At 69.0% G+C, this 57,671-nt stretch carries 35 protein-coding genes and 1 pseudogene (2 of these 36 running past the window's edge); 19 read left to right on the forward strand and 17 right to left on the reverse strand.

Features of this window, described 5'->3' with window-relative positions; translation table 11 throughout:
- The 4 genes from A5789_RS27545 to A5789_RS27560 form a co-directional block, all read right to left on the reverse strand.
- Positions 1 to 9 carry the 5' portion of an Lsr2 family protein gene (locus A5789_RS27545; protein WP_063014056.1) on the reverse strand. Its footprint begins 330 nt before the window's first position, so the window shows 9 of its 339 coding nt (coding positions 1–9); the start codon lies at positions 7 to 9; its stop codon lies beyond the left edge, outside the window.
- A gap of 97 nt (positions 10 to 106) precedes the next feature.
- Positions 107 to 1,276 carry a zinc-dependent alcohol dehydrogenase gene (locus A5789_RS27550; RefSeq protein ID WP_064905105.1) on the reverse strand — a complete coding sequence of 390 codons (1,170 nt, stop codon included), beginning with the start codon at positions 1,274 to 1,276 and terminating at the stop codon, positions 107 to 109.
- A gap of 9 nt (positions 1,277 to 1,285) precedes the next feature.
- Complete coding sequence (locus tag A5789_RS27555; RefSeq protein ID WP_064905107.1) at positions 1,286 to 1,792, reverse strand: SRPBCC family protein; 507 nt, start codon at positions 1,790 to 1,792, stop codon at positions 1,286 to 1,288.
- 438 nt (positions 1,793 to 2,230) lie between these two features.
- Positions 2,231 to 3,019: a hypothetical protein gene (locus A5789_RS27560; RefSeq protein WP_064905109.1), complete on the reverse strand. Its 789-nt coding sequence runs from the start codon at positions 3,017 to 3,019 to the stop codon at positions 2,231 to 2,233.
- A gap of 154 nt (positions 3,020 to 3,173) precedes the next feature.
- Here A5789_RS27560 and A5789_RS27565 point away from each other — a divergent pair, with 154 nt between their 5' ends.
- Complete coding sequence (locus A5789_RS27565) at positions 3,174 to 3,596, forward strand: Zn-ribbon domain-containing OB-fold protein (RefSeq protein ID WP_063014048.1); 423 nt, start codon at positions 3,174 to 3,176, stop codon at positions 3,594 to 3,596.
- Positions 3,589 to 4,788, forward strand: coding sequence for a lipid-transfer protein (locus A5789_RS27570; protein ID WP_063014046.1), 1,200 nt, complete (start codon positions 3,589 to 3,591; stop codon positions 4,786 to 4,788). The genes A5789_RS27565 and A5789_RS27570 overlap by 8 nt, the downstream gene beginning before the upstream one ends.
- 94 nt (positions 4,789 to 4,882) lie before the next feature.
- On the opposite strand, the gene A5789_RS27575 is transcribed toward A5789_RS27570, so the two are convergent.
- Positions 4,883 to 5,233 (reverse strand): hypothetical protein, encoded by a 351-nt coding sequence (locus A5789_RS27575; RefSeq protein ID WP_227463012.1) that lies wholly within the window; start codon positions 5,231 to 5,233, stop codon positions 4,883 to 4,885.
- A gap of 148 nt (positions 5,234 to 5,381) precedes the next feature.
- On the opposite strand from A5789_RS27575, the gene A5789_RS36980 reads away from it, so the two are divergent.
- Positions 5,382 to 5,543, forward strand: coding sequence for a hypothetical protein (locus A5789_RS36980; RefSeq protein ID WP_156747632.1), 162 nt, complete (start codon positions 5,382 to 5,384; stop codon positions 5,541 to 5,543).
- Positions 5,544 to 5,587: 44 nt separating this feature from the next.
- Here A5789_RS36980 and A5789_RS27580 read toward each other — a convergent pair whose 3' ends face one another.
- Both A5789_RS27580 and A5789_RS27585 read right to left on the reverse strand, forming a co-directional pair.
- The gene (locus A5789_RS27580) at positions 5,588 to 6,259 is read right to left on the reverse strand and encodes a phosphodiesterase (protein ID WP_155525817.1); all 672 of its coding nucleotides are present in this window, start codon (positions 6,257 to 6,259) and stop codon (positions 5,588 to 5,590) included.
- A gap of 91 nt (positions 6,260 to 6,350) precedes the next feature.
- Positions 6,351 to 6,665, reverse strand: a complete 315-nt coding sequence (locus A5789_RS27585) for a cold shock domain-containing protein (RefSeq protein ID WP_227463011.1) — start codon at positions 6,663 to 6,665, stop codon at positions 6,351 to 6,353.
- Positions 6,666 to 6,930: 265 nt separating this feature from the next.
- Between A5789_RS27585 and A5789_RS27590 the strand changes: the two genes are divergently transcribed.
- A complete protein-coding gene (locus A5789_RS27590; protein WP_030518502.1) occupies positions 6,931 to 7,743 on the forward strand; it encodes an alpha/beta hydrolase in 813 nt (270 codons plus the stop codon).
- Positions 7,744 to 7,760: 17 nt separating this feature from the next.
- Here the strand turns inward: A5789_RS27590 and A5789_RS27595 are convergent, their stop codons facing one another.
- Complete coding sequence (locus A5789_RS27595) at positions 7,761 to 8,738, reverse strand: adenylate/guanylate cyclase domain-containing protein (RefSeq protein WP_063014042.1); 978 nt, start codon at positions 8,736 to 8,738, stop codon at positions 7,761 to 7,763.
- A 134-nt stretch (positions 8,739 to 8,872) separates the two neighbouring features.
- On the opposite strand from A5789_RS27595, the gene A5789_RS27600 reads away from it, so the two are divergent.
- Positions 8,873 to 9,724 (forward strand): SigB/SigF/SigG family RNA polymerase sigma factor, encoded by an 852-nt coding sequence (locus A5789_RS27600; RefSeq protein WP_063014175.1) that lies wholly within the window; start codon positions 8,873 to 8,875, stop codon positions 9,722 to 9,724.
- A gap of 131 nt (positions 9,725 to 9,855) precedes the next feature.
- Entirely contained in the window at positions 9,856 to 10,338 is a 483-nt protein-coding gene (locus A5789_RS27605) for a hypothetical protein (protein WP_064923302.1), read from the forward strand.
- Here A5789_RS27605 and A5789_RS27610 read toward each other — a convergent pair.
- A complete protein-coding gene (locus A5789_RS27610) occupies positions 10,314 to 11,111 on the reverse strand; it encodes a hypothetical protein (protein WP_063014173.1) in 798 nt (265 codons plus the stop codon). The genes A5789_RS27605 and A5789_RS27610 overlap by 25 nt on opposite strands.
- 89 nt (positions 11,112 to 11,200) lie before the next feature.
- On the opposite strand from A5789_RS27610, the gene A5789_RS27615 reads away from it, so the two are divergent.
- From A5789_RS27615 to A5789_RS27630, 4 genes and pseudogenes are all read left to right on the forward strand, one after another.
- Positions 11,201 to 11,803: a DUF4232 domain-containing protein gene (locus A5789_RS27615; RefSeq protein WP_063014038.1), complete on the forward strand. Its 603-nt coding sequence runs from the start codon at positions 11,201 to 11,203 to the stop codon at positions 11,801 to 11,803.
- 157 nt (positions 11,804 to 11,960) lie between these two features.
- Positions 11,961 to 12,692 (forward strand): annotated as a pseudogene (locus A5789_RS38105) (hypothetical protein); the annotation flags it as partial.
- A 240-nt stretch (positions 12,693 to 12,932) separates the two neighbouring features.
- On the forward strand, positions 12,933 to 13,268 hold the full coding sequence (locus A5789_RS27625; protein ID WP_063014036.1) for a PQQ-binding-like beta-propeller repeat protein: 336 nt from the start codon (positions 12,933 to 12,935) through the stop codon (positions 13,266 to 13,268).
- A gap of 7 nt (positions 13,269 to 13,275) precedes the next feature.
- The gene (locus A5789_RS27630) at positions 13,276 to 14,331 is read left to right on the forward strand and encodes a DUF4185 domain-containing protein (protein ID WP_064905114.1); all 1,056 of its coding nucleotides are present in this window, start codon (positions 13,276 to 13,278) and stop codon (positions 14,329 to 14,331) included.
- An 8-nt stretch (positions 14,332 to 14,339) separates the two neighbouring features.
- On the opposite strand, the gene A5789_RS27635 is transcribed toward A5789_RS27630, so the two are convergent.
- The gene (locus tag A5789_RS27635; RefSeq protein WP_030518493.1) at positions 14,340 to 14,891 is read right to left on the reverse strand and encodes a TetR/AcrR family transcriptional regulator; all 552 of its coding nucleotides are present in this window, start codon (positions 14,889 to 14,891) and stop codon (positions 14,340 to 14,342) included.
- A gap of 160 nt (positions 14,892 to 15,051) precedes the next feature.
- Here A5789_RS27635 and A5789_RS27640 point away from each other — a divergent pair, with 160 nt between their 5' ends.
- The 5 genes from A5789_RS27640 (at position 15,052) to A5789_RS27660 (ending at position 26,534) form a co-directional block, all read left to right on the forward strand.
- Positions 15,052 to 15,978 (forward strand): ParB N-terminal domain-containing protein, encoded by a 927-nt coding sequence (locus A5789_RS27640; RefSeq protein WP_064905150.1) that lies wholly within the window; start codon positions 15,052 to 15,054, stop codon positions 15,976 to 15,978.
- A 43-nt stretch (positions 15,979 to 16,021) separates the two neighbouring features.
- Entirely contained in the window at positions 16,022 to 18,265 is a 2,244-nt protein-coding gene (locus A5789_RS27645; RefSeq protein WP_064905116.1) for an MMPL family transporter, read from the forward strand.
- 187 nt (positions 18,266 to 18,452) lie between these two features.
- A complete protein-coding gene (locus A5789_RS27650) occupies positions 18,453 to 24,767 on the forward strand; it encodes a type I polyketide synthase (RefSeq protein ID WP_064905118.1) in 6,315 nt (2,104 codons plus the stop codon).
- The gene (locus A5789_RS27655; protein WP_064905121.1) at positions 24,764 to 25,723 is read left to right on the forward strand and encodes an AvrD family protein; all 960 of its coding nucleotides are present in this window, start codon (positions 24,764 to 24,766) and stop codon (positions 25,721 to 25,723) included. Before A5789_RS27650 ends, A5789_RS27655 begins: the two co-directional genes overlap by 4 nt.
- Before the next feature lie 31 nt (positions 25,724 to 25,754).
- Positions 25,755 to 26,534: an ATP-binding protein gene (locus A5789_RS27660; RefSeq protein WP_064905122.1), complete on the forward strand. Its 780-nt coding sequence runs from the start codon at positions 25,755 to 25,757 to the stop codon at positions 26,532 to 26,534.
- A gap of 63 nt (positions 26,535 to 26,597) precedes the next feature.
- Here the strand turns inward: A5789_RS27660 and A5789_RS27665 are convergent, their stop codons facing one another.
- From A5789_RS27665 to mftA, 7 genes are all read right to left on the reverse strand, one after another.
- On the reverse strand, positions 26,598 to 27,557 hold the full coding sequence (locus A5789_RS27665; protein ID WP_064905153.1) for a DUF5996 family protein: 960 nt from the start codon (positions 27,555 to 27,557) through the stop codon (positions 26,598 to 26,600).
- A 35-nt stretch (positions 27,558 to 27,592) separates the two neighbouring features.
- Positions 27,593 to 28,465, reverse strand: a complete 873-nt coding sequence (locus A5789_RS27670) for an NmrA/HSCARG family protein (RefSeq protein WP_064905124.1) — start codon at positions 28,463 to 28,465, stop codon at positions 27,593 to 27,595.
- A 150-nt stretch (positions 28,466 to 28,615) separates the two neighbouring features.
- Positions 28,616 to 29,404 carry a mycofactocin-coupled SDR family oxidoreductase gene (locus tag A5789_RS27675; RefSeq protein ID WP_064905125.1) on the reverse strand — a complete coding sequence of 263 codons (789 nt, stop codon included), beginning with the start codon at positions 29,402 to 29,404 and terminating at the stop codon, positions 28,616 to 28,618.
- Positions 29,404 to 30,576: a pre-mycofactocin synthase MftD gene (mftD, locus tag A5789_RS27680; RefSeq protein ID WP_064905127.1), complete on the reverse strand. Its 1,173-nt coding sequence runs from the start codon at positions 30,574 to 30,576 to the stop codon at positions 29,404 to 29,406. The genes A5789_RS27675 and mftD overlap by 1 nt, the downstream gene beginning before the upstream one ends.
- Positions 30,577 to 30,711: 135 nt before the next feature.
- Positions 30,712 to 31,893 (reverse strand): mycofactocin radical SAM maturase, encoded by a 1,182-nt coding sequence (mftC, locus tag A5789_RS27685; protein ID WP_064905129.1) that lies wholly within the window; start codon positions 31,891 to 31,893, stop codon positions 30,712 to 30,714.
- Positions 31,890 to 32,195, reverse strand: coding sequence for a mycofactocin biosynthesis chaperone MftB (mftB, locus tag A5789_RS27690; RefSeq protein ID WP_227462963.1), 306 nt, complete (start codon positions 32,193 to 32,195; stop codon positions 31,890 to 31,892). Before mftB ends, mftC begins: the two co-directional genes overlap by 4 nt.
- Positions 32,185 to 32,295 (reverse strand): mycofactocin precursor MftA, encoded by a 111-nt coding sequence (mftA, locus tag A5789_RS36040; RefSeq protein ID WP_081879272.1) that lies wholly within the window; start codon positions 32,293 to 32,295, stop codon positions 32,185 to 32,187. The genes mftB and mftA overlap by 11 nt, the downstream gene beginning before the upstream one ends.
- A gap of 77 nt (positions 32,296 to 32,372) precedes the next feature.
- On the opposite strand from mftA, the gene mftR reads away from it, so the two are divergent.
- The 4 genes from mftR to A5789_RS27710 form a co-directional block, all read left to right on the forward strand.
- Entirely contained in the window at positions 32,373 to 32,999 is a 627-nt protein-coding gene (gene mftR / locus A5789_RS27695; RefSeq protein ID WP_227462962.1) for a mycofactocin system transcriptional regulator, read from the forward strand.
- A gap of 225 nt (positions 33,000 to 33,224) precedes the next feature.
- Entirely contained in the window at positions 33,225 to 33,404 is a 180-nt protein-coding gene (locus A5789_RS27700; RefSeq protein ID WP_146098736.1) for a hypothetical protein, read from the forward strand.
- An 800-nt stretch (positions 33,405 to 34,204) separates the two neighbouring features.
- Entirely contained in the window at positions 34,205 to 49,945 is a 15,741-nt protein-coding gene (locus tag A5789_RS27705; RefSeq protein ID WP_195063804.1) for a non-ribosomal peptide synthetase, read from the forward strand.
- Positions 49,897 to 57,671 carry the 5' portion of an amino acid adenylation domain-containing protein gene (locus A5789_RS27710; protein WP_064905136.1) on the forward strand. The gene runs 907 nt beyond the window's last position, so the window shows 7,775 of its 8,682 coding nt (coding positions 1–7,775); it begins with the start codon at positions 49,897 to 49,899; its stop codon lies beyond the right edge, outside the window. Before A5789_RS27705 ends, A5789_RS27710 begins: the two co-directional genes overlap by 49 nt.

Below are 57,671 nucleotides of genomic sequence, written 5' to 3' on the forward strand. Positions count from 1 at the left end.
CTTGGCCATGAAAACCCACCCTCCACTCAGCTCGTATGTGACGCGGCGAAAATGCTAATCGAGTTCGCGAGAGCGTCGTTGAGCAGGGTGAGGACCGCGGCTCGGGTCACGGGCGGAAGATCGCGCGCACGCAGCCTTCCCGTTTGTTCTTGAACATGTCGTATCCGCGTACGGAGTCCTCGAGGGGCAGGTCGTGGGTGATCAGGTAGGACGGGTCGAGGTCGCCCTGCTGGATGTAGTCGAAGATGCGCCGCACGTAGCGCTGGCCGTGCTGTTGCGCGCTGCGGATCGTGAGGCTTTTGTTCGTGACGATGCCCATCGGGAATTTGTCGGTCAGGCCGTAGACGCCGAGCACCGACACCACACCGCCCTTGCGGCACGCCAGCAGCGCCTCGCGCAGAGGTGTCGCGCGGTCGGTTTCGAGACGCAGAAGTTGTTTGGCGCGGTCGTAGGCGTTCTGCAGTCCGGTGCCGTGCCCTTCCATGCCGACCGCGTCGACGCACGCGTCCGGGCCGCGGCCGCCGGTCATCTCGGCGATGGTGTTCTGCACGCTGTCCACCGCGGTGTAGTCGATGGTTTCGGCGTCGAAATGCTTGCGCGCCAGTGCCAATCGTTCCCGATAGCGGTCGATGACGATCACGCGATCCGCGCCGAGCAGCCGCGCCGAGTGCCCGGCCATCAGGCCGACCCCGCCGCTGCCCCAGATCGCGACCGTATCGCCGGGAGAGATGTCACAGAATTCGGCGCCCATCAGACCGGTCGGCACGGCGTCGGAAACGAACAGGGCCTGTTCGTCGGTGATCTCCCCGGGGACGGGGAAGCAGTTGACGTCGGCGAAGGGCACCCGCACGTATTGGGCGTGCGAACCCTGATATCCGCCGAAGGGATGGGTGTAGCCGTAGATGCCGGCGGTCGGATAGCCGAGCGCGGGGCGCTGCAGATGTGCGTTCGGGTTGGTGGTGTCGCATGCCGCCCACAGTTCGTGTTCGCAGAACCAGCAGGAGCCGCAGCCGATGAACGAGGGGACGACGACGCGCTCACCCACCGTACGGTGGTTCACCTCCGGCCCGACATCGACGACTTCGCCGACGAATTCGTGTCCGAAGACGTCGCCGTGCTGCATCCCGGGCAGGTAGCCGTCGATGAAATGCAGATCCGAACCACACGTGGTGCTCAGATGGACCGCGACGATCGCGTCGTGCGGGTTGACCACCGAGGGGTCGGGCACGGTTTCGACGGCGAGATCGTTGACCCCGTTCCAGCACAGTGCGCGCATGAATCGTTCCTATTCGTCCGAGGAGGCACGCGCGCTCGGATTACCGGCGAGGGTCGGTATCTCGCCGGTCTGCAGCAGCGCCCGCGCACGGTAGAGGACCGCGAATGCGGCGGTATCGGTGAGGACATCGGCGATCGGCGCCAGCACCGACAAGGTCACTTCGGTGCCCAGCCCGCGGGGCGCGTCGCGGAAGTTCAGTTGCAGGGCGGCGCCGGCGGCCTCGGTGCCGGTGAACCGCAGTGTTCCCGGACCTTCGGTCAGTGTGGTTGTCCACGTGCCGGTTTCGTTGCCGTGCGAACCCAGCCGCCACTCGAACCGGTGACCGTCCTCGCTGCTCACCGAGGCCACATCCCCGAACACCCGGGACAACCGGTGGGGATCGCGCCAGAGCCGCTCCACATCCTCGCGCGGGCGGGCGATCGTCACCGACTGCGGATGGCCGTACCCGGAGGCCGCGCCCACCACTTTCGTAACCACCGTGCCCAGTCGATCCTTGACCGCATCGGTGACGTTCATCCGGTCCTCCTCGCCGGTCGCTTCGCTGGCGAGCTACCCGGGACCGAAGGTGGTAAACGCCGATTGCCGCAAGGTCGCGGGCCGGCAGTGATCGTTTCGGATGAGACTTTCCCGACCGGTAGAGTGTCGGTCCTCGGTGTCCTCACGTGGGAAGCGAGGCGTGCGCCGACTCGGTCGAGTGCGGCGAATTTTCTGAAACGTCCTTCTTTCATAAGATTGCTGAGCTAGGTTCACGGCTACGCCGGACACTCGGCGATGAGTAAGTCGGAGGACACCGTGGAATTTCTTGGCTCAGTCGCTGGCATCCTGCAGATGGTGATCGGCACCATTCTCTCCAACACCGGTTCGGGTGGCTCCGGCTCCGGTTGGTGAACGTGACGGATTCGGCTCGCTACCGGTGAGCCGAATCCCCCGCGTGTGTGGGTAGCGCCGGGTCGTTCACTGGTCGAGGGCATGCTCCGGCTGGCAGACATGCATCGGCGACGGCAGGTACCGGACCATCGCGTCCAGCAGTGCGGTGATGTCGTCGGTGTGCGGCGACGCATCGCACAGGACGGGTACGACATCGCCGATCCGGGTGAGGTGGCGGATCCGGTCGTGCAACTGTCGCGGTGGCATCTTCCCCGTGCCCGGCAGGCGGGGCCGCGCGGTGTCCTGCGCCAGCACCGTGTCCACGAGTTCGTGATACCGCTGTACGGCCACCGGCCAGTGACTGCCGAAGAATTCGGCGGCCATCGGTTCGAGTTCCCACATCGGTACCAGATCGATGACGCCTTCGAATTCGGCGCCGATGCCGAGCGGCATCTGCAGCGTCACCGGCACCGCTCCGCGGGTGGCGGCGACCGTGCGCACGCAGTGACCGAAGTCCGCGGCGTGCTGGTCGAGTCCGCGCACCAGGCACAGGCGTGCGACCTGGTGGTCGTCGGCCACCCGCAGTATCGCCTCGAGTCGCGGAGCGCTCGTCGCGGCCGCGTTCGTCGGCACGACCACTCCGTCGGCCGTCCGGATGGCCCGTTCGAGTTCCGCGATGGGCGCGTGGCTCGACAGTTCGGTGATGCGAACCGTGTGCTCGGCGCGGTCGGTCACCCACTCGACGGTGACCGCTGAGCGGGACCCGGATGCGGTGGGCCGGCGACGCAGCCGGCGGATGAGCGCCGTCGTCTCTTCGGGCTCGCCCACGATCGTGACGTTGCGAATCGACTGCGGGTCAATGATTTTCACGCCCATCGCGTTGCGTACTCCCGATCGGCTCGCGGGTGGGGACCCTCCTCGACGAGGTCTCACCGTACCCGCGGGGGCGCATCGGCGGAGCGGAATTCCTCGCCAAAGTAGAACGTGTTCCTATATCGTCGGCGCTGTGCAGAAAGAACAACGCCCCGCCGTGGAAGGTTGGTTCACTGCGGACGACGGCACGGTACGTCTCCAGGGAAGTCGCTGCGATGTGTGCGGCACACCGTATTTCCCTCGGAACACCCTGGCCTGCCGCAACCCGCAGTGTGCGAGTCCCAAGGACGGATCCGAGCTGGTCGAGTACCTGTTCTCCACGCGAGGCCGGATCTGGTCGTACGCGGACGCCCGCTACAAACCGCCCGCGCCCTATGTCTCGCCGGATCCGTTCGAGCCCTACGTCGTCGCAGCGGTGGAGCTCGAGGAAGAGCAGATGGTGATTCTCGGGCAGGTCGTGCGCGGCCTCACCGTGGACGACCTGGCCGTCGGCATGCCGGTCGAACTGGCCCTGGGCGTGCTGTACGAGGACGAGGAAGCGGAACACACGGTGTGGATGTGGAGGCCGGTCGATGCCTGACAACGATCGCGATATCGCCGTCCTCGGTGCGGGCATGCACCAGTGGGGCAAATGGGGACGCAACTTCGTCGAATACGGCCTGGTGGCCGCGCGGGCGGCGCTGGCCGATGCCGGCGTGGACCACCGCGACGTCGGCTACATCGCCGGCGCGGACACGATCCGCAACGGCTACCCGGGATTCGTGTCGGGTGCGACGTTCGCCCAGGCGCTCGGCTGGTCCGGCGCCCGCATCTCGAGCAGCTACGCCGCCTGTGCCTCCGGCGCCCAGGCCATCGCCAACGCGCGGGCCCAGATTCTGGCCGGGTTGACCGATGTGGCGCTCGTGGTCGGTGCCGATGCCGCGCCGAAGGGTTTCTTCCAGCCGGTCGGCGGTGAACGCCGCGACGATCCGGACTGGTTGCGCTTCCACCTGCTCGGCGCCACCAACCCCATCTACTTCGCGCTGTACGCGCGCCGGCGGATGGCGCTGCACGGGGCCACGCTCGACGATTTCGCCGCCGTCAAGGTCAAGAACGCCAAGCACGGCCTGAACAACCCCTATGCCCGCTACCGCAAGGAGGTCGCGGCCGAGGAGGTCGCCGCGTCGGCGATCGTGTCGGATCCGTTGCGGCTGCTCGACATCTGCGCGACCAGCGACGGCGGCGCCGCGCTGGTGCTGACGTCGATGGACTACGCCCGCCGCCACGGCATCGCGGACCCGGTCCGCATCCGGGCGCTGTCGACGGTCACGCCCACCTTCCCGAAGACCGTGCTCGATCTGCCGGATTTCGCGACCGACTCGGCGGTGGCCTTCGATACGCCCTCGCGTTCGTTCCGGTCCGCGATCGCGGACGCCGCCTACGAGGAGGCCGGGCTCGGCCCCGCCGACCTGTCCTTCGCGGAGGTCTACGACCTGTCCACCGCGCTGGAACTGGACTGGTACGAAGACATCGGGCTGTGTGAGATCGGCGGTGCCGAGGAGCTGTTGCGCAGCGGCGCAACCACTTTGGGCGGTCGCGTGCCGGTCAACCCCAGCGGTGGCCTGGCCTGCTTCGGTGAGGCCATCCCGGCGCAGGCGATCGCTCAGATCTGCGAACTCACCTGGCAGTTGCGCGGCCGGGCCGACGGTCGTCAGGTGGAGAACGCCCGCGCCGGTATCGCCGTGAACCAGGGCTTGTTCGGCCACGGTTCGGCGATCATCGCCACCCGCTGAACTCCGCTCCGCTCACGAAAACCCGGGTTGCACCCCGGGTTTTCGCGTATCCGGGAGGGTTCGGGGCCGCCGGCGTGGCAGCGGTCCGGTTCGCTCAGCCCCAGGTGGCCCGGTCCGGCACGGTGGACGTGAAGATCACATAGAAGTGCTGGCCCGGCAGCAGTTCGTTGATGTCGTGCCAGCTGCCGGCGGGATCACGCTGGTAGTAGCGCTGAATGCCGGTGCCGTCGTCGTAGCACACGATGCCGGCGGTGCCGAACGGACTCCAATACACCTCGGTGCCCGGTCGCGGTGGTTCCAGCGGGGTACGGAACTGCTGGCTGCACGGTGTGATCACCGGGTGGTAGATGGTGGGTTGGGCGGCCGCGCTCGGTGCCAGTGCGGCGAGTCCGGCGCCCGAAATCGCGGCGGCGGTGAGGACACGGCGGAAGGTGAAAATCGGCAATTCCACTCCTTGCTGGGCGGAGAAGAGTTCACTGGCCTGTGTCGGCAACCCTACGGTCCGGGGCGTGTGACGAAAAAGTGGTTTGGCAGGCCGGGATCGGGGTTTTCGGTAGTCAGCAGTGATCTTGGGGGAACGAGGAGTGAGCCGCATGCCGAGTAACAGAGATTCCGTATTCGTCGACGATGAAGCCGTGGCCTCGATGCCGGCCGAACAACCGGCCGCGGTGAGCTGGCCGGACCCCAGCCCCCTCGATTCGTGGTGGAACGACATCATGGGCCTGTCGGCCGACCCGCCCCGGCCGGCCGCCTGACGGAAGGGCGAAATCCTCAGCGCCGCAGTGGTTTCGACCGGGTGCTACGGTTGTTCGGCGCCGCGTCCTTCGCGGCTGCCCCGGTAGGCGCTGCGCCGGATGCGAGTGACGAACCCCGGGGCCAGCGCGACGCCGGGCGGGTGGTGCAGGGTCGGGTCGACGGCGTCCTCGGGCGGTGGGGCGACGGTTTCGGCGGTGAGCCGCAGATTCGCGAACGGTTCCTCGGGTCCGTGCAGTCGCCCGGCGGTCAGTGTGAAACCGAGGCCGTGAGTGGTCGTGTATTCGCGCAGCGTCGCCAGGGAGGCGTCCGCAGGTTGATCGGCGTCCGGCCGGGCGAATATCCACTGGGGTGCGCCGCCGTCGAACCGATAGGCCATGAGCGTCCCGTAGGTCGCGTGGCGCCACGACGGGACAGGTATCGCGAAAAATCGGGTCAGCGTGCCGGTGGGTGTCGATGCCAGCGCGAGGTCCCAGCGCCCGCCGGGGGTCTGCACGCGCAGTCCGATTCCCACGGCGTCGGGCAGCCGTCCCGGCATGCCGAGGGCCTTGGACAGGCGAACCTCGACGTCGCGTTCTCCGTCCCCGAAATACCTCTCGAAGGCCGGCGCGGAGTGCAGGCGCCCGCTGAACCAGAGGCCGCGCGGATGGAAGACGCGGGCACGCCGGACGCGGGCGACCAGCTCGAACGATTCCTCGACCAGGCGTTCGGCTTTCACATCTCTGCTTTCGTCGTGACGGTCGGGTCGGATCGGCGGCAGCCGACATCTGGCCGGTACCCCGTCACGGCCGAGGTATTCGCCTCCGCAGTCAGGATTCGTCGCCGGCGTGCGGGTACGGGAGGACCTGTGTGGCCTCGGGCCCGCCGCTGGTGTGGGTCACGGTGAAGACCACCGTCTGCCCGGGGCTGAGAGTTTTGTAGCCGGGCATGTCGATCGTGCGGTAGTCGACGAAGACCGCGTCACCGGAGGCGCTGGTGAGGTAGCCGAACCCCTTCTCGGCGTTGAACCACGTCACCTGCCCCCGCTGCCAGCCCGGCAGCTTGTCGTCGACCGGCATGAGGTGCGGATCCGGGTGGGCCCGGTGCTCGGCGGGAACAACGGCGGGTGTCCAGGTCACGGTCATGCGCAAACTCATTCCGGTCGCGGGTGGGGAAAACTGGTGGCCGGTCACCGGCTTCCCGGCGCCGACGCCCGAGATACCCGGTCGTACCGCGGCCAAACAAGCCCTGCTGTTTCCCGTCGACTCCGCTTCCGGGCCGGGTGAACGGATCTTCCGGATCGGCTGCCGGTCTACTCCCGAGAGCGCTATCGTCGCTGCCAGGTCGCCTTTGCCCATTGGTTGCCGGCCGTGCGCGCATGCCCGCCGGCGCAGCGATGAAGGGACAGCCATGAGGATCACCCGTTTCGCGAAAGCCGTTTCGATCGTGTTCGCGCTGATCGCCGGTTTCGTCGTGGCGGCACTCGGACCCGCGAACGCTCAGACCATGCCGACGATCGTGCTGGTTCACGGCGCGTTCGCCGACACCACCAGTTGGGACGCCGTCGCCGGCGATTTGCGCGGGCGGGGATACCAGGTGGTGGTGCCCGAGAATCCGCTGCGCGGACCGGCCTACGACGCCGCGGCGGTCGAGAAGACCGTCGCCGGAATCTCCGGTCCGGTGGTCTTGGTCGGCCATTCCTACGGCGGCGCGGTGATCACGAACATCCACAATCCGAATGTGAAGGCGCTGGTGTTCGTGGCGGCATTCGCGCCGGCGCAGGGCGAGCCGGTGGCCCTGGCACTCGATCCGATCCGTTTCCCCGGTAGCCAACTACTGCCGCCCGCACTGCAGATGAAGGTCGTCGACGATTCGAGCAACGCCCTCGGCCGCAACCTCGACGCCTACATCGCCGACGCCTCGTTCCATCAGGTGTTCGCCCCCGATGTCAGCGACGCCACGGCCGCGACCATGCTCGCCCACCAGAAATCGCTCGCGGTGGCGGCGAATGTCGAGCCGTCCGGATCGCCCGCGTGGTCGAACACGCCCAGCTGGTACCTGGTCTCGGCGAACGACACCGTGATCCCGCCCGCCGCGCAACGGTGGATGGCGGGCCGGATCGGCGCGCACACCAGCGAGGTGCAGGCGTCACACGTCGCGCTCGTCTCCCAGCCGGCCGTGGTGGCCGATGTGATCGCGTCGGCGGCCGCGGCGACGACATAGCCGCGGCGGCATGATCGTCAGCGCTGTTTGCGCTGACGCTCCCGGAGCACATGGGAACGCAGGCGGGAGAATCCCTTCACGCGCACGCTGCGTAGGTGACGGAGGGAGAATTCGGTGTCGCCGGCCAGGGCCGCGGCCGCGCCGTCGTCCACGAGCACCGTGCCGGGACGGGCGACACCGGTCAGCCGTGCGGCGGTGTTGACCACCGTGCCGTAGAGATCGCCGAAGCGGGTCAGCACGGGACCGTAGGCCAGGCCCACCCGGATCTGGGGCATCTCCGAAATCTTCTGTGCCGCCCGGCCGATCGCCACGTGCAGGGCCAGCGCGATGCGCGCGCCCCGGTGCGGATCGTCGACGGCGAACATCACCTCGTCGCCGACGTTCTTGATCACCCAGCCGCCGTGGGCGGTGATCGCCTCGGTGGTGGCGGTTTCGAACGCTTCCAGCAGATCGGTCAGCTCGTCGGGGTCGAGGTGGCGCGAGAGCCGGGTGTAGCCGGCCATATCGGCGAAGCCGACGAGCAATTGCCGTGCGGCGCCGTCGGATTCGAGCGACCGGCTCAGCGCCGCGGCCAGATGGCGCCGCCAGGCGTACTGCTGCAGGTCGGTGAGCACCTCGATGGCGTGGGTGGTGGCCTCGGCATCGGTGCCGGCGCCGAGTTCGCGGGTGATCAGGTCTGCCTGCCATTCGGCCAGCCGCGCCATGGACTGCCCGAGGGTACGGGCCGCGGCAATCTGGTTCTGCTCGTTGACATTCGAGGCCGGGCCCAACGCGCAGAAGGTGCGTACCGCCGCGACGTCGGCCTCGGTGAACGCCTCCTCGTCGTCACTGGCCGCCGCCGGAAAGCCCAAGGCGATCCACAGTTTGCGGGCGCTGTCGACCGAGACCCCGGACAGCTCGGCGACCTGAGCGCGGGTGTAGCGGCGGGGACCACCGAGGAGAGTTTTTTCGACCACCGCGTCGACCACGTCGGCCGGCTCACCAGACTCGCTCACCCGGCAAGTACAGCACACGCGGCGGGGATGGCGCCGCCGTCGTTCGGACGGATTCGACCGAAAAATCTTGTTTGAGCGTCCGAGCCGCGGATACCCAGGGCGGCATGGTTCATACGGAAGCTGCGGAGACGATCATGAGCACCGATACCACTGCTGCCTCGCCCCGTTCCGCGACCGCTCGCGACGACGGTGGCCGCAATTCCTATGACGGAATCGAAGATTCCTTCCGTGCGCTGGCCGAACTCGATGCCGCCGACCCGCGCCGGGCCCGGCTGCGGGAGCAGATCATCGCCGACTGCATGCCGCTGGCCGCCCATATCGCCCGCCGGTACGAGGGCCGCGGCCAGTCGCGGGAGGACCTGCAACAGGTCGCCAATCTCGCACTGGTGCTGTCGGTGGACCGTTACGACGTTTCCCGGGGCGCGCCGTTCCTGGGCTTCGCCGTGCCGACGATCATGGGGGAGGTGCGGCGTTACTTCCGCGACAGCGGGTGGGCGGTGAAGGTGCCGCGCCGGATGAAGGAACTGCGCGCCCGCATCTCCCAGCACAGCCTGGTGCTGTCACAGCAACTCGGCCGCGAGCCCAGCAGCCATGAACTCGCCCGCGCCCTCGACGTCCCGGTCGAGGAGGTCGTGCAGGCCACCGTCGCGGCCAACAGCTATCTGTGCGACTCGCTCGACGAAACCCAGTCCGCCGAGAGCGACAGCCCCACGCCGCTGGGCGCCCGGCTGGCGGTCGACGAACCGCGCTACGAGTTCACCGAGGATGCCATCACCGTGAAACCGCTGATCGAGGCGCTGCCCGAGCAGGAGCGCAAGATCTTGATCCAGCGTTTCTACGAGAACAAGACCCAGTCCGAGATCGCTGCGCTGCACGGGATCTCGCAGATGCAGGTCTCGCGGATCCTCAGCCGCGTCCTCAGCGGTCTGCGCGACCAGGCGCTCGCCGAACCCACGCGCCCCCGGCATCTGCGCGCGGTGGCGTGACCTGCGCGCCGGCACCGAATTTGCCGGTTCCGTACCCGAATGTCCGGACCTGCGGCCATGATCGGTAGGGCGTGCCGATTCTAGACCGCAGGGTCGGTTCGTTTTCTCGGCGAGAGAGGTCGGGCCGATCGATGGCTGAGACTCCAGCGGTCACCACCGCCCCCCGTGCTGCCGGCGTTCCCGGACTGTTGATGCGCATCGACGAGGTGATGCGCCGCCACGCCGGTCACACCTTGCTCCGCATCGTCACCGCGGTCACCGGCCCGGTGCGCGCGGCCCCGGATTATCTGATCCTGCACGCCGAAGCGGTGATCGACGAGGCCGTGCGGCACCTCGTCGCCCAACCCGGCGCCGACACCGTCGTCGTCACGGTGTCGGTCACGACGACGGTGACGGTGGTCGTCGAAGCCACCGGTCCGGTCGGAATCCTCCTGCCGCCGCTGCTCGGCTCGAGCGCACGGGCGCGGCTGCTGGGCGGGCACTGCGCTGTCGAGCGGGGTGCTCGCCTCGTCTGGTCGGTTCCCCTGCCTCCGGCCGACATCCACGCACGTGTGCCCGCCGGTCCGGCGCGCCGGCGCGGTGATCGGCCCTACGCGAAGTTCTCCGTGATGTAGTTGGCCGCCGCGGTCGTCCAGGTCACATCGGTGCCCGGCATGTCGTGTGCCGGATACAGCACGTGCTGGCCGTCGGGATACGGAGTGAGATAACCGATCACGCCGTTGACGGCGGTGGCGAATCGTTGCAGGTTGGCCACCGGATTCGACATCAGGAACTCCAGCAGCTGCGCGAAGATGAGATAGCTCGCGTTGCCGAAACGCGCGCCCTCGACGAACGAGAACGGCGAGATGCCCACGTCGATGACGCGAAGCGGCGAGTCGGCCGGAGACGCGGTGATGATGTCGCCCGGGTTCGCGTACTCGTGGGTGGCGACCGCCGCGGGCCAGGCGCCGTGCTGACCGTGCAGGCCGTACGTCGTGGGCGGGCACAGGTTGTTCACCGAATCGCCGGCCTTACGCAGGGGGTTGGCGATGAAGACGGCGAAGGCGATCTCGAGCGGGCTGCCGTCGGTGTTGGTGTACTCACCCGAGGCCACCCCTTCGAGTATCCGGCTCGCGCAGATGCCGCCGAGCGAATAGCTCAGCAGCGCACAGACATTCGGCGACTGCTGAATCGCCTCGACCCCCGCGGCGATACCCAGCCGGACCGAGGTGTCCAGCGACGGCCCCCACAGATTCGGGTCGGGCCCGACCGAGGCGGGCCAGTCGGGTTCGAAGAAGCTGAAGCTGTCGGTCGAGAGCAGATCGGTGACCGCGGCCAGCATGCCCGCGGGGCTGCCGTCCGCGTTCCGGGGCTCTCCGGTTCCTCGCAACGTGATGATGTCGATCATCGGGTTCTCCTTGCCCGCGACGAACTTCGACGGATCTTCCACGGTAGGCCCCGAACCGAGTACGGTCGGGTGTTGTGAAAAGAAGGCGGATGGCGTGGTGGTCGCTCACCGCGGCCGTGGCTGTGATCGTCGCCGGCTGCGGGTCGGACCAGTCGGCGCCGGACACTCCGAATACGAGCGCGGCCCCGGCCTTACACGTGGGTTCGGTACCTTCCGATGATGGTACCCCGCCCACCCGCGCCGCGAATGCCGTTGCGGCACAATGCCGGACATCCGATCTCGCGGCCGCGCTCGGTCCCGCGAACGCCGCTGCCGGAACTGTCGCGTTTCCGATCGTGTTCACCAACAACGGGTCCGGCCCGTGTGTCCTCGAAGGTTTCCCGGGCGTCTCCTACGCCACCGGCCCCGACAGCGCACCCGTCGGCACTCCGGCCGCCCGCGAGGGAACCGCGTCCGGTCCGGTCTCGCTGACGCCCGGCGGCCAGGCGTCGGCGCTGGTGTTCGCGGTCGACGTGCACAACATTCCGGCCGAGCAGTGCGGGCCCGTCGACGTGGCGGGGCTGCGAATCTACCCGCCCGACAACACCGCATCGCTGTATCTCGACCATGCGGCGACGGCGTGCGGTAACGGACAAATGACTGCACACCAGCTGCGGGTGCGCGCCCTCGTACCGGGCGCCGAGGGGCGGTAATTCGATCTTCGACGGGTTTCGTTGGGAGACCGCCGATTACGACGCGGTCACGAGAACCGCACTATCGATGACGGGACAGGCGTAGCCTCGGACAATGAGATAGCCACCCACTCGAAACCCGGTCCTGCCGAGGACCGGTCGACTCTTGGAGGGGAATATGGTCGATTCCCTTTTCGCCGACGTGTCCGAGTTCCAAGTGCCGGTCGACGACTCTTACCCGTATCAGCTCTTCTCGTTCCGTTCCAACGACGGGACCTACCAGGACCACAACTTCTATCAGAACTATGCCTGGGCGGCCCGGGCCGCCGATTCCGGACGCATCGCCTGCTTCATCGTCTACTTCTATTGGCGGCCGAACTGGCTCGATACCGTCGACACCCACCGGGGCATGGTCGGTCAGGCGGGTGGCCCGCATCCGAAGATGATCGCGATGATCGATGTGGAGTCGGGCGGCAATCCCGGCGGGGATCAGTCGGACGGAATCAACCGCGCCTATTGGCGGCTGGCCGATTGGCTGGGCTCGACCCGCCGGGTCATCGGCTACGCCAACCGCCCGGATTTCGACAGCATGTGGCCGGTGCGCCCGGACGGCCTCAACATGATCGGCGCGGGTTACGGCAGCAATCCGAACCTGCCCGGCCAGATCGCGCACCAGTACACCGACGGTCAGGGCTACGGCGGCGGCCTGCCCGAGGGCGCACCGCCGTTCGGCAACTGCGATATGAACTCCGCCGACGGCTTCTCCCCGGAGGATTTCGCCAATCAGGTCGGGGTCGGCACGGTGGCACCGGATCCGGTGACCGACATGTGGATTCAGTTCATGGGCATCGGCGGCAACGGCTGGCCGCAACTGGCCGGCCATACGCTCGTCGACGGTGTCGCCAGCGTAGGGCAGACCCTCGGCCTGCCAGGCTTCGCGGCGCCGCCGGGTCCCACCCAGGTACCGCTGCCGCGTGACTCCGACGGACGCATCCGCGACGAGTGGATCCAGATGCGCGGCCTGCAGGGCACCGGCTGGCCGCAACTGGGCGGCTGGTCCCTGGTCGACGCCATCGCGGCCATCGGGCAGAAACTCGATATCCCCGGCTTCCAGCCTCCCCATCCGTAAAGCCCCCGACGGAGTATTCGCATGCCGACAATCGCCAGTACGAACGGCCGCTTCTTCGTGATCACCGACTGCGTGCCCCAGGTCCGGGCGGCGGCGACAGCGGCCGCCGCGGGCGGCACCCTCGCCGCCCTCACCACCGCCACGGCCGCCGAGATCGCGTTCCCGGAAGGGGCTTTCGCCGACGTCGCATCCTGTACCGGACCGCAGGCCGGGCCGACGGCCTGGTTCGCCACCTTCAACGGCGGGGTCCCCGACGGCTGTGTCTATGCCATCGACCTGACCACCGGGCAGGTGTGTACCGAGAACGCCAACCGAGCCGCGGCATGGACCCGGTTCGTGCTCGCCGCCCCGGCATGAGCCGGCGATGGCGACGCACTGGGGGACTCCGCTCACCGGGTACGCCGGAAGTACGGCCAGACAATTCGGTGTAGGTGGCACCGATCTCGGAATCCCGTACGACCGAGATCATTTCGCGCCGCGCGCGTCGGGATTCGTCTTCGGCGACACGTTCACCGGCGACAGTCAGGGGTCCGGCACCTGGCTCGGCTCGCCGGTGTTGCTGTTCAGTTCGAACCTCCCGGACGCCACCACCACCTTTTCCGCGACCCCCGGGGGCGCGCAGGCGCGCCAGGCGCTCACCTACGCCCACAACGCCGACAACGGCTACGGGGTGGAGGTCAGCCGCATTCCCAACGACGCGTTCGTCGATCCGAACGGGCGGACGTGGCTGACCTACACCAGTGTTCACGACTGGAGCATCCCCGACGATCGATACGGCGCGCTGTTCTGTGGCCTGGCCTACTCCGACGACGACGGCGCGACCTGGACCGATTACGCGGCCGTCTGGCCCAACGACGGCAGTGACGGCTACGCCGGCTGGAGTCCGTTCATGATGCAGTCCTTCGCCGGCATCGGGAACAACAACGGTGACGGCTATCTGTACATCGTCTCCAAGGAGTGGGGCCGCAGCCACAATCGCAACGGCCCGATCCTGATGCGCGTGCCGTGGCAGCAGATCGCCGTCCGCGCCGATTACGAATACTGGGGCTACAACGGTTCGGCCTGGCAGTGGGGCAATCCCACTCCCACGCCGCTGTTCGGCGGTATGGGCCCGATCGGCGAGGTGAGTGTGAAGAACATCGCCGGGACGTGGGTGATGTCCTACTTCGACGTCGCCGGCGCCTGCATCTCGACCCGCACCGCACCGGCCATCGATCGCGTCTGGACGTCGCCGAAACGGCAGATCGTCGCCTCCGCACCGTGGTGGCAGTTCTGGGTTCGTACCTTCCCGCAACTCTACGGCGGCTACATCCACCCGCGGTCGAGCTCACTCACGGACATCACTCTGTATGTCTCGCAATGGAACACCACCACGAACAATCCGTATTGGGTGATGCAGTTCGACGGCATCGCACCGTAGCCGCCGGGTCAGCGCGGCGGGCGACCGGCGAGCATCGCCTTCGCCGCGGCGCGCAGGTCGGCGCGCGGGGCGCGGGTGTCGAGTTCGGCGATGCAGATCTCGCGCACCATCGCGACCTTCAACATCGACGCGGCATCCGGATCGGACCAGCCGACCGCGACCATATCGGGCCGGCTGGCGGCGAGGAAACCCTCGCGGCGCTGGGCGATCTCGGTACGCAGGCCGGGATCCGACTGGGCTTGCAGCATGAAGGCCTCGGTGCCGCAGCTGTGCAGGCAGGCGTCGAGGAAGGCGTCGACGCTGACCGCGAGCCGGTCCGGACCCGGCGCCATCCCCCTGATCGCCTCCGCCACTCGCGCGCTGATGAGCGTGAAGAACTGGCGATACAGCGCCACCAGGTAGGTGTGGCGGTTGGGGAAATGCCGATAGAAGGTGCCCTTGGCCATGCCCGCCTCTTCGACCACGGCATTGATCGAAAGGCGCTGTAGTCCTTCGCGTTCGGCTACGACCATGCCGGCGGTGAGCAGGGTGGCGCGGCCGGATTCGGCGACGACTGTCATGGAGGGCACTCCTGGAGCGTTCTGTTCGGAAAGTCTAGTCGTGATCATCCGGCGCGCCTACGCTGTGACCGATCGGTCGGCCCGGCACCGGGTTTCGAACGGCCGGTTGCGGTCATCGGTGACCGGTCCCGTTCCGGACGAACTTCTTTTGGGGGCTGGAATGTCCGCTCAGCGTAAAGCGAACGTCGGCGCAGTGGTGCCGCTGACATCCGATGCGTGTTATCGAGTCGAACTGCAGCGGCTGCTGCCGGCGGATTCGCCGCGTTCCACCGGGGAGGATCGCCGCCACATCGTGCGGCTGGCCGAAAGCGAGTCGCAGTGGCCGCCGATCCTGGTCCACCGCGCGACCATGCGGGTGATCGACGGGATGCACCGCGTGCATGCGGCGCGGATGAAGGGCATGACCCATATCGAGGTGTTGTTCTTCGACGGCAGCGCCGCGGAGGCATTCCTGCGCGGCGTCGAATCCAATGTGGTGCACGGGCTTCCGCTGACGCTGCCCGACCGGAAGGCGGCCGCGGAGCGCATCCTGGAATCGATGCCCGAATTGTCCGATCGTACCATCGCCACCAGCACCGGATTGTCGTCGAAGACGGTGGCGCGCATCAGATTGCGTTCGACCGGGGGAATTCCGCGGTCGAACATCCGGATAGGCGCCGACGGCCGTTCCCGGCCACTGGATTCCTCCCGGCGGCGCCAGCAGGTGATCGAATTGCTCACGGCCTCACCGGATATGCCGCTGCGCGCACTGGCGGCGGCCGCCGATGTGTCGGTCAGCACCGCGCACGCCATCCGGAAGAAGATGCGCGAGCGTCTGTGCTCGGACGGCGATACCGCCGAAGGGCCCGATACCAATGCCCTACTGCTGCAGAAACTTACCCGCGACCCGGCCATGCGGGCGAGTCAGCAGGGACGAGATCTGTTGCGCTGGTTGCATTCCCATTCCATGAACCGCAAGATGTGGCCGCGGGTGGCCGAAGCGGTGCCGCCGCATCTGGCCGCGACCGTCGCGGAGCTGGCCAGCCGCAACGCGCGGGAGTGGCGTGCGTTCGCGGACCGGATCCAGTCCTCCGACACCGCCATCTGAACGCCCCGCATCCGTTTCGTCGCACTCCCGAGAGGTTCGGCACATGCTGTCCACCGTCGCCGCTTTCGCCACCCGACACGCCCGCGCGGTCCTCGCGGCATGTCTGCTGGTGGGCATCGTCAGCATCGCCTTCGGCGCCACCGCGCCGACGCATCTGAAGACGGGCGGGTTCTCGCCGCCCGATACCGAATCGGCACGCGTGTCGTCCTTCCTGGGCGACGAATTCCCCTCGGCCGTGCCGAATGTCGTTCTGCTGGTGCGCGCCCCCGGGGGAGTCGAGTCCGCAGCGGCACGGACGGCCGGTGAACGCGTGGTCGCGCAGTTGCACGCCGACCACCATGTCGACGCCGTGCAGTCCTACTGGCAGCTGGCGCCGGATCTGCGCTCGGCGCTGCGCAGCGGAGACGGCCGGGAGGCGCTGGTGCTGGCGCACGTCGCGGGGGACGACACCACCGCACCACAGCGTGCGGGCGCGCTCGTCGATCGGATCGGCGGTGACTACGACGGTGTCACCGTACTCGCGGGCGGTCAGGCCGTGGCGTTGAATCAGATGAGTGAGCAGGTGGTGAAGGATCTGATCGTCACCGAGGCGATCGCGGTCCCGTTGACCGGGCTGGCGCTGATCATCGTTTTCGGCAGTGTGATCGCCGCCGCGATACCCCTGGCGGTGGGTCTGTTCACCATCGCGGTCACGCTGCCGCTGCTGCGCATCCTCGCCGAGTTCGGCGACGTGTCGATCTTCGCGCTGAACATGATGAGCGCTCTCGGTTTCGCCGTGGCGATCGATTCGAGCCTGTTCCTCGTGAGCAGATTCCGCGAGGAACGCGCGGCCGGTCTCGACACCGGTGCGGCGGTCGTGCGCACCGCGCGGACCGCGGGGCGCACGGTGCTGTTCTCCGGTGCGGTCGTGGGGCTTTCGCTGTGCACGCTGCTGGTGTTCCCGCTGTATTTCCTGCGGTCGCTGGCCTTCGCGGGGCTCTCGGTACTGGCCGCCGCCGTGGTCACGACCCTGCTGCTGGTACCGGCCGCGCTGGCGGTGACGGCGCCGCACCTGCACCGGTTCGATCTGCGAGTTCCGTTGCGGCGCTGGGCTCGCCGACCGGCACCGAGCGGAGTGCCCGCGCAGCCGGCCGACACCCGCTGGTATCGGGTGGTGCGGGCGGTGATGCGCCGGCCGGTGCTGTCCGCGGTCGCGGTGGTGGCGCTGTTGCTGGTCCTGGGCACGCCGGCCCTCTCGATGCGATTCGGCTCCGCCGACGACCGCGTCCTGCACGGTGCGTCCAGTCACGAGGTCGGTGACGCGCTGCGCGGCGACTTCCGTGAGAATGCGATGGCGGCGGTGACCGTGGCGCTGCCCGGCTACGGCCTCGTCTCACCCGAGCTGGAGCACTATGCCGCCAATCTCTCCCGGGTCGAGGGCGTGACCTCGGTGTTGTCCGCCTCGGGAGTGTTCGCCGAAGGAACCCGGGTCGCGGCGGTGCCGGACGGGATGAGCACGCCGGCCGGAACCTATCTGCGCGTCGGCACCGAGGCCGACCCGTCGTCGCCGGCGGGCAACGATCTGGTGCACCGGATTCGTGACGTGCCCCCGCCGAGCCCGGCACTCTACGGCGGCGCCGCGGCCGAGAACGCGGATTCGGTGCACGCGTTGACCTCTCGGTTGCCGCTCGCGCTGGGCCTGATCGCCGTGTCGACCCTGCTCGTACTCCTGGCTTTCACCGGCAGCGTGTGGCTTCCGGTCAAGGCGTTGCTGCTGAATACCCTGTCGCTGTCGGCGACATTCGGCGCGATGGTGTGGATTTTTCAGGAAGGTCATCTGTCGGCAATATTCGGTTTCACGCCTACCGGATTTCTGGTTCCGACCATGCCCATTCTCATGTTCTGTCTGGCCTTCGGCGTTTCGATGGATTACGAAGTATTCCTGCTCTCTCGAATTCGTGAGGAATGGATTGTGACCGGAGACAACACCCGGTCGGTCGCGATCGGCGTGGCCCGCACGGCGCGCATTTTCACCGCCGCCGCACTGCTCATGACGATCGCCTTCGCGGGGATGGTGACCTCGCGGGTTTCCTTCATTCAGCTGTTCGGCCTGGGACTGGCGCTCGCGGTGCTCAGCGATGCCACCCTGATCCGCGGCATCCTCGTCCCGGCCCTGATGCGCCTGCTGGGCGCGGCCAACTGGTGGGGGCCGACATGGCTGCGGCGGTTGCCGGCCGGACTCGAGGGCGGGCCGGATCCGGATTCCCGGGCCCGGCCGGGGCCGGATCCCGTTCCCGTACAGAATTGACCGACAGAAAAATGCGCGAGGCGCCGGTACGCACCGGCGCCTCGCGCATTTGTGTGCGCTCGGAATTCGTTGACCGCTCCGAATCGCACACCATAAGCTGCACGCATCCGGTACAGGTGTCCGGAATTTGGACAACGCCGCGGTTCGTCCCGACGAATTCGGGCACTGTTCACAGCCAGGAGTGACAATGGTCGACATTGCGATAGTAGGTATCGGCTGCCGTTTTCCCGGTGGCATTTCCGATCCGAAAGGTTATTGGGATTTCCTGCTCGGGCGCGGCGACGGAATCGTGGATATTCCGCCGGACCGATGGAGCATCGATAAGTACTACGACCCGGATCCGGACGCACCCGGCCGGATGTACACCCGCCGAGGCGGCTTCCTCACCCAGTCGCTGTGGGACTTCGACGCCGACTTCTTCGGCATCGCCCAGCGCGAAGCCGCGATTCTCGATCCGCAGCAACGGCTGCTGCTGGAGGTCACCTGGGAGGCGCTCGACGACGCCGGGATGGCCGGGCGGGTGTCCGGCGGCCGGGTGGGTGTCTATGTCGGCGGCTTCATTCTCGACAACGCGCTCGGGCGCAGCGGGCCGCTGGTGCGGTCGGCGATCAACAACCACACCGCGATGAGCGCCTCGCACACGCTGCTGTCCAACCGGATCTCCTATCTGCTGGATCTGCACGGGCCGAGCCTGACCGTCGACACCGCGTGCTCGTCGTCGCTGGTGGCCACTCATCTGGCGGTGCGGGCGATTATCGCCGGTGAGTGCGAGACCGCGATCGTCGGCGGCGCCAATGCGATGCTGCAGCCGGAAACCTTCATCTCCATGTGCAAGGGCCGGTTCCTGTCCGTCGACGGCCGCTGCAAGACGTTCGAGGCCGGCGCCGACGGCTACGGCCGGGCCGAAGGGGCCGGCGCGGTGGTGCTCAAGACGGTCGATGCCGCCGCACGCGACAAGGACCGGATCTACGCGGTGATCCGCGCGACCGGCGTCAATCAGGACGGCCGGACTATGGCCATTCCGGTGCCGAATCCCGTTGCCCAGCAACAACTCGCCGCGCGGGTCCGCGAGGAGTCCGGCATCGCGGCCCGCGACATCGGCTATCTGGAGGCACACGGCACCGGCACCGCGGTCGGCGACCCGATCGAGATGAAGGCGCTCGGTCAGGTCTACGGCGCCGTCGACGGGCGGACCGCCGCGGTGCCGGTCGGATCGGTGAAGAGCAACTTCGGCCACACCGAAGCGGCGGCGGGGGTGGCGAGCCTGATCAAGGCCGCGCTGACCCTCCACCACGGCACGGTCGCGCCGCACTTCTCGCTGTCGAATCCCAACCCGGAGATCGCGTTCGACGAATGGCGCCTGCGGGTGCCGCTCGACAGCGAGCCGCTGCCGGGCACCCCCGGGCAGCGTGCGGTCGCGGTCAACGGATTCGGCTACGGCGGCACCAACGCCCACGTGATTCTGACCGAGGCGCCGGCTTCGGCCGCAAGCCCCGAACGACTCGACGTACCGCGGATCGCGCCGCTGTCGGGCCGCTCCGAGGCCGCGGTGCGCCAGACCGCGGCGGAACTGGCCCGAACCCTGCGCGACGACACCGTCGACTCGGTGACGGCGGCGCTGTGGACCCGGCGCGCGCACCATTCGCTGCGCACCGGATTCGTCTACCGCGATGCCGAGGATCTGCGTACTCAGCTGCACGACTTCGCATCCGGTGCGGGTAAGGCGCCCGCCCGCGCGGTCGGCGACGGTTCGGTCGAGCCGGTGTTCGTCTACAGCGGTATGGGCCCGCAGTGGTGGGGGATGGGCCGCGAACTGCTCACCGCCGACACCACCTTCGCCCGCGTGGCCCGCGAGGTCGACGCGGAATTCACCGCGGTGGCGGGGTGGTCGATTCTGTCGGAAATGCTTGCCGGGGAGCAGGATTCGAAGGTCGCGCAGACCGCCGTCGCGCAACCGGCGAACTTCCTGCTGCAGGTGGCGTTGACCGCCGAGCTCGCCGAGTACGGCGTGCGTCCGGCCGTGGTCGTCGGTCACAGTGTCGGAGAGGTCGCCGCGGCGTATGTGTCGGGCGCGTTGTCGCTCCGCGACGCGGTCCTGGTCAGCTATCACCGGTCCCGATTGCAGGCCACCACCGCCGGAACCGGGGGCATGCTCGCGGTCGGCATGCCCGAGGCGGACGTCCGGACCTTGCTGGCCGACAGCCCCGGCATCTCGATCGCGGCGGTGAACAGCCCCAGCGCGGTCACTCTCGCCGGCGACAGCGCCGATCTGGAGATGCTGCGCGATATGCTCTCGGCGACAGGGACTTTCGCGCGCATGCTGCGAGTCGAGGTGCCTTATCACAGCCATCTGATGGATCCGATTCTGGCGGATCTGGCCGACGCGCTGGCGGAGCTGACCCCGGGAGCGGCCACCGTGCCCAGCTATTCGACGGTCACCGCCGACGCGCTCGAGGGCACCGCGTGGACCGGGGCCTACTGGTGCCGCAACGTACGCGAACCCGTACGCTTCGCCGACGCGATATCGAGCCTGCTCGACGCCGGACATCGGGTCTTCGTCGAGGTCGGGCCGCATCCGGTGCTCAGCGGCAATATCCGCGAGCTGCTGATCCACCGCGGTGTGGTCGGCGCGGCGGTGAGCACGCTCTCGCGCGACCGCGACGACCGCCGCCACATCCTGCAGGCGGTGACGGACCTGTATGTCGCCGGTTCCCTCGACGGCACCAGGGTCCCCGGACATCCGGAGGCGGCGCGGTCGCCGTATGTCGCGCTGCCGAGCTACCCGTGGCAGCGCAAGCGGCTGTGGCACGACGAGCCGATCACGACGCGCGACAAACTCGGCGCCGCGAACAGCCCCGCGCTGCTGGGCGAGACCACGGTCGGCGCCGGATCGGAATGGGAAGTGCAGCTGTCGGTGTCGCGACTGCCGTGGCTTCCGGATCATGTCGTCGACGGCCATGTGGTGCTGCCCGGCGCGGCCTACCTCGACGCGGCCCTCAGCGCGGCGGCCGAGCGGACGGGCCGCAGCCGGATCGGGCTCGAGGACATCGAATTCGTCGCACCGCTGGTGATCGACGAACACGACGTCCCCGTCCTGCGCGTCACGGTGGAGGAGAGCACGCGGCGTTTCGCCGTCCACTCCCGCCCGGCCTCGGCCGAGGTCTGGACCCGCAACGCGGTCGGACGGCTCGTCGAAACCGATTTCGACACGGCGGTCGAACCGTTCGGCGCGCCCGAGGGAGCGGCCGTGGTGGCCGGCGCCGACCTGTACACGGGCCTGGCCGCGCGCGGTCTCGACTACGGCCCGGCGTTCCAGCGCATCGTCTCCGCGGTCATCGGCGGCGATACCGTGCTGGCCAGCGTCACCGGCGATGCGCCCGCGAATCCGGACCACCCGCACCTGGCTCATCCCGCGGTGGTGGACGCGGCGTTGCAGTGCGTCGCCGCGCTGGCCGCCGACAGCGGTCCCGACGCGGGCGCGATCGTCCCCGCAGCCATCGGCAGCGTCCGCCTGCTGGCCCCGCTGCCGCAGCGGCCCCGGGTGGTCGTCACCCGGCGCGGCACCGATCCCTTGCGCGCCGATATCGCCATCCTCGACGAGGACGGCGCGGTGTCGATGCGGATGACCGGGGTGGAGTTCCGCCCGGTGTCGGTGCGGCCCGATGTGGTCCATCAACTGGGTGGGGTGTTCTACCAGCAGGTGTGGGAAGAGGTCGACTACGGCGAGTTGCCTTCGGCGACAGCAGGATTGGTCGTCATCGGCATCGGCGCCGATACCGCCGAACGGGTCGCCGCCCTGGCCGGCGCGGACTCGGCGACGAGTGTGGTGCTCGCCGATGTGGACGAGATCGACGAGGAGCGGCTGCGTGCGGCGCTCACCTCGGCAACCGGTCCCCGGCACGTCGCCGTGGTGGCCTGCGGTGATGCGCCCGCCGACGGCACCGTCTACGCCCTCGCGCGGATCGCGGCGGTAGTGGAAGCGCTGCTCGCCGAGGACGATTCGACCGATCTGCGGTGCGTGGTGATCACCGAGCACGCCCTGTGCACGCCGTCCGACACGGCCACTCATCCCGAACACGGGGCGCTGGTCGGGGCGCGACGGGCGCTGCTCAACGAGCAGCCGGCGGCCGGATGGCGTCTGCTGGACCTCGACGGGGCGGGCTGGGACGACTGCCGCGCACTGGTTGTCGCCGACGACATCGGTGACGAGATCGCGGTGCGCGCGGGCACCCCCTGGGCCGTGCGGATCGCGCAGAATCTGGACGATTATCTGCGGCAGCGTGATACTGCCCGGCCGCTCACCGATCCGGAAGCCGGATTCGAGGCCGAGATTCCGCGTTCGCGGCTGCTGTCGGATCTCGCGTTGCGCGAATCCCCGCGGCGCGCGCCCGGACCGCGCGAGGTCGAACTGCGGATGGATGCCGTCGGTCTCAACTACAAGGACGCCATGAAGGTCCTGGGCGTGCTGACCGAGAAGGAACTCGGCGACACGTACTTCGCCATGACCGTCGGTATGGAGGGCTCGGGTGTGGTGACCCGGGTCGGGGCGGATGTCGACGAGGTTGCCGTGGGTGACCGGATGATGGTGTGCGCGGGCGACATCCTGCGCCGCTATGTGACGATGCCGGTCGACGCGGGCGCCTCGCTCCCGCATCGGCTCGATCCCGGCGAGAGCTACGATCCGCTCACCTGTGGTTCCGGATTGCCGTATCTGACAGCGGATTTCGGTCTGCGGACGCTGGCGCGGCTGCAACCCGGTGAGACCGTGCTCGTGCACGGTGCGGCCGGCGGCATGGGAATGGCCGCGGTGCAGGTCGCCCAGCACATCGGCGCCCGCGTCATCGGCACCGCCAGTACGGAATCGCGACGCGATCAGGTGCGGCAGCTGGGCGTCGACGATGTCCTGAACTCGCGGTCCGCGGGGTTCGCCGACGAGATCGCGGCCTTGACCGGTGGCCGTGGCGTCGATGTGGTCTACAGCTCCGCGCCGGGTGAGATCCTGCGCCAGAACTTCCGGGTCGCAGCGGAATTCGGCCGGATCGTCGATATCGGCAAGGCCGACATCTACGGCGGCGGTGTGATCGACCTGGCCCCGTTCGACCGCAACCTGACCTTCTTCGCGGTGGATATGGACCGGGCGCTGGCCCACGATCCGGAAATTCTGCGGGCGCCGCTGCGGATCGCGCAGCAGCGGCTGCAGGACGGCACCTACCGCTACCTGCCCTATACGGCGTATCCGGCCTCGGAGTTGCCGGCCGCGTTCGAAAGTGTCGCGCGCTCACAGCATGTGGGTCGCGTGGTGATCGATATGCGGGAGCAGGAGCCCGCGGTGCGGCCACCACTCGGGCATCCGGTGATCGACCCGGACGGGGTCTATCTGGTCACCGGTGGATTCGGCGGATTCGGTCTGGCCACCGCTCGCTGGCTGGCCCGCTCGGGAGCACGGCGGCTGGTACTGGTGGGCCGGCACGGCGCCGTCACGCCGCAGGCCGTCGCCCAGGTGGCGGCGTTCAGCGAGGCGGGCATCGAGGTGGTCGAGGAACGCCTGGACATCGCCGACTACGCCGCGACCGTCGCACTGCTGCAACGGATTCGGAGCACCGCGCCGCTGCGGGGCATCTTCCACGCCGCCGGTGTCGTGGACAATCTGCCGATTCCGCAGATCACGCGCGACTCGCTGAGCGGATTGTTCACCAAGGTGCGCGGCGCCTACAACCTCGACCGCGCACTCACCGCGACCGGGATCGAGCCCGACATGTTCGTGCTCTACTCCTCGATCAGCGCGCTGGGCTGCATCACACCGCAGGTCGGCTATGCGGCGGCCAATGCCGCACTCGACGGTCTGGCCGCGAGCCGGCGCGGTCGTGGTGCCGCGGCGCTGTCGGTGAACTGGGGCTTCATGGCCGGTGGCGGTATGGCCGACGGCAGTGAGGCGCTCGTCGGGTACGTCAAGATGCTGGGCTTTCGCCCGATCGATATGGATCGCGCGACGGCGTTGCTCGCGGAATGCCTCGCGCTGGACACCGCGCAGGTCGCGGTCGCCGATATCGACTGGGGTGTGTGGGCGAGCGGCGCCCGGCCCTCGGTCGAGACCCGGCGCTTCCGGCAACTGCTGGCCGATGCCGGCGTCGGCGGTGAAGGGCAGGGCAGTTTGCGCGGCGAGGTGATGGCATTGCCGCCCGAACAGCGCGCCGATTTCGCGGCCCGCCAGCTCGCCGAGCAGTTGGCAGTGGTGCTGGGCGTCGCCGTCGAGACGGTCGATATCGACGAACCGGTCACCAATGTGGGAATGGATTCGCTCATGGCCATGGAATTCGGCGCTCGTGCCGAGAAGTCACTGGAAGTGAAGATCTCCGCGCTGGAGCTCAGTCGCGGACTGTCGTTGCGCGGCATCGCGGCCCGGGTGGTCGAGCGGTTCGGCGAAAGCTCCGCGAGCGAACCGGTGGCCATCGTCGCCGCCGGTCCGGCCGACGATCCCGAGGACGAGGCGGATGCGGCATGAGTACCGGACAGATCGCCTATCCCGATATCGATACGGTGCTCGGAGATCGGACCGGCCGATTCTTCGGTGAAGGCTACAAGCGCATCGGCCACGAGATCTTCGACATCACCGTCGAGCCGCGGCCGACGGGGCCGGCACTGACCGCCGTCGCCGGGGTGCGCTACCCGCTGGACTGGTCGCAGAAGAGCACCCGGGTACTCACCCCGCACCTGAGCAGCATCGACTGTTCGATCTTCGGGTACCGGCTGCTGGCGGTGATCCTGCGCGAGTGCGGTCTGAGCGATGCCGACATCAGCCGGTGCTGGATGCCGTTCGTGCAATTCAGCAGCGGCACGGTCGCCACCGAGAACCTGGACCGGTTCCCGATCGAGGCGGCCGTCACGGGCAGTACGGCGAATACCTTGACCATTTCCGGATCATTCGGCAGCACAATGGAATTGGAGGCCGTTGTCGCGCTGCCCACCCCACCCCGGTTCCCGGCGCCGGGTCCGGCGCGGACGGTGGCCGAGTCGGTGGGCGGCTACTCGCACGGTCCGGTCTACGGGCGCAGCCAGTACCTGCGCGATATCCGCCTCGACGGCGAGGGGACGAGCGCGAGTGCGGAATTCACTCTCTCGCTGGGGGATTCGGACGCGTCGGGCACCGGAGTCGCCGATTTCTACCAGCCCTCGATCACCTTGGTCGACGCCACGGTGATCCTGGCGCAACTGTCGCAGGTCGTGCTGTACGAGCTGGACAATATCGCCCGCAAGGACAGTGAGACGTTGTGGATGCGCCGGATGACCGCGCGGGCGGAGGCGCCCCCGCCGCCGTATACGCCGGGTTCGGCGACCACGCGGATGGGGCGCTCGATGGTTCTGGGATTCGGCGGGGGTAAATGGCGGATCTCGAATTGGGAGTCGGAATTCGCCGGCTGCTCGATCCGCTACGACCTCGCCCACCAGCTACCGGCCTGATCTCGAAAAAACTTCTCTCGAAAGGCTTTCCATGTCCGGAACAAACTATCGGCGCATCGTCGTCTCCGGCACGTACTCCACCGGTAAGACGACCACGTCCACCGCGCTGGCGCTGCTCACCGGCATCCCACGGGTCGACGCCTCCTCGGCGCGCGAGGTGGTGACCGAATTCTTCCCCGGGATGCGTTTCCAGGATCTGAACACCACCGAACTGATGGCGCTGGGCTTTCGCCGCCTGGAGTTGCGCATCGAGGCCGAGACGTTGCTCGAGGCGCAGGGCAACGGTTTCATCGCCGACGGATCGGTGCTCAACGAATGGGTCTACGGTGCGACCCGCCTGATCACCGGCCCGAATCCGGGGTCCACCCGCTTCCACAAGATCGTCAAGAACACCGTGACCCTGCCGGGCCGCCCGTTCTTCCGGCGCTACCTGGACGCCTACGGCGAGATGGCGCGCCAGCGCGCCCGCAAGGGCTACGACATCTTCTTCCACCTTCCGGTGGAGGTGCCGATGGATCCCGACGGACATCGTCCGGTGGACGAGCGCTACCGTGCGATCTCCGACAGCAAACTGCTGCACACCATCAGCGAGCTGGGGGCGCCCGTGGTGACAGTGCGCGGCACCCCTGAACAGCGGCTCGAGCAGATCGTGCAGGTGCTCGACATTCCGACCGTCATGGATATCGATGTGGCGGTGAAGGAGGCGGTCGAGTTCGTCCGCACCAGCCGGGAACGGGTCCAGGAGATGATCATCTCCCAGGCGCAACCGCACACCCTGGGACGTAAGCTCCGCTTCGCCGTGCGGGTGTAGCGCGTCGGACCCCGCGGCCGGCTCGCATCGGTGCGAGCCGGCCGCGGCGCTGTGTCGCGTCCGTCAGCGCAGCGACCAGGGCGCGGCCGCTTTCTTCTCGGCCCACCGATGCGGATCGCATTCGAGTTCGGCGCGATCCCACCGGCCCAATTCGGCTGCGGCCGCATATGTTTCGCGCAGAAAGGCCGCGACCACGGCGTTCGGATCATCCGCCGTCCGCACGGTCTCGTACGGAAGGACGAATTCCCCCAGCGCGGCGTCGTAGCCCGCCCCCGGCACCTGCAGCTGCCGCTCGCGGTAGCCCTCGGGTTCGGGATATGCGTAGGCGTAGAACGCGCCTTCCTCGCCGCCGCCGGGCCAGAATCCGCAGCTGCTGAGTTCGTGGGAATACCCCTCCACCATGACCCAATCGGCACAGTGCGGCGCACCGCCGCCGTGTTCCGGCGCGGTTCGCCCCGAAAACCGGGTATAGGCGAGATCCATCGCGCCCCAGAAGAAATGCACCGGACTGGACTTGCCGACATATCCCGACCGGAATTCGCCGAGCGCGCGATTCGCATGCACGAGCTGGCGCCAGAACGTCCGCGCGGACTCCGGATCGTAGGAGGCGTGCCGGGTATCCTCGGCGAACGGAATGGACGGATCGACCTCGTTCGGCCGCCCCTGAATCCGCGTCCGCAACCCGAGCTCGTCGAGCGCCTGCATGGTTTCGGCGTAGAACTGCGCCACAGTTTTCGGTGCGAGCGCCACACTGCGCATATCGCCGGTGTCGGCGCGGATCACCAACCGATCCGCGAGAAAGTCGAATTCGATATCGAACAGCCGATCACCGTAGGGAATCGCCGGCGTCATCAGCCCCCGCGGGCTCACGAAAAGCGTGACCTGCCACCAGTGATTCAACAACGGAGCATGCGCGAGCCGAACCTTCCCCACGATCTGCATCCACATATGCAGGGTCTCCCGCGTCTGCGCCCACTCCGCAACCCGCAACCGCGGCCACGCGGTGGAATTCGTCTCCGACATATCGATGGTCCCTTCGTTGTCGATGTCGATTCGAGTCACGGATTGCGAGGAGATTCCGCCGCTACCGCGGGAAGGGTCCATAGCGCCCAACTACGAAACGACGTCCACTCGACCTCGGGCGTCGCGCGATGCAGAGCCTCGATGTCGACGCGGTAGCCGTCGGCGTCGAGGAATGCCCACATGGCGTGCATATCCGGATTGCCGATGGCCTCGAGCGACGTCTGCCGATGGACGACGGGCCGGCCCAGCGCGTCACCGATGTCGGCGGCCATGTCGGCGGGTGTGGGGGCGTCGCCGGCCAGTTCGACGCGCTCGCCGAGATAGCGGTCCGGCTCGCGCAGTACATGAGCGACGAACTGCCCGAGATCTTCTCGCGCAAGCTGCTGTAGCGGGCGATCGGAAGGTATGGGTAGCTCCAGCACGCCGTCGAGAAGCTCCCGGCGGCCACCGAGCGCGTTGTCGAAGAAATATGTCGGTGCGACGACGGTCGCCGGCAGACCACTGGCCGTGAGTTCCTGCTCGATCACCGCTTTGCTCTCGAAATGCGGAATCATCGTGTTCTGGTCCGCCGACGCCACGGAACTGAACACCAGATGCGGCACCCCCGCATCGCCGGCCGCCCCGATGATCGCCCGCCCCTGCCGGACCTCCGCATCCACACCCGTCTCGAACGGTGTGGTCAGGGCGAACACGCCCGCGACATTCGCCATCGCCGCCGCGAGCGCGGCCCGGTCGTCCAGCGATCCGCTCACGAGTTCCGCGCCGCGCTCACCGAGCCGCTGCGCCCCACGGCTCCGCGGATCGCGCACCATCGCGCGCACCGCCACCCCGCGCGACAGCAATGCGTCGGCAACAGCGCCGCCTTGTCCCCCCGTAGCTCCGAGTACCAATACTGGCGGATGTGTCACCGCACTCCAATCCGGTCGATTGGTCAGAAGTACCGACAGGCTACGTCAGCGCAATCGAGAGTGACGCGACCTACACCACCGGCGCCGAACGTGTGGTGGACGGTGGGGGGCACCCAGTTGTGACATCCGGCCGCTCGAGCGCTTCGGCAGTCATCCCAGGAATCCGCCGTCGGCGTGCACCACAGTTCCGGTGACGGCGGCGGATTCGGGGGTGCACAGCCATACGATGGCGGCGGCGACCTCGTCCGGTTCGAGGATGCGGTCGAGGAGTTGGTGAGAGGCGAATTCCTCGACGGTGTCGAGGTGGTAGATGCGGGCGGTTTCGGTGAGCAGGGCGGTGCGGGTGGAGCCAGGGGAGACGGCGGTGGCGGTGATGCCGGTGCCGCGCAGATCGTGAGCGAGTCCCTTGATCAGACCGACGACGGCGTGTTTGGCCGCGTTGTAGCCGGAGAGATGCCACATGCCGTGATGGGCGGCGGCGGAGGCGAGGGCGATGAAGCGGCCGGTGCGAGGTTCGGGGCGAGCGAGCATCGCGGGGATGGCGACCCTCGCGAGGTTGGCGATGCCGTGGACGCCGATGTCGAACATGGGCTCCCAGTCGGAGTGGGTGGTTTCCCACAACGGCCGGCCGCCGGTCATGACGGCCGCGGCGGCGACGGCCGCGTCGAGCCGGCCGAACCTGTCCAGCGCGATTTCGACTGCGCCGCCGAGGCTTTCGACGTCGCGCACATCCGCTTCGACATCGACGACCGTCCCCGCGTGCGCGGCGGCCACCGCCGCGAGCTGGTCGCGGGTGCCGAGCGGGTAGCCGAGAGCGGGATCGTCGCGGCAGATGTCGACGGCCACGACGCGCCAGCCCGCGGCGGCGAGCCGGTGCACGGTGGCGGCGCCGATGCCCCGGGCGGCGCCGGTGACGATGGCGACCGGGGCGGGGGCCACTACATGCCTCGGGTGAAGCCGTCGGGGACGATGACGTCGTCGGGGGTGAGGTCGTGGATGGAAGCGTGGCCGAGTCCGTACAGGGCGGAGTCGATGCCTTGGCGGATGACCTCGAGGACGTTGTGGACGCCGCGGTCGCCGGCGGCGGCCATGCCCCACAGGTAGGGGCGGCCGATCATGACCGCGTCGGCGCCGAGGGCGAGTGCCTTGACGACGTCGCTGCCGCGCCGGATTCCGCCGTCGAGCAGGATTTCGACCTGTCCGCCGACGGCCTGAACCACGCTGGGCAGCATGCGGATCGCGGCCGGGGTGGTGTCGAGGTTGTTGCCGCCGTGGTTGGAGACGGAGATGGCGGTGGCGCCGATGTCGACGGCGCGTTTGGCGTCGTCGGGGCGGCCGATGCCCTTGATGAGGAACGGGCCGTCCCATTGCTGCCGCAACCAAGCCAGGTCGTCCCAGGTGACCGGTGGGGTGCCCATCCATTCGCCGTAGGCGCCGAAGAAGGTCGGGCCCTGCTGCCCGCGCGGGACGAGGTTGGGGGTGGTGAGGTCGGGGAGTTTGCCGGAGCGGGCGAAGCGCAGCAGCCAGCCGGGTTTGGTGACGACCTGGGGCGCGAATCGCACCGCGGTCTTCAGGTCGATCCTCTCCGGCAGTGGCGGGCTGCCCCAGTCGCGGGCGGTGGCGAACACCCAGTCGAGTGTGACGATGATGCCTTTGGCGCCGGCTTCTCGGGCGCGGTCGAGGCGGGCGACCATGTCGTCTTTGCTTCCGAGCCAATAGATTTGGAAGAAGGTCTTGTCGTTGGCGGCGATGACCTCCTCGATCGGTTTGGAGCCGAACGACGACAGGCCGAGCGCGGTGCCCGACATCGCGGCCCCGCGTGCGACGCCGACCTCTCCCGCGGGGTCGACCGCTTGGACGCCGGTGGGGGAGCAGATGACAGGCATCGAGATGTCTTGTCCGAGAACGGTGGTGCTCAGGTCGCGGGTGGCGGGCAGGTCGGCGATGTGCGGGCGCAGGCCGAGTTCGGTGAAGGCGGCGGCGTTGTCGTCGAGGGTGGCGCCGGCTTCGGAGCCGGCGAGCAGGGCCAGGTAGACGGCCTTGGGGACGCGCTTCTTCGCGCGGCGCTGGGCCTCGGCGACCGATTCGAACCAGTCACGGGTGCTTGCCATGAGAATCCTTGTGCTGAAAGTGAAGTGCGTGCTGCGAGCCGTTGGTGTTACCGAAGCGACTGAGGGTCTTGAACAGTTGGGCAGGAGGTACAGCAGGCCGCGACGAGACTTCGTTTGGTCGGATGGTTACGGAGGTCAGGTGAGCCCGGCGAGGGGGCTGGTGTCGCACGCTCGATCGGGAGCGGTGGTGCGACCACGCGTGGGTATGCCGAGGGCTACCGCTCGACGGGGTGCTGCGGTGCGCGAATGGTTCTTGTCCGGCTGCGGTTTCGCGCCGACGCCGGCCAGGGCGAGTTCGGCGTTGCCCTTGACGCATTCGGGGTCCGGCCCGTCCAGGGGTAGTCCGGTGAAGAATTTGGCGGCCATGCATCCGCCCTGGCAGGCGTCGTAGGCCGAACACGACGTGCACGCGCCACCGGTCTGTGGTTGCCGCAGCCGCTCGAACAGATCCGATGTGCGCCAGACCTTTTCGAATCCACCGGTGTAGCGGACGTTGCCCGCGAGGAATTCGTCGTGGATGGCGAACGGGCAGGCGTAGACGTCGCCGACCGGGTCGACCAGGCACACCACGCGGCCCGCGCCGCACAGGTTCAGTCCGGCGATCGGGGTGGAGCCCAGGGCGTTGAGGTGGAAGAACGAGTCGCCGGTGAGCACGCCTTCGCCGTGGGCGACGAGCCAGTCGTAGATCTGCAACTGCTGGGCGGTGGTCGGGTGCAGCTCGTTCCATACGTCGGCGCCGCGTCCGGACGGGCGCAGCCGGGTGATGCGCAGCTGGGCGCCGAACCGGTCGGCGATGGCCTTGAACTCGTCGAGCTGATCCACGTTGTGGCGGGTCATCACGACCGAGATCTTGAAGTTCTCGAACCCGGCGTCGGCCAGGTTGCCCATGGCCCGCATCGCGGTGTCGAAGGATCCGGGACCGCGGACCGCGTCGTTGACCTCGGCGGTGGCGCCGTCGATGGAGATCTGCACATCCACGTAGTCGGTGGCCGCCAGCTGCCGGGCCCGCTCGGGGGTGAGCCGAATCCCGTTGGTGGAGAACTTGACTCCCACATGATGGGCGACCGCGTAGTCGAGCAGTTCCCAGAAGTCGCCGCGGACGGTGGGTTCGCCGCCGCCGATGTTGACGTAGAAGACCTGCATGCGTTCGAGGTCGTCGATGAACGCCTTGCATTCGGCGGTCGACAGCTCGCGCGGGTCGCGGCGGCCCGACGACGACAGGCAGTGCTCACACGCGAGGTTGCAGGCGTAGGTGAGTTCCCACGTCAGGCAGATCGGGGCGTCGAGACCGTGTTTGAAATGTTCGACCAGTTTCATCGGTGATCCTGTTCCTCGGCACCGGCGGGGCGCGGGACTATGGTGCCCGCCTGCAGCAGACCGGCGAGCGCCTTCACATAGCTGGGACGTTCGGTCTCGGCCACCCCCGCGGCCGCCAGCGCGGCGGCCGCGTCGGGCTGCTCGGCCAGTCCCTGCACGACCGCCACCAGCTGCTTCGTTTTCAGAAACGACAGCCGCCGGGTGGTGAAGTCGTAGACCAGCGCTCCGAACGGCTCGGGCCGCAGCGAGATCGAGAGCGCGAGCCGATAGGAGCCGGCCGGATCGAAGCCGTCAGTAGACACCGCACATGCCATCGATCGAGACATCCTCGACGAGCAGGTCGTCTTCGACGAGCGCGTCCTCGGCGGGGACTACTGTCTGGCTGGTGATGGGTTCGTTCATGACCGCTCCTAGGGGATGGGATCGGGGTAACGGGTGTGAGGCACAGCATAATGTCACCGAGTGACAAAATGGAAGGGGTGACGGCGGAAAAACCCGTCACGCCTCGCGTCAGGGCGGGGCGCAAGCCCTCTACCAGCGCGGACGAGTTGGAACGAGTCGCATTCGAATTGTTCGAACAGCGCGGGTTCGACGACACCACCGTCGAGGACATCGCGGCCGCCGTCGGTGTCAGTAAGCGGACCTTCTTCCGCTACTTCGAATCGAAGAACGACGTCGTGTGGGGCAATTTCAGCGACCAGCTGCAGGCGATGCGCGATCTGTTCGACCGGTGTCCGCCCGAACAGCCGGTCGCCGACGCGGTCCGCAGTGTGGTGGTCGAGTTCAACCGCTTCGACCCGGCTCAGGTGCCCTGGCACCGCAAGCGCATGGAGTTGATCCTGAAAGTGCCCGCGCTGCAGGCGCATTCGACGCTGCGCTATCAGGAGTGGCGCAACGTGGTCGCCGAGTTCGTGGCGGCCCGGCTGGGGGTCGGCACTCGTGACCTGCTCGCTCAGGTCGCGGGACACTGTGCCCTCGGTGTCGCGATCGCCGGATACGAACATTGGCTCGACCATCCCGATCAGGAACTCACCGATATCCTCGACCGTGCGCTGCGGAGCTGGGGTTCCGGATTCGGCGCCCAGGCGGTGACCGCGGAGGGGTAGGGACTACGTAGGAACGCGCTGCGTAGGAAAAGTACGTAGTTCTACGGTGGTCGATCGCCCGAGTGGAAGGAAGGCTGGACCGAAGTCAGGCCGGCACTACCGCTCGGGGACGAAGATGAACGCAGAGAATCGGCAGCGGCGCTGCGGTGGCAGCGCGACCTCGGCCCTCCCGGCGCCGTGCTGAGGCCCGGCAGGGGAGGCGACGCCGCGCACAACGATGTGCACGTGCGTATCTGGCTGGGTGGCACGGCCTTCGATTACCGGACCGCCGCCGCGGCGGTGGACAACATCGTCCGGGACTGGCGGCGCAAGCGCTGGTGCACGCTCGAATTCGTTCTCGGCACGATCGACGGGCGTCTCCCGGAGACCCGCTTGCCGAACGAGCGGCTATTCCTCGGACCGTAAATCGGAATTACGCGCATGACATCTCCGGTATCGCGGCTCGTGGTGTCCTTCGCGGAATCGGTCGTATCGGAAGGTTATGCTCGGAGCCTGCCGGAATTCACGGCGAGTGCCGGACAGCAAAGGCGCTGTTCAGTAGTATCGACAAGGTGTGGTACAACGGTTTTCCGCACAGCGTGGGCCGTAACAGGTCACTCCGCGTGACATCGTCGTGCGCAGGAGTGAAACAATGCTCGCCGGGGCGGCGTCCCCGGGTCGGACACAATGCCGACACAAGCTTCCGAAACCGTGGCGTGGCGGGGGGATCGACCCGCTCGACAAAACGCCTTCCACTTTAATACGGACAAATCGCTCGTAGTTCCTACCCATCCGACAGGGCCTTCATATGCCTTGTGCGAGTGGGGTTTTCGGGCCGCCCGGAGGTCGGGTGGCACGTCGTCATGGTACGGCGATGAGTTGTCTCATCAGTGCTCGCCAAGCTCGGTGAGAGGGGGTCCTCAGCTACGCAGGGCAGGCACGCGGTCTCGATAACGTCTCCAATCGCACGGTGGCCTCTCCTCGTTTCCGATCGGGGTGACGTCCCGTGCGCTGAATCGCGCGTAAAAAACGGGTTACGGACGCTCGTGTCGACTCGGCGAATGTCTACTCGGGAATCCGGCAGCTCGGGGAATCGCAAATGTAATTGCATTCGCAATCAAATGCTACAGGAACGGGGAATTCCGCGCACGGAAACAGAGGTGGGTGTGCGCTGCTCCGTGTCTCGGAATTCGAGGAGGGGTTAGACGATGAGTCCGGATTCAGCCATGCCGTCAGACCGAAATCCTGATCTGATTCCGCTTTCCAGAGCGCAATACGGAATGTGGCTGGCGGACAACCTGCCCGGCGGACCGAACGTCAACATTGCCCACTACGTCGAGATCGAGGGGCACATCGACTACGCCGCCTTCAGCAAGGCGATGAACGACGCCGGCCACGAGACCGAATCGATGGTCGTCCGGGTGGTCGAAGTCGGCGGTCGTCCGTATCAGTACGTGGACCGCGGCCTCGTCTACGACGAGCCGCTGCTGGATCTGACCGCGGCCGCCGACCCCTACGCGGCGGCGATGGACTGGATGCGCCGCGATTACGGCACCAAGGCCGTCGACATGGCCCGGGACCGGCTCGTCGCGACGAAACTCATCCGGGTCGGTGCGGACCGGTATCTGTGGTACGCGCGTGCTCATCACCTCGTGATCGACGGCTACGGCGCGTTCAACCTGCTCAACCGCGCGGCCGAACACTACAACGCACTGATCGAGGGCCGCTCGCCGACGCCGCTGGCAGCACCCCGGCTGACCGAGATCATCACCGCGGAGCACGACTATCGGACGAGTCGGCGATTCGAAACCGACCGGGCGTACTGGCTGGACAAGGCGGCCGGCCTGCCGCCGGCCACGAGTTTGGCGGGGCGCTGCGCCAAGTGGAGCGAGGACGACCGCTACGCCGGGCGCACGTTGCCGTCGCCGCTGACCGAGCGGATCGACCGGTTCGCCGGCGAGCTGAACGCCTCCGCGGCGCAGGTGGTGGTGGCCGCGTTCGCCGCCTTCCTCGCGCGCATGACCGGTACCGACGAGGTCGTCCTGTCGCTTCCGGTATCCGGGCGGGTGACCAGGCGACTGCGCAATGCCGCCGCGATGCTGGCCAATATGGTGCCGATCCGGTTCACCGCGGACCCGGCGACGACGGTGGCGGAACTGATCGGCGAATCGGTGTCCGAACTCGTCCTGGCCATGCGGCATCAGCTCTACCGGTTCGAGGATCTTCGCCGCGAGTCCGATGCCGTCGACGCGGCGGCCACCTCGTTCGGCCCGATCGTCAACATCCTGTTCTTCGATTCCGAGATCCGCCTCGGCGAGGCGATCGGACGCTACCGCGCACTGACCTCCGGCGCGCTGGACGATCTGCAGCTCAACATGTACCGCTCCGGCGCCGACGCGCCGCTGTCGGTCGAACTGCACGGCAATGCCAACCTGTACGGCCAGGACGAACTCGACGCCCACGCCGGCCGATTCGCCGACTTCCTCGACCGTATGACGAACTCGCCCGCCGATGCCCGGCTGATCGACATTCCGCTGGTCGATCCGGCCGAGCAGCGGCGAGTGCTGGGCGAACTCGCGGGCCACGACGGGGCGCCCACGTCGGCGACGCTCGTCGACCTCCTCGCGCGGCAGGCCGCGTCGTCGGCATCCGCCGTCGCCGTCGACGACGGGACGACCACCCTGACCTATCGCCAACTCGACGAGCGCTCCAACCGATTCGCGCGCAGGCTCATCGCACTCGGAGCCGGGCCGGAAACGCTGGTGGCCATCGCCCTGCCACGGGATGCCGATCTGATCGTCGCCGCACTGGCGGTCGTGAAGTCCGGCGCCGGCTACCTGCCGCTGGACCGGGCGCATCCGCTCGAGCGGCTCGACTACGTGCTCGGCGACGCCGAACCGGTCGCACTGGTGACGAACCGGAGCATGTGCGACCGCCTGCCGGAAACGAGCCGCGTGGTGTTGTTCGACGACGACATCACCGAGAGCGGCGAGCCGATCACGGATGCGGAACGTACCCGTCCGCTGCGTCCCGACAACGTCGCCTACGTCATCTACACCTCGGGATCGACGGGGCGGCCGAAGGGCGTGTCGGTCACTCATCGCGCGGTCGCCGGCTACCTGACCGACGCGACGGCCGAGATCGGGGTAGGCGCCGATGACGTGTGGACGCTGTTCCATTCGTTCGCATTCGACTATTCGGTCTGGGAGATCTTCGGTGCGCTGGTCACCGGTGGCCGGATCGTGGTGGTCGACGGTCCCGTCACGCGCTCACCGGACGAGATGGTCCGTCTCGTCGCGCGGAACAAGGTGAGTGTTCTCAGTCAGACACCGTCGGCGTTCCATCAGTTCGCGGCCGCGCGACAGCGCTACGCCGACGCCGGGCAACCGGACGGTGAGCTCGCGCTGCGCCTCGTCGTCCTCTCGGGGGAAGCGCTGGACCCCGCGAGTCTGTCCGACTGGTACGCCGGCAATCCCGGCCTGCCGGTGCTGGCCAACAGCTACGGCATCACCGAAACAACGGTCTTCGTCACCTACACTCCGCTGGCGCCCGACCGCGCCGTGCCGGGCGCCCCCAGCGTCATCGGCCCGCCGCTGCCGGGTTTGCGCGTGTACGTCCTGGACGAACGCCTGCGGCCGGTGCCACTGGGTGCCTGGGGTGAAATCTATGTCGCCGGAACGCGACTCGCCCGCGGCTATATCGGCCGCCCGGGGCTGACCGCGGGACGCTTCGTCGCCGACCCGTTCGGCGCGCCGGGTTCGCGGCTCTATCGCAGTGGTGATGTCGCGCGCCGAAACATCCACGGCGAGTTGGAATATCGAGGCCGGGCCGATCGGCAGGTGCAGCTGCGCGGCTTCCGGATCGAACTCGACGAGATCCGCGCCGCGCTACTGAGCCACGGTTCGGTGGCGGCGGCGGTCGTCGTCGTCCATCTGCCCGGCACCGACGCGGCCCGGCTGATGGCCTACGTGGTGCCGGCCACCGGCGCGGACTGCACGGCCGAGGAGTTGCGCACCCACGTCCGCTCGATACTGCCGGACTACATGGTCCCCGCCCACGTCGTCGTCCTCGACGCACTGCCGCTGACCGTCAACGGCAAGGTGGACTATCGCGCCCTGCCCGAACCGGCACCGGATTCGGCGGCGGCCTACGTGGCGCCGCGCACGGCCGTCGAGGAGACCATCACCGATGTCTTCGCCGAGGTCCTGGGCGTCGCCCGGGTGGGTGTGCTGGCCAACTTCTTCGAGCTGGGCGGTAACTCGCTGACCGCCACCGGCGCGGCGGTGCGGATCGCCGAACTGACCCGGTGTGAGGTGTCGGTGCGCGAGCTGTTCGAGAAGCCGACCGCGGCCGAGCTCGCCGCCCATATCGACGGCGCCCGCCGGTCAGCACGGCCCGCGCTGCGGCCACAGCCGCGCGTCGACCCGCTTCCGCTCGCGCCCGCGCAGACCCGGATCTGGCTGATCAATCAGATCGAGCCCGAATCGGCGGCATACAACATTCCGCTGGTGCTGCGGCTGTCCGGACAACTCGACACCGCCGCCCTGCGCGCCGCGCTGGCCGACGTGATCGAACGGCACGAATCCCTGCGCACCGTGTATCCGGCCGTGAACGGCCGAGGGACACAGGTGATTCTGCCGTCCGAGGAGGTCGCCGCGGAATGGGATGTGACGCCGCGCCGCATCTCCGCCGACGAACTCGACCACCGGATCGGCGAGCTGGTGTCGACCGGAACCGATGTGCGCCACCGGCCGCCGATCCGCGTCGCACTGCTCGCCACCACCGATCACCGGCACGTCCTGGTGGTCGTGCTGCACCACATCTGCTGCGACGGGTCGTCGCTGCCGCCCCTGGCGGCCGATTTCGCCGCCGCCTACCGAGCGCGGGCGCAGGGGCACGCTCCCGACTGGGAACCGCTGCCGGTGCAGTACGCCGACTACAGCATCCGCCAGCGCATGCTGCTGGGTGACGACAGTGATCCCGACTCGCTCGCCGCGCGTCAATTGCACTACTGGACAGAGCAATTGGCGGGAATGGCGCGACCGCTGGAACTGCCGGTCGACCACCGGCGGCCGGAAGGCCGGTCCCTGCTCGCCGAGGTCGTCGACACCGCGATCACCGCCGAGACCTACGCCGGGATCGAGCGGCTCGCTCGCTCGGCGAGGGCCACCACCTTCATGGTCGTGCACGCCGCGCTGGCCGTGTTGCTGGCCCGGCTGTCGGATTCGACCGATATCACCGTCGGCACTCCGGTCGCGGGCCGTGGCGAACGCGCGCTGGAACCGCTGATCGGCATGTTCGTCAACACCGTGCCGCTGCGGACGCGAGTGCGTGACGACGAAACCTTCGCCGACTTCCTGGCGCGAGTCCAGGACATCGATGTCGACGCGTTCGCCCACAGCGACCTGCCCTACGAACGGGTCGCCGACGCGATCGAGCCGATGTCGGCGGTCGCGCAGGACCCGCTGTGCCGGGTGTATCTCGCGTTCGACAACATGGACCGCCCGACCCTCGAACTGGCCGGCGTCACCGCCGAGGTCCTGGATCCGGGACCGCAGCCGGCGAAGGTCGACCTGATCGTCACCGTCGCCGAGAACGCCCGGGCGGCAGGCGATCTCCCGGTCCGGATCAATTTCGCCGCCGACGTGTTCGACCGGGGCACGGTCGAGGAATTCGCCGCGCGCCTGCACCGGATTCTCGATTCGGTCGTGCGTGATCCGGGGCAGCGGGTCGGTGCCGTCGATGTGCTGTCGGCCGGGGAGCGCGCCGCACTGGTGCCCGCATCCGGCGGCCGGGCCGACACGCCGCGCGTACTCGGCGAACTGCTGACGATCCGGGATCCGGAGGCCGTGGCCATCGTGTCCGGCGCGCACACCCTGTCGTACGGGGAGCTGGACGCCCGGTCGAACCAGCTCGCCCGAGTGCTGATCGAGTACGGAATCGGCCCGGACGACCGGGTGGCGCTGGTGCTGTCGCGGTCGGTGGAACTCGTGGTCGGGATGTGGGCGGTGGCGAAGGCGGGCGCGGCGTTCGTGCCGGTCGATCCGCGCAATCCGGCCGAGCGAGTCGCGGCCATGCTCGCGAACGTCCGGGTCGCGATCGCCGTGACGACTACGCAGGATCTGGTGCCGCACACCACCGAGCCGGTGGTGCTCGACGATCCGCGGACCGAGGCCCGCATCACCTGCCGTTCCGCGGCCGCGGTGACCGACGGTGACCGCCTTCGCCCGTGCCGGGCGTCGAATACGGCGTACGTGGTGTACACCTCGGGGTCGACCGGCGAGCCGAAGGGCGTCGCCGTGACGCATACCGGGGTGGCGAATTTCGCTGCCGAACAACGGGAACGGTATCGCATCGGCAGTTCGGCGCGGGTACTGCAGGTGGCGGCTCCGGGCTTCGACGCGCTGGTGCTGGAACTGCTGATGGCACACCCGCACGGTGCGGCGCTGGTGATCTCACCACCGGATGTCTTCGCCGGCGAGCGGCTGGCGAAACTGATTCGCACGCAACGGATCTCGCATGCGTTCATCACGCCCAGCGTGCTGGCGACGATGTCGCCCGCCGACGTCGGTTCGTTGCGCGTACTGGTGGCCGGCGGAGAGGCGGTCGCGACCGACACCGTCGCGGTGTGGGGTCCCGGCCGCCGGTTGCACAACGGCTACGGGCCGACCGAGACCACGATCATGGTGGCGATCAGCGATCCCCTCCGCCCCGGTGACCGGGTGACGATCGGCGGTCCGATCCGCGGTGTGCGGGCGCTGGTTCTGGACGAGCGGCTGCGGCCGGTGCCCGTCGGAGTGACCGGGCAGCTGTACATCTCCGGTATTCATCTCGCCCGCGGATATCTCGATCGGCCGGCGGACACGGCAGCGGCGTTCGTGGCCGATCCGTTCGGCGCCGCGGGGGACCGGATGTATCGCACCGGCGATCTGGCGCGCTGGACCCCCGAACGCACCCTCGAATACGCCGGGCGCACCGACTTCCAGGTGAAGATCCGCGGCCGGCGCATCGAACTCGGCGAAATCGAGGCCGTCCTCGCCGGTCATCCGGACGTCGCCGCCGCGGTTGTGGTGACCGTAGAGACCGACGGCGGAGGGCGGCTCGCCGCCTACCTCGCGCCCGTCGGCGACGGTATCGACGTGGCCGCCGTGACCGCGCACGCCGCGCGCCACCTGCCGGCCCCCATGGTTCCCGAGGCGGTGACGGTACTCGACGCCCTCCCGCTGACCACGGTGGGCAAGGTCGACCGCGCCGCCTTGCCCGCGCCGGTATTCGACAGTGCGCGAGCCGATTTCGTCGCGCCCCGCGATGCGGCCGAACAGCTCGTCGCCGATGTGTGCGGCGCTGTGCTGGGTATCGACCGGGTCGGCGTCGCCGACAACTTCTTCGCCCTCGGCGGCAACTCGCTGTCGGCGACGCGGCTGGCCGCGCGGCTGGGTGCCGCGTTCGGTGCCGAGGTGTCGCTGCACACCGTCTTCGACGCCCCGACCGTCGCGGCGCTGGCCGCGGCGCTGCGCACCATCGACGCCCCCGGGCGGGAACCGCTGCTCCCGCAGCCGCGCCCGGCGCGCATTCCGCTCTCGCCGGCCCAGGCCCGGATGTGGTTTCTCAACCAGTTCGACACCGGCTCCGCGCTGTACAACATCGCCCTCGTGGTGGGCATGACGGGACCGCTCGATGTGGCGGCCATGCGCGCGACCGTCGCCGATGTACTGGAACGGCACGAAGCGTTACGTACCGTGCATCCGGACAGCGACACCGGGCCCTACCAGCTGATCGTGCCGGTGCGGGAGGCGCTGCCGCCGCTGGAGCCGCAGGCGGTTCCCGCGGCGGAGCTCGAAGCGCGGATCGCCGCCACGGCCGCCGCCGGATTCGACGTCACCCGCGACGTCCCGTTCCGGATCGCCCTGCTGCGCACCGCCGCCGAGGAACACACGCTGGTCCTCGTCGTCCATCACATCAGCTTCGACGGATCCTCGCTCGCACCGCTGGCCGCCGACCTGATGACCGCCTACGAGGCGCGCCGCGGGCAGCGCGCGCCCCGGTGGGAGCCGCTGCCCGTGCAGTACGCGGATTACGCGCTCTGGCAGGGCAAGCGGCTCGGCACCGAGGACGATCCGACCGCTCCGGCCGCCGTTCAACTCGACTACTGGCGCGCGGCGCTGGCCGATCTGCCCGAAGTGCTCGATCTGCCCACCGACCGCCCCCGCCCGGCGCGTCAGAGCTTCCGGGGCGCGACGGTGTCGTACACCCTGCCCGCCGATCTCGGGCGTGAGCTGACCGCGCTGGGCCGCTCGCGCGATGCCACGGTGTTCATGGTGCTGCACGCGGCGTATGCCGCACTGCTGGCACGGCTGTCGGGCGGTGACGACATCGCGGTCGGCACACCGGTGGCCGGGCGCGGAGAACCGGGCCTCGAACGCCTGATCGGCATGTTCGTCAACACTCTGGTGTTGCGGACGCGCATCGATCCCGGCGCGTCCTTCCGCCGGATTCTGGAGCAGGTCCGGGCAACCGATCTCGCCGCCTTCGGCCATGCCGACATCCCGTTCGAACGTCTCGTCGAGGTGCTGAATCCGCCTCGCTCCACGGCGCACGCGCCGCTGACCCAGGTGGGTTTCGCGTTCCACAACATCGACATTCCGACGGTGCGGTTCGAAGGGCTGACGGTCGATGCCCGCACCGCGGACCCGAGCGTGGCCAAATACGATCTGCACCTCAATCTCGTCGACACCGCGCGCCGCGACGGCGAGCCCGGTGCGATGGCTCTCGAATTCTCCTATGCGACAGATCTGTTCGACGAGTCCACGATCCGCTCGATGATCGACCGATTCGTTCTGTTGCTGCGCGCGGTCGTCGACCGGCCCGACCGTGCGATCGGCGATATCGATCTGCTGACCGAGGAGGAGGCGCGCGAGCTGGCCGTGCGGGAGACCGGCGGATCCATGGCGCCGTCCTCGGCGACGATCGCCGAGCTGTTCGCCGCCCAGGCCGCGGCGACACCGCGCGCGATCGCCGTCCTGGACACCGGGGACGGCACACGACTCGGCTACGGAGAGTTCGCGGCCCGGGTGAACGCGCTCGCGCGGGCGCTGATCGACCGCGGAGTCGGCCCCGAAACGGTTGTGGCCGTGGCGATGCACCGGTCCGCCGACCTGCTGACCGCCCTCTACGCGATCCATGCGGCGGGTGGGGCATATCTACCGGTGAATCCGGAACACCCACTCGATCGGGTGCGCGCCGTGCTCGGCGCGGCACGGCCCCGGGCGGTCCTCACCCGCCGATCCGACGAGGCGAACCTGCCGGGCGACATCCCGGTCTGGGATGTCGCCGAACTCGGCGCCCGACCACTCGACACCTCGCCGGTGACCGACCGCGACCGGCTCGGGCCGCTGCGACCGGAGAATCTGGCCTACGTCATCTACACCTCCGGCTCGACCGGAGTGCCGAAGGGCGTGGCGGTATCGCATGCCGCGGTGGTCAATCAGCTGCGCTGGCTGCGCGAGCACTATCGGCTGGGCGACGACGTCATGCTGTTGCGGACGCCGGTCACCTTCGATCTGTCGGTGTGGGAACTGTTCTGCGCCTTGACCTGTGGCGCCGAGTTGGTGATCGCCGGCCCGGGCGCGGGCGCCGACCCGGAGGCGGTCGCGCGGTTGATCGCCGAACATCACGTCACCACAGCCGATTTCGTGCCCTCGCTGCTCGCCGCGTTCGAGGAGACGGCGGCCCGTCATCGCTTCCCGGATCTGCGGCGCGTCCTGTGCATCGGCGAAACGCTGCCGGCCGACACCGTGCGTCGCTTCCGGGAACTCAGCGATGCGCGCCTCGACAACCTCTACGGGCCGACGGAGGCGGCGGTCAGCGTCACCGCCTACCACGTCGACGGTATCGACGGCGGTACCGTGCCGATCGGTACGCCCGAGCCGAATGTCGTGGTGCACGTGCTGGATTCGCGCCTGCATCCGGTACCCGCAGGGGTCACGGGGGAGCTGTATCTGGGCGGCGTCCAGCTCGCTCGCGGCTATCACCGCCGCCGCGATCTGACCGCCGCGACCTTCGTCGCCGACCCCCTCGCCGGTGTGCCCGGGGCCCGCATGTACCGGACCGGTGACCTGGTTCGGTGGGGAAAGGGCGGCGTGCTGTTCTACGTCGGGCGCGCCGACGACCAGGTCAAGATTCGCGGGCTGCGCATCGAACCGGGCGATATCGAGGCGGCGCTCCTCGCGCACGAACAGGTGAGCGCGGCCGTGGCGCGCGTCTGCGCCGACCGCGGCGAGCAACGCCTGATCGCCTACGTGGTCGCACCGGAGACCGTGGATGCCAGGCAGCTTCGCCGCCTGCTGCTGGACCGCCTGCCGGCCTACATGGTGCCCGCCGCGATCATCCGGATCGACGCGGTGCCGCTCACCGCCAACGGGAAGATCGACTACCGGGCGCTGCCGGTTCCGGACGCGATCGGGCAGGCGGAATACCGTGCGCCCCAGGGGATCGTGGAGCAAACGGTCGCCGAGGTCTTCGCCGAACTGCTCGGCGTGGCGGCCGTGGGCGCGGACGACGACTTCTTCGACCTGGGCGGCAATTCGCTCGTCGCCACCCGCGCCCTGAGCCGGATCGGCGGCACGCTCGATGCATCCGTGCCGGTGCGGATGATCTTCGAAGCGCCCACGGTCGCCGAGCTCGCCGAGCGCATCACCCGGCTGCGCGGCGTGCCCGCGCTGCCCGCCCCGGCGCCCGGGCCGAGACCGGAGCGCCTGCCGTTGTCGACGGCGCAGACCCGGATGTGGTTCCTCAACCAATACGACCCGCAGGCACCGGGATATATTGTGCCGCTGGCGGTTCGGCTCGAGGGCGCGCTCGACGCGGACGCGCTGGCTGCCGCGGTCGTCGATGTGGTGGAACGGCACGAGAGTCTGCGCACCGTGTACCCGGCGGTCGACGGCGTGCCCACGCAGGTGGTGCTGGATGCGGCCGCCGTCGTCGCGGAGTGGGACCTGACACCGCGGTGGATCGACGAGCGGGAGCTGGCCGACCGGTTGGCCGCGCTGTCGACCACCGGATTCGACGTATCCGAGGCAGTGCCGGTGCGGGTGGCGCTGTACCGGTTGTCGGACACCGTCCGGGTGGTCGCGATCGCGGTGCACCACATCAGTTGCGACGGCTATTCGGTGGCGCCGCTGGCCGCCGATCTGGTGGCGGCGTACAGAGCGCGGACCGGCGACCATCCGTGGGACCGGCCGCCGCTGCCGGTGCAATTCGCCGATTACGCCCTGTGGCAGCGTGCGATCCTCGGCTCGCCCGGCGATCCCGAATCTCCGGTTGCCCGGGATATCGCCTACTGGCGAACGCGACTCGCCGGGATACCGGAACTCCTCGAACTGCCCGCCGACCGCCCGCGCCCGGTCGAGCAGAGCCATCGCGGCGCGCTGATCCACGCCGACATACCGGCGGAATTGCAGAGCCGGGTCGAATCGCTGGCCCAGCGCGCTCGCGCCACCACCTTCATGGTGGTGCACACGGCGCTCGCGATACTGCTGTCGCGCCTGTCCGGCAGTGACGACGTCACCGTCGGCGTACCGCATGCGGGCCGCGGTCATCGGGTGCTCGACGAGCTGGTCGGCATGTTCGTCAACACCTTGGTCCTGCGCACCCGTGTCACCCTCGATCAGACGTTCACCGGATTGCTGGATGTGGTGCGCCGCAGTGATATCGAGGCCTTCGACCACGCCACCGTGCCGTTCGAGCAGCTGGTCGACGCACTGCGCCCGGCCCGCTCGACCGCGCATTCGCCGTTGTTCCAGGTGATGCTCGCCTACCAGAACATGGTGCGGGCGCGCGTGGAGCTGCCGGAACTCACCGTCGAAACACTCGATGCGGGAGACAGTTCCGCGATCTACGACCTGCTGTTCATGGTGACGGAGGACCACGGCCCCGAGGGTGAGCCGGCCGGAATGACGCTGCGACTGACCTACGCGACCGACCTGTTCGGCGCGGAGTCGGCGCAGCGCTTCGCGGACCGGTTCGTCCGCCTGCTCGACGGGCTCACGACCGACGCCGACGCGCCGCTCGGTGAACTCGATCTGCTCGATACCGCCGAACGGGAGCTGGTGCTCAAACGCTGGAACGACACCGGCGACCCGGTGTCGGTGGGCCGCACGCTGGTGGACGGATTCGGCGAACAGGTGCGCCGCACTCCGCACGCTCCGGCGATCCTGCCCGCCGACGGTGAGGCGCTGACCTACACCGACTTCGCCGACCGCGTCCACCGGCTGGCCCGATGGCTTATCGCGCGCGGTGCGCGTACGGAAACGCATGTGGCCGTGGCGGTTCGACGCTCGGTCGACCTCGTGACGGCGCTGTACGCGGTGCTGGAGTCGGGCGCGGCCTTCGTGCCGATCGATCCACAGCAGCCGAGCCGGCGCGTCGCCGACGTGCTGGACGCGGCACGGCCGCTCCTGGTTCTCACGACGTCGGCCGACGGCGCCGGCCTGACACCGGAATGTTCGCGGGTGGACCTGGATCGGCTGGATCTGTCCGGGCTGTCCGGCGACCCGATCACGAATGCGGATCGCCGGGCGCCGCTGCGGCCGGAGAACGTGGCCTATGTCCTGTTCACCTCCGGCTCCACCGGTGTGCCCAAGGGCGTGGCGCTGACCCACGCCGCCACCGCTGGTCAGCTGGCCTGGGCGCAGCGGCAGTGGCCGCACGGCGCCGGCGATACGGTGCTGCACAAGACGCCCGTCACCTTCGACATCGCGGTGTGGGAACTGTTGTGGCCGTTGCAGACCGGCGCGCGCATCGTGATCGCCGAACCCGAGGGGCATCGCGACCCGGCCTATCTCGCGGAGTGCATCGCGAACCGGGAGATCACCACGGTGCACTTCGTCCCGTCGATGCTCGACGTCCTGCTCGAAGCCGTCGACGGCACCGAGTTGGCTTCGGTGCGAAGGGTTTTCGTCGCAGGGGAGGCGCTGGCGCAGTCCACCGTCGATGCTGCGGCGCGCGTGTTCACCGCGGCGGAGGTGGTGAACTGGTACGGCCCGGCCGAGGCGGAGGTGGTCACCTCCGCGCGATGCTCGCCCGGTGTGACGGTCCCCGCGACGGTCCCGATCGGCACACCGGTCTCCGGCATGCGGGTGTACGTGCTGGACCGCAGGCTGCGCGCGGTGCCGGTCGGCGTCGTCGGCGACCTGTACGTCTCGGGTGTGCAGCTGGCGCGCGGTTACCACGGCCGCGCCGATCTCACCTGCGCGGCCTTCGTCGCGCATCCGTTCGGCGCACCGGGGGAGCGGCTCTACCGCACCGGGGATCTGGTGCGGTGGACCCGATCGGGCCGTCTGGACTTCCTGGGCCGCAGCGATTTCCAGGTGAAGGTCCACGGCCAGCGAGTCGAGCCGGGGGATATCGAGGCGGCGGCATGTGCCCTCCCGGAGGTCGTGCGCGCGGTCGCGATCGCTACCGCGGAACGAATCGTGGCCTATGTGACGCTCGGACCGGGAGCGGCGATCGACGGCCGCGCGATCCGGGACCGGCTCGCGCGCCGGCTGCCGTCGTATCTGGTTCCGGGGCGCGTCGAGGTGCTCGACCGGATGCCGCTCACCGCGAACGGCAAACTCGACCGGGCCGCGCTCCCGCAGCCGGAGTTCGACGACGTGGCGGACTTCGTGGCCGCGGGCACCGATCACGAAGCGGCACTGGCCGATATCGTCGCCGCGATCACCGGCGCGGAGCGGGTGAGCGTGGCGGCGAATCTGTTCGAGATCGGTGTCGACTCGCTCTCGGCCGCCCGGGTGGCCGCGCGTGCCGAGGCGGCCCTCGGGGTGCGGGTAGGGATTCGCGATATTTTCGAGGAGCCGACGATCGCCGGGTTGGCGGCTCGCCTCAGCCGGCGTGCGCGGTCGTCGCTGCTCCCGCTCGCGCCGCGGCCGCGCCCGGCCACGGTCCCACTGGCGGCGGCACAACGGCGGCTGTGGTTCATCAACCAGTTCGATCCCGCCTCGGGGGCCTACAACATCGGCTTCGCCGCGCGGTTGACCGGCGCGCTGGACCTGGGCGCGCTGCGTGCGGCGTTCGAGGACGTCGTGGGCCGGCACGAACCTCTGCGGACCGTCTATCCGACGGTGGCCGGCGAACCCTGCCAGGTGGTGCGGGATGTGGCCGCCGTGGCCGAGCGCCTGAGGCCGGATGCGGAGCCGGTCGAGGAGGCCGTGCTGGCGGAGCGGATCCGGGAGACCGTCGAGGCGGGCTTCGACGTCTCGGCCGAGGTACCGCTGCGTGTGCGAATATATCGCCTCGCTCCCGAGCAGCACATTCTGGTCCTTGCCGTCCATCACATCGCCGCCGACGGCTCGTCGATGGCACCGTTGGCCCGCGATATCTTCACCGCCTACGCGGCGCGCGTGAAAGGCGAAGCGCCACAATGGGAACCGCTTCCGGTGCACTACGCGGACTACACGCTGTGGCAGCGGGAGGTGCTCGGCGCCGAGGAGGATTCGGCGTCGGTGACGGCGCGCCAGGCCGCCTATTGGACGGCGGCCCTGGCCGATGCGCCGGAGCTGCTGGATCTGCCGACCGATCGTCCACGGCCCGCGACCATGTCGATGGCCGGGGGCAGTGTGCGGTTCGGTATACCGCCGCGGCTGCACGAGGAGATCGTGCGGCTGGCCCGGCGCGAGGGCGTGACCGTCTTCGTCGTGCTGCATTCCGCGCTGGCGATCGTGCTCTCGCGCACCGCGCATACCGGCGACGTGTCGATCGGCACGCCCGTGGCAGGGCGCGCGACGGCGGCGCTGGACGATCTGGTCGGCATGTTCGTCAACACCGTCGTGCTCCGCACGCCGGTCCGTGACGACATGTCGTTCACCGAGTTCGTCGCGCAGGTGCGCGGCGTCGACCTCGAGGCGCTCGAGCACGCGGACCTGCCCTACGAGCGGCTGGTCGATCTGCTCGACCGGCCCCGGTCCACGGCCTATACGCCGCTGTACCAGGTGCTGTTCGGCGTGCAGAACACAGGGGCCGCCCGGTTCCGGCTGCCCGATGTCGAGGTGGAGCTGATCGATCCCGGTGTCGCCCAGGCCAAAACCGATCTCACCGTCCTGCTGACCGACAATCCCGATCGTGACGGAGTCGGAATGGACGGCGAAATCATCTACGCCACCGATCTTTTCGCCGAGTCCACCGCGCGGGGGCTGGCGGACCGGTTCGTGCGCGTTCTCGACGCGGTGGTCGGTGATCCGGCCCGGCCGGTGGGAGATATCGCGCTGATCGGCGCCGAGGAGGCCGAGCGGCTGGTTCCGGCACGTGGCGACGCCGCACCCGCGCCGCGGCTGCTTTCGGAGCTGCTCGGCGCGGCCGTGGCGACCGCTCCCGAGGCGATCGCGCTGATCGACGATACTCGCACGCTCACCTACCGGGAACTTGACGATCGCGCGGAAGAGCTTGCCGCCCAGCTGGTTGCGTCGGGCGCGCAACCGGGGGTATGCGCGGCGCTGGCCGTACCGCGCTCGGCGGACTATCACATCGCCATGTGGGCGATCGTGAAGACCGGCGCCACCTTCGTGCCGCTGGATCTGCGCTATCCGCCCGAGCGGATCGCCTACTTGCTGCACGACTCCGGTGCTGCCCTCGGTATCACGACGACCGCCGCGCGCGCCGCGCTGCCCGGCGATGTGCGCTGGCTGATGCTCGACGAACCACGGGACCCGCGCGAACTCGCGGTGAAACGATCACGCGCGCCGAGGCTTCAGGATGTGGCCTATGTGATCTACACATCCGGCTCGACCGGAACGCCCAAGGGTGTGATGGTCACCCACGAGGGGCTCGCCGCCTTCGCGGCGGAGCAGCGCGACCGCTATCGCGTCGAGCGCACCTCGCGCATCGTGCAAGTCGCCTCACCGGCCTTCGACGCGGTCCTGCTCGAAGCGCTGATGGCGCACGCCGCCGGCGCGACACTCGTGGTGGCGCCGCCGGAGGTGGTCGGCGGCGCGGACCTGGCCGCGCTGATCGCGGCGCACGGGGTGACGCACGCGTTCCTGACGCCGAGCGTGCTGGCGACGATGTCTCCGGCCGAGCTCGATTCGGTGCGGATGCTCGCGGTCGGTGGCGAGAAGGTAGCGCCCGACCTGATCACGGCCTGGGCGGCCGGGCGGCGGTTGCACCACATCTACGGGCCGACCGAGACGACCATCGTGATCACGATCAGTGATCCGGTGGGCCCGGACGAAACACTCACCATCGGCGGGCCGATCCGCGGCGCGGAGGCGGTGGTGCTGGACGCGCGGCTGCGCCCGGTGCCGATCGGGATACCGGGGGAGTTGTACCTCTCCGGCGCCGCACTGGCACGCGGATACCTCAATCGTCCCGCCGTCACGGCGGCGTCGTTCGTCGCGAACCCCTACGGTGCGCCCGGAACCCGGATGTACCGCACCGGCGATATCGTCCGCTGGACCGCGCAGGCCACGATGCAGTACGTCGGCCGGCTCGATTTCCAGATCAAGATCCGGGGCCAGCGGGTCGAACTGGGTGAGATCGACGCCGCCTTGCTCGCGCATCCGGCCGTCGCCACCGCGGTCACCGTGACGCGCACCGGCCCGGGCGGGCGGACCGTGCTCGCGGCCTACATCACCACCGATCCCGCCACGACCGCCGCGCCGGGCGACATCCTGGATCGGCTCGCGGCCACCCTGCCCGCTCATATGGTGCCGGCGACCGTCACCGTACTCGACCGGCTGCCACTCACCTCGACCGGCAAAGTGGATCGAAAAGCGTTGCCGGAACCGGACTTCGAGGTAACCGCCGAGGGCACGGCGGCGATCTCGGACGAGCTCGAACGCACCGTCGCCGCGGCCTTCACCGATGTGCTGGGTGTGCCCGGAGTCGGCGCGACCACGTCGTTCTTCGCGCTGGTGGCGATTCCATCATGTCGATCCAGCTGGCCTCGCGGTTGCGGGCCGTCGGCATCGGCGTGACGGCGCGAGACATCTTCGAGCGCAAGACGGTTCGCGGTCTGGCGCAGATCGCGCAGGCGCCCGCGCGGGCAATGATCGAGGAACTGCCCGGCGGTGGCGTGGGGGAGGTGGCGCTCACGCCGATCGTGGCGTGGTTCGTCGAGCACCTCGGCGCACCGGCGCGGTTCGCGCAGTCCGTGCTGGTGCGGTTGCCGCGGGACGCGCGGGTCGACGATGTGTGCGCGACCGTGCGGGCGGTCGTCGAACACCACGATGTGCTGCGCTCGCGGCTGCGGGCGGGCCGCTGGGATGTCCTGCCGCCGAGCGCGTCCGAAAGCGCCGGATCGGTATCGATGCGAACCTTCGGCACCGGCGAGCGGCCGGGTTCGCCGGGTTTCACGGCTGTGGTGGAGGCGGCCTTCGCCGCGGCGGTCGACCGGCTCGATCCGGCGACCGGCGCGATGGTGCACGTCGTCTGCCTGCTGCCGGAACCCGGCGTGGACGCGGAGGCGCGTGCGCTCGTCGTGATCCATCACCTGGCCGTGGACGCTGTGTCGTGGCGAATTCTGTTGCCCGACTTCGCCGTCGCGTGGCAGCGGATCATCGCCGGGCGTCCGATCGAATTGGCTGCGCCCGGCACCTCGATGCGGCGGTGGGCCGAGGCGCTGGTCGCCGCGGCGGCGCGGGCCGAGGAATTCCCACTGTGGCAGCGGATCTGCTCCGCCCCCGACCCGATACTCGGACGGGCGAATATCGATCCCGCGCTGGATACCCAGGCGACCGTGCGGCACGTGACCGTCACACTGCCGGTCGAGGTGACCTCGGCATTGGTGCGCGAGGTGCCTGCGGCGGCGCACGGCACCGTTGACGACGCGCTGCTGACGGCGCTGGCCGTGGCGGTGCGGCGCCTGCGTGAACGCCGCGGCATCGACTGTCCGGCAACGAGTGTCATGCTCGAAGGGCACGGCCGCGAAGAAGGGATCGCCGAAGGGGCGGACCTGTCCCGCACCGTCGGCTGGTTCACCACCAGATATCCGGTGGTGCTCGACCTCGACGGGACGGACTCCGCCGATCTGCCCGCCGCGGTGAAATCCGTCAAGGACCAGCTGCGGGAAATCCCGGACAAGGGAATCGGTTACGGCCTGCTGCGCTATCTGAATCCCGCGATCGCGCAGCGATTCGCCGAGCTGCCGGAACCGCAGATCGCCTACAACAACCTCGGGCGCACGGGCATGGACGGCACGGATCCGGCCGATCCGGCATGGGTGCCCTCCGGCGAAACCTTCGATCAGCGAGCGGCATTCGAGCCGGAGATGCCGGCGGCGGCGGTGCTCACGATCGATGTGAACATTCTGGACACGGCAGCCGGACCGCAGCTGTCGGCATATGTCGGCTATGCCTCCCGGCTGCTCGACCGCGACGAGGTCGACGAACTCACCGGCGAATGGGTGGAGGCACTGACCACCATCGCGGCCGCGGCCGACCGGGACTGGGGACTGAGCCGCGCGGATGTGCCGCTGGTCGACGTGACCCGCGAGGATCTCGACACGTTCGCCCGCCGCTACGGACGACTCGACGACGTGTGGCCGCCGGCGCCACTCCAGGCCGGGCTGCTCTTCCACGCCGAGGTCGCCGCGGGCCGGCTCGACGTCTATCTCGCCCAATCCGTGCTCACTCTCACCGGCGAGGTCGACGCAGCCCGGTTCCGGCGCGCCGCGCAGGCCCTGCTCGTGCGCCACCCGAACCTGCGGGCCGCGTTCGCACGCACCGCTGAAGGTGTTGCGGTGCAGGTGATTCCGGCTACGGTCGAGGTGCCGTGGCGACAGGTCGCGCTCTCCGCAGGCCCTTCGGAGACAGCGGCGCTCCTCGATGCCGAGCGGGAGGCGTCCTTCGATCCGGCGGAACCGCCACTGCTGCGATTCGTGCTCGCCGAGCTGGGGCCGCGCGACTTCCGCCTGATCCTGACCGCCCACCACCTGCTGCTCGACGGATGGTCGCTGCCACTGCTGTGGCGGGAACTGATCGGCCTGTACGCGGCGGACGGGCAGCCCGGGCTGCTGCCGGATGCGGCCGCCTACCGTGAGTATCTGGACTGGCTGGCCCGGCGCGATCGTGCCGCGAGCGTGGCGGTGTGGCGCGACGCGCTGCGCGATGTCACCGAACCGACCCTGGTCGCCGATCCGCGTGCCGATGCGGCGGCCACCATGCCGGTCGATCTGCCGGTGGAGGTCGAGCGCGAGGTGAGCGCCGAGCTGGCGGAATTCGCGCGGTCCCGTGCGGTGACGATGGCGACGATCGTGCAGTTCGCCTGGGCGGTGGTCGTGGGCAATCTGCTCGGCTCCGACCGTGTCGTGTTCGGCAGTACGGTGTCCGGCCGGCCCGCCGACCTGCCAGGCGTGGAGTCGATGATCGGGCTGTTCATCAACACGATTCCGGTCGTCGCCGAGGTCCGCCGCGAGGATACGCTCGAGCAGGCGCTGACCCGGCTGCAGGCCGGCAACACTCGCCTGCTCGACCACCACTACCTCGAACTGCCGCGGATCCTGTCGGCGGTCGATGCGGTATCGCTGTTCGACACGCTGGTGGTATTCGAGTCCTATCCGGTCGACGGCAGTGGCCTGGGCGCCGCCGACATCGACGGCATGCGGGTGGTCGCGGCGGACGGTCGCGACGCCGCGCACTACCCGATCACCGTTCAGGCCCACCACACCGACCGGCTGCACATCCGGCTGCGCTACCGGCAGGATCAGGTCACCGACGCGACGGCGTCCGGACTCGCCGACCGGGTCGCACTGGTGTTGCGTGCGATCGCGAACGACCCGGGTGCACGGCTGATGACGCTGGAACTGCTGGACCACGCCGATCGCGAGGCCCTGGTCCCCGCCACCGGCGGCGCCGCAGCGGCGCCGCAACGTGCGGACCGGTTGCTCGCCGCGGGTGTGTGGTCGAATCCTGCCGCGCCGGCGCTGATTTCGGGCCGGCAGACGATGTCCTACGCCGAGCTGGACGCGCGCTCGAACCGGCTGGCGCGGTCCTTGCTCGAGCGCGGGATCGGTCCCGGTGAGCAGGTCGCCCTGGTGATGCCGCGATCGGTGGAACTCGTCGTGGGACTGTGGGCGACGGTCAAGACGGGCGCGGCGTTCCTGCCGGTCGATCCGCGCAATCCCGCCGAACGCGTTGCCCATATGCTCGCCGATTCCGATGTGCGAGTGGCGCTCACGGTCGCGGCGGCGCGGGATCTGCTACCGGACACCGTATTCCCGCTGGTCCTCGACGATCCGCGGACCGAGATCGCGATCGCCGCGACATCCGCGGCCACCGTCACCGACGCGGAACGCGTGCGGACACCGCGGAGCGCGGACGCGGCGTACGTGATCTACACCTCCGGTTCGACCGGCGCGCCCAAGGGTGTCGTGGTCACGAACGAGGGGTTGGCGAATTTCACCGCGGTGGTGCGCGACCACTTCGGCATCGACACCGCCTCACGGGTGCTGCACGCGGCGGGCCCGGGTTTCGATGCGATGGTCCTCGAGGTACTGCTGGCCCATCCCAACGGCGCGGTGCTGGTCGTCGCGGGACCGGACGCCTATGCCGGGGAAGATCTGGCGGAGGTGGTTCGGGCACAACGGGTGACGCATGCCTTCCTCACCCCGAGCGTTCTGGCCACCCTGTCCCCGGAGGGCATGGATTCGTTGCGCGTGCTCGCGGCGGGCGGTGAGGCGGTGACACCGGAGTTGGTCGCGGTGTGGGCGCCGGGACGGCGGCTGCTGAACGGATACGGGCCGACCGAGGCCACCATTTTCGCCGGGATCAGCGCGGCGCTGGCACCGGGTGCGGCCGTGACCATCGGCGTGCCGATCCGCGGAATGGAGGCCGTCGTACTCGACCCGTGGCTGCGGCCGGTGCCGGTCGGCGTGGCCGGAGAGTTGTATCTGGCGGGCCCGCAGTTGGCGCGCGGGTACGCGAACCGGCCCGGAGCGACAGCGACCGCATTCGTCGCTAACCCGTTCGGCCCCAACGGTTCTCGCATGTACCGCACCGGTGACCTGGCGCGCTGGACACCGGACTACACGGTGGAGTATCTCGGCCGCCGCGACTTCCAGGTCAAGATCCGCGGTCAGCGCATCGAGCTGGGCGAGATCGAGGCCGTCCTGGGCGAGTATCCCGGGGTCGACCGGGTGGCGGTCGCCGTGCGCGCCGACGAGCGCGGCACCGCCCGGCTGGCCGGATATCTGGTCGGCGCGGCCGGGATCGATCCGGACGAGGTCAAGGCCGTTGCGCGCCGCCGTCTGCCGGCGCATATGGTGCCCGACGTCGTGCTGCGCATCGCCGAACTTCCCCTGACCGCGACCGGCAAGCTCGATCGGGCGGCGCTGCCCGCACCGGACTTCGCGGTGCGGCGACGCCGGATCGCTCCCGGCAGCGACACCGAACAGCGCATCGCGGACGTCTTCGGTGACGTCCTGGGTGTCGGCGACGTCGGCGCGACCGACAACTTCTTCGAACTCGGCGGCACCTCGCTGTCGGCGACCCGGGCGGTCGCGCGCGTGCGCACGGCGCTGGGTGTGCACGTCGGCATCCGGGATCTGTTCGACGCCCCGACGGTCGCCGAACTGGCCGCCCGTCTCGCCGGCGCCGACCGGGCCGTCGCCGCGCGGCCGGTGCCGCGTACCCGCCCGGACCGCATCCCGCTCTCGCCCGCACAGCAGCGGATGTGGTTCCTCAACCGCTTCGACACCTCGGTCGGCGCGTACAACATTCCGCTGGTGATCCGGTTGCGGGGCGACCTCGACGTCGACGCGCTGCGCCGGGCGTGCGCGCTGGTCATCGACCGGCACGAGTCGTTGCGAACCCGGTTCCCGATGATCGACGGGGCTCCGTGCCAGGTCGTGGTCGACGCCGAGGAGGTAGCGCCCGCGCTGGTCCCGATCCGAACCGGCGAACGGGAGGTCCTCGAACGCGCGGCGGCGGTGGTGTCGGCGGGCTTCGACGTCACCCGGGAGCCGCCGGTGCGTGCCGAACTGTTCGCCCTCGGCGACCGTGACCACGTGCTGGTGATCGGCGTCCACCACATCTGCGCCGACGGGCAGTCCATGCTGCCGCTCGCCCGGGACGTGGCGGTGGCGTACGAGGCGAGTAGGCAAGGAACACAACCGGATTGGCCGCCGCTGCCCCTGCAGTACGCCGACTACGCGCTGTGGCAGCGGGAGATGCTCGGTGACGAGTCCGACCCGGACTCACTGATCTCCCGGCAGCTGCGCTTCTGGACCGGCGCTCTCGCCGGACTGCCGGAACTTCTCGAACTGCCGACCGACCGGCCCCGGCCGCCGGTGGCGTCCATGCACGGCAGCACCCTCGATTTCGAGCTGTCCGCCGACCTGCACGCCCGCGTCGAGGCCCTCGCCCGCGCGGCCGACGCCACGGTGTTCATGGTGCTGCACGCCGGGCTGGCGGTCCTGTTGTCGAAGCTGGCCGCGGTCGGCGATATCGCGATCGGCACCCCGGTGGCCGGCCGCGGCGACCGCGAACTCGACGATCTGATCGGCATGTTCGTCAACACGCTGGTGTTGCGGACGCGGGTGGCGCCGCGGCAGGAGTTCGAGGAACTGCTCGCCGCCGTCCGGGACACGGATCTGGCGGCGTTGGCGCACGCCGACGTGCCTTTCGAAGAGATCGTGGAGGAGCTGAATCCGCGGCGCTCGACCGCGCACATGCCGCTCTATCAGGTGACGCTCGACGTGCAGGATCTCAGCGCCGCCGCGCTGGAGCTGGCGGGCCTCACCGTCGAACCGATCGAAGAGGGCTTCGATCAGGCACGCGCGGATCTCAACGTCAAACTCGTCCCACGGCGCGACGCCGACGGCCGGCCGGTCGGAATGACCGGTCGCCTCACCTACGCCGCCGACCTGTTCGTCGAGCAGACGATGCGGCGATTCGCGCGGGCGTTCGTCGGCATCCTGGAGCAGGCGACCGCGAATCCCGCTGTCGCCGTGGACGATATCGATATCGTCGCACCGGACGAACGCCGCCGGATATTGTCCGCCGCCGGAACCGACGGCAGCGCGGTCCCGGAGCAGACCCTGTCCGAGCTGTTGTCCGTCCGCGTCGCGGCACAACCCGACGCGATCGCGGTGAGCGACGGTACGGCACAGCTCACCTATGCCGAACTGGATCGCCGCGCGACCCGGCTGGCCGCCCGCCTCGCCGCGCACGGCGCACGACCGGAAACGCTGGTGGCGGTGGCGCTGCCGCGGTCGGTCGATCTGATCGTCGCGCTGCTCGCCGTCGTGCGCGCGGGCGCGGCCTATCTGCCGCTGGATATCGCGAATCCGCCGCGCCGCCTGCGCTTCGTCATCGACGACGCGCGCCCGGTCGTAGTGCTGACCTCGGCCGAGATCGCCGCGCAGGTGCCCAGGTGCGCGACGCCGCTGGTGTCGATCGACGATGCCGAAACCGAATTCGACGCCGGCAGCGCTCGGGCGCCGGTGGCCGCGCGGCCGGACAACCTCGCCTACGTGATCTATACCTCCGGGTCGACCGGTACCCCGAAAGGCGTGGCCGTCACCCACCGCGACGCGGTCACACTGCTGACCCACGCCACCGACCGATTCGACGTCCACCCCGGCGACGTGTGGACGATGTTCCATTCCTACGCATTCGATTTCGCGGTGTGGGAGATGTGGGGCGCGCTGCTGACCGGCGGCCGGCTGGTCGTCGTCGACCGCGACACCTCCCGCTCGCCCGACGCGCTGGTGGAACTGGTGGCGCGCGAACGCGTCACCGTCTTGAGTCAAACCCCGTCGGCCTTCTACGGTTTCGCCGACGCCGAACGCCGATACCGGGAATCCGGCTGCGGCAGTGGTGATCTCGCGCTCCGCTATGTCGTCTTCGGCGGTGAGGCGTTGGATGCGTCGCGATTGCCGGAGTGGTTCGCCGCCCACGAGCCCGGCTCACCGCGGCTGGTCAACATGTACGGAATCACCGAAACCACGGTGCATCTGACCTTCGCCGAGGTCGACGGCCCGGCGGCGGACCGGATCGGGGTGCCGCTCCCGGGCCTGCGAATCTATGTCCTCGACGACCGGCTGCGTCCCGTACCGGTCGGGGTTCGCGGCGAAATCTGCGTCGCCGGATCACAACTCGCGCGCGGCTACCTGCGGGCACCTGCCCCGACGGCGAGCCGGTTCGTGGCGGATCCGTTCGGCCCGGCCGGCGGTCGGTTGTATCGCACCGGCGACCTCGGCAGCTGGCGGGAAACCGGCGACGGCCTGGAACTGAGCTACGCCGGTCGCGGTGACGCGCAGGTGCAGTTGCGCGGGTACCGGATCGAACTGGGGGAGGTCGAGTCGGCGTTGCTGCGGCATCCGTCGGTCGCACGGGCCGCCGCGGCCGTGCATCGCCACGAACGCGAGGTCGACCAGCTGATCGGATACGTCGTCGCCGCCGACGGGCAGCACATCGATCCGGGGGAGGTCCGGGCGGCCGCCGCCGAGGTGCTGACGAGTTACATGGTGCCCTCGATGGTGATGGTGCTGGCCGATCTGCCGCTGACGGTCAACGGCAAACTGGATCGAAAAGCCTTGCCCGCGCCCGATTTCGACACGGCCGCGCAACGGTTCGTCGCACCGCGCACGCGCACCGAGAAGATCATCGCCGAGGTGTACGAGCAGATCCTGGGCTCCGCGCGGGTCGGGGCGACCGATGGCTTCTTCGATCTTGGCGGCAATTCGCTGCTGGCCACCATGGC

Source organism: Nocardia sp. 852002-51101_SCH5132738, from assembly GCF_001665695.1.
In the GTDB taxonomy this organism is placed as follows: Bacteria; Actinomycetota; Actinomycetes; order Mycobacteriales; family Mycobacteriaceae; genus Nocardia; species Nocardia nova.

Coding starts and splice junctions, on each gene's coding strand:
- A5789_RS27550 (WP_064905105.1), bottom strand. CDS start 1,276: ATGCGCGCACTGTGCTGGAACGGGGTCAACGATCTCGCCGTCGAAACC.
- A5789_RS27555 (WP_064905107.1), bottom strand. CDS start 1,792: ATGAACGTCACCGATGCGGTCAAGGATCGACTGGGCACGGTGGTTACG.
- A5789_RS27560 (WP_064905109.1), bottom strand. CDS start 3,019: ATGGGCGTGAAAATCATTGACCCGCAGTCGATTCGCAACGTCACGATC.
- A5789_RS27570 (WP_063014046.1), top strand. CDS start 3,589: ATGCCTGACAACGATCGCGATATCGCCGTCCTCGGTGCGGGCATGCAC.
- A5789_RS36980 (WP_156747632.1), top strand. CDS start 5,382: ATGCCGAGTAACAGAGATTCCGTATTCGTCGACGATGAAGCCGTGGCC.
- A5789_RS27585 (WP_227463011.1), bottom strand. CDS start 6,665: ATGACCGTGACCTGGACACCCGCCGTTGTTCCCGCCGAGCACCGGGCC.
- A5789_RS27590 (WP_030518502.1), top strand. CDS start 6,931: ATGAGGATCACCCGTTTCGCGAAAGCCGTTTCGATCGTGTTCGCGCTG.
- A5789_RS27600 (WP_063014175.1), top strand. CDS start 8,873: ATGAGCACCGATACCACTGCTGCCTCGCCCCGTTCCGCGACCGCTCGC.
- A5789_RS27605 (WP_064923302.1), top strand. CDS start 9,856: ATGGCTGAGACTCCAGCGGTCACCACCGCCCCCCGTGCTGCCGGCGTT.
- A5789_RS27610 (WP_063014173.1), bottom strand. CDS start 11,111: ATGATCGACATCATCACGTTGCGAGGAACCGGAGAGCCCCGGAACGCG.
- A5789_RS27615 (WP_063014038.1), top strand. CDS start 11,201: ATGGCGTGGTGGTCGCTCACCGCGGCCGTGGCTGTGATCGTCGCCGGC.
- A5789_RS27625 (WP_063014036.1), top strand. CDS start 12,933: ATGCCGACAATCGCCAGTACGAACGGCCGCTTCTTCGTGATCACCGAC.
- A5789_RS27630 (WP_064905114.1), top strand. CDS start 13,276: ATGGCGACGCACTGGGGGACTCCGCTCACCGGGTACGCCGGAAGTACG.
- A5789_RS27635 (WP_030518493.1), bottom strand. CDS start 14,891: ATGACAGTCGTCGCCGAATCCGGCCGCGCCACCCTGCTCACCGCCGGC.
- A5789_RS27640 (WP_064905150.1), top strand. CDS start 15,052: ATGTCCGCTCAGCGTAAAGCGAACGTCGGCGCAGTGGTGCCGCTGACA.
- A5789_RS27645 (WP_064905116.1), top strand. CDS start 16,022: ATGCTGTCCACCGTCGCCGCTTTCGCCACCCGACACGCCCGCGCGGTC.
- A5789_RS27650 (WP_064905118.1), top strand. CDS start 18,453: ATGGTCGACATTGCGATAGTAGGTATCGGCTGCCGTTTTCCCGGTGGC.
- A5789_RS27655 (WP_064905121.1), top strand. CDS start 24,764: ATGAGTACCGGACAGATCGCCTATCCCGATATCGATACGGTGCTCGGA.
- A5789_RS27660 (WP_064905122.1), top strand. CDS start 25,755: ATGTCCGGAACAAACTATCGGCGCATCGTCGTCTCCGGCACGTACTCC.
- A5789_RS27665 (WP_064905153.1), bottom strand. CDS start 27,557: ATGTCGGAGACGAATTCCACCGCGTGGCCGCGGTTGCGGGTTGCGGAG.
- mftD (WP_064905127.1), bottom strand. CDS start 30,576: ATGGCAAGCACCCGTGACTGGTTCGAATCGGTCGCCGAGGCCCAGCGC.
- mftC (WP_064905129.1), bottom strand. CDS start 31,893: ATGAAACTGGTCGAACATTTCAAACACGGTCTCGACGCCCCGATCTGC.
- mftA (WP_081879272.1), bottom strand. CDS start 32,295: ATGAACGAACCCATCACCAGCCAGACAGTAGTCCCCGCCGAGGACGCG.
- A5789_RS27705 (WP_195063804.1), top strand. CDS start 34,205: ATGCCGTCAGACCGAAATCCTGATCTGATTCCGCTTTCCAGAGCGCAA.